At 63.1% G+C, this 56,854-nt stretch carries 50 protein-coding genes and 1 pseudogene (1 of these 51 cut by a window edge); 17 read left to right on the top strand and 34 right to left on the bottom strand.

Features of this window, described 5'->3' with window-relative positions; genetic code table 11:
* The 4 genes from DEVEQU_RS11450 to DEVEQU_RS11435 form a co-directional block, all read left to right on the top strand.
* Positions 1 to 305, top strand: partial view of an ROK family protein gene (locus DEVEQU_RS11450; protein ID WP_126150715.1) — the end only. It extends 571 nt beyond the left edge of the window; 305 of the gene's 876 nt are visible here — the last part of the coding sequence; its start codon lies beyond the left edge, outside the window; it ends in the stop codon at positions 303 to 305.
* Positions 302 to 1,051, top strand: coding sequence for a GntR family transcriptional regulator (locus tag DEVEQU_RS11445; RefSeq protein WP_126150714.1), 750 nt, complete (start codon positions 302 to 304; stop codon positions 1,049 to 1,051). Before DEVEQU_RS11450 ends, DEVEQU_RS11445 begins: the two co-directional genes overlap by 4 nt.
* A 19-nt stretch (positions 1,052 to 1,070) precedes the next feature.
* Positions 1,071 to 1,865, top strand: coding sequence for a sugar isomerase domain-containing protein (locus DEVEQU_RS11440; RefSeq protein ID WP_126150713.1), 795 nt, complete (start codon positions 1,071 to 1,073; stop codon positions 1,863 to 1,865).
* Positions 1,866 to 2,084: 219 nt separating this feature from the next.
* The gene (locus DEVEQU_RS11435; protein ID WP_126150712.1) at positions 2,085 to 6,755 is read left to right on the top strand and encodes an NAD-glutamate dehydrogenase; all 4,671 of its coding nucleotides are present in this window, start codon (positions 2,085 to 2,087) and stop codon (positions 6,753 to 6,755) included.
* Positions 6,756 to 6,763: 8 nt separating this feature from the next.
* Here DEVEQU_RS11435 and DEVEQU_RS11430 read toward each other — a convergent pair whose 3' ends face one another.
* The 3 genes from DEVEQU_RS11430 to DEVEQU_RS11420 form a co-directional block, all read right to left on the bottom strand.
* On the bottom strand, positions 6,764 to 7,042 hold the full coding sequence (locus DEVEQU_RS11430) for a DUF6894 family protein (RefSeq protein WP_126150711.1): 279 nt from the start codon (positions 7,040 to 7,042) through the stop codon (positions 6,764 to 6,766).
* Between the two features lie 88 nt (positions 7,043 to 7,130).
* On the bottom strand, positions 7,131 to 7,682 hold the full coding sequence (locus DEVEQU_RS11425) for a flavin reductase family protein (protein WP_223214193.1): 552 nt from the start codon (positions 7,680 to 7,682) through the stop codon (positions 7,131 to 7,133).
* 83 nt (positions 7,683 to 7,765) lie between these two features.
* Positions 7,766 to 8,368, bottom strand: a complete 603-nt coding sequence (locus tag DEVEQU_RS11420) for a superoxide dismutase (protein ID WP_126150710.1) — start codon at positions 8,366 to 8,368, stop codon at positions 7,766 to 7,768.
* Positions 8,369 to 8,551: 183 nt separating this feature from the next.
* On the opposite strand from DEVEQU_RS11420, the gene DEVEQU_RS11415 reads away from it, so the two are divergent.
* Both DEVEQU_RS11415 and DEVEQU_RS11410 read left to right on the top strand, forming a co-directional pair.
* On the top strand, positions 8,552 to 9,163 hold the full coding sequence (locus DEVEQU_RS11415; protein ID WP_223214192.1) for a helix-turn-helix transcriptional regulator: 612 nt from the start codon (positions 8,552 to 8,554) through the stop codon (positions 9,161 to 9,163).
* Positions 9,150 to 9,638, top strand: a complete 489-nt coding sequence (locus DEVEQU_RS11410; protein ID WP_126150708.1) for a group III truncated hemoglobin — start codon at positions 9,150 to 9,152, stop codon at positions 9,636 to 9,638. Before DEVEQU_RS11415 ends, DEVEQU_RS11410 begins: the two co-directional genes overlap by 14 nt.
* A gap of 226 nt (positions 9,639 to 9,864) precedes the next feature.
* On the opposite strand, the gene DEVEQU_RS11405 is transcribed toward DEVEQU_RS11410, so the two are convergent.
* Positions 9,865 to 10,284 (bottom strand): riboflavin kinase, encoded by a 420-nt coding sequence (locus tag DEVEQU_RS11405; protein WP_206437835.1) that lies wholly within the window; start codon positions 10,282 to 10,284, stop codon positions 9,865 to 9,867.
* Positions 10,262 to 10,681: a flavin reductase family protein gene (locus tag DEVEQU_RS11400; RefSeq protein ID WP_206437834.1), complete on the bottom strand. Its 420-nt coding sequence runs from the start codon at positions 10,679 to 10,681 to the stop codon at positions 10,262 to 10,264. Before DEVEQU_RS11400 ends, DEVEQU_RS11405 begins: the two co-directional genes overlap by 23 nt.
* A 169-nt stretch (positions 10,682 to 10,850) precedes the next feature.
* On the opposite strand from DEVEQU_RS11400, the gene DEVEQU_RS11395 reads away from it, so the two are divergent.
* Complete coding sequence (locus DEVEQU_RS11395) at positions 10,851 to 11,468, top strand: PadR family transcriptional regulator (RefSeq protein ID WP_126150705.1); 618 nt, start codon at positions 10,851 to 10,853, stop codon at positions 11,466 to 11,468.
* On the opposite strand, the gene DEVEQU_RS11390 is transcribed toward DEVEQU_RS11395, so the two are convergent.
* The 13 genes from DEVEQU_RS11390 to DEVEQU_RS11330 all read right to left on the bottom strand — a co-directional run bounded on the left by DEVEQU_RS11390 (position 11,465) and on the right by DEVEQU_RS11330 (position 27,943).
* Positions 11,465 to 12,811, bottom strand: a complete 1,347-nt coding sequence (locus DEVEQU_RS11390) for an NtaA/DmoA family FMN-dependent monooxygenase (protein WP_126150704.1) — start codon at positions 12,809 to 12,811, stop codon at positions 11,465 to 11,467. The genes DEVEQU_RS11395 and DEVEQU_RS11390 overlap by 4 nt on opposite strands.
* A 40-nt stretch (positions 12,812 to 12,851) precedes the next feature.
* Positions 12,852 to 13,670 (bottom strand): ABC transporter permease, encoded by an 819-nt coding sequence (locus DEVEQU_RS11385; RefSeq protein WP_126150703.1) that lies wholly within the window; start codon positions 13,668 to 13,670, stop codon positions 12,852 to 12,854.
* Positions 13,663 to 14,487 (bottom strand): ABC transporter ATP-binding protein, encoded by an 825-nt coding sequence (locus tag DEVEQU_RS11380; RefSeq protein ID WP_126150702.1) that lies wholly within the window; start codon positions 14,485 to 14,487, stop codon positions 13,663 to 13,665. The genes DEVEQU_RS11385 and DEVEQU_RS11380 overlap by 8 nt, the downstream gene beginning before the upstream one ends.
* An 8-nt stretch (positions 14,488 to 14,495) precedes the next feature.
* On the bottom strand, positions 14,496 to 15,602 hold the full coding sequence (locus DEVEQU_RS11375) for an ABC transporter substrate-binding protein (protein ID WP_206437833.1): 1,107 nt from the start codon (positions 15,600 to 15,602) through the stop codon (positions 14,496 to 14,498).
* A gap of 134 nt (positions 15,603 to 15,736) precedes the next feature.
* A complete protein-coding gene (gene cysG / locus DEVEQU_RS11370; RefSeq protein WP_126150701.1) occupies positions 15,737 to 17,188 on the bottom strand; it encodes a siroheme synthase CysG in 1,452 nt (483 codons plus the stop codon).
* Positions 17,160 to 19,772 carry a nitrate reductase gene (locus tag DEVEQU_RS11365; protein ID WP_126150700.1) on the bottom strand — a complete coding sequence of 871 codons (2,613 nt, stop codon included), beginning with the start codon at positions 19,770 to 19,772 and terminating at the stop codon, positions 17,160 to 17,162. The genes cysG and DEVEQU_RS11365 overlap by 29 nt, the downstream gene beginning before the upstream one ends.
* A gap of 145 nt (positions 19,773 to 19,917) precedes the next feature.
* Complete coding sequence (gene nirD / locus DEVEQU_RS11360; RefSeq protein ID WP_126150699.1) at positions 19,918 to 20,253, bottom strand: nitrite reductase small subunit NirD; 336 nt, start codon at positions 20,251 to 20,253, stop codon at positions 19,918 to 19,920.
* Between the two features lie 5 nt (positions 20,254 to 20,258).
* The gene (gene nirB, locus DEVEQU_RS11355) at positions 20,259 to 22,745 is read right to left on the bottom strand and encodes a nitrite reductase large subunit NirB (protein WP_223214191.1); all 2,487 of its coding nucleotides are present in this window, start codon (positions 22,743 to 22,745) and stop codon (positions 20,259 to 20,261) included.
* A gap of 10 nt (positions 22,746 to 22,755) precedes the next feature.
* The gene (locus DEVEQU_RS11350) at positions 22,756 to 23,547 is read right to left on the bottom strand and encodes an ABC transporter ATP-binding protein (RefSeq protein ID WP_126150698.1); all 792 of its coding nucleotides are present in this window, start codon (positions 23,545 to 23,547) and stop codon (positions 22,756 to 22,758) included.
* A gap of 11 nt (positions 23,548 to 23,558) precedes the next feature.
* Positions 23,559 to 24,452, bottom strand: a complete 894-nt coding sequence (gene ntrB, locus DEVEQU_RS11345; protein ID WP_126150697.1) for a nitrate ABC transporter permease — start codon at positions 24,450 to 24,452, stop codon at positions 23,559 to 23,561.
* Positions 24,453 to 24,509: 57 nt separating this feature from the next.
* Positions 24,510 to 25,802 (bottom strand): CmpA/NrtA family ABC transporter substrate-binding protein, encoded by a 1,293-nt coding sequence (locus tag DEVEQU_RS11340; RefSeq protein WP_126150696.1) that lies wholly within the window; start codon positions 25,800 to 25,802, stop codon positions 24,510 to 24,512.
* 335 nt (positions 25,803 to 26,137) lie between these two features.
* The gene (locus DEVEQU_RS11335) at positions 26,138 to 27,343 is read right to left on the bottom strand and encodes a CmpA/NrtA family ABC transporter substrate-binding protein (protein WP_126150695.1); all 1,206 of its coding nucleotides are present in this window, start codon (positions 27,341 to 27,343) and stop codon (positions 26,138 to 26,140) included.
* A gap of 9 nt (positions 27,344 to 27,352) precedes the next feature.
* Positions 27,353 to 27,943: an ANTAR domain-containing response regulator gene (locus DEVEQU_RS11330; RefSeq protein WP_126150694.1), complete on the bottom strand. Its 591-nt coding sequence runs from the start codon at positions 27,941 to 27,943 to the stop codon at positions 27,353 to 27,355.
* Positions 27,944 to 28,107: 164 nt separating this feature from the next.
* On the opposite strand from DEVEQU_RS11330, the gene DEVEQU_RS11325 reads away from it, so the two are divergent.
* Positions 28,108 to 28,914 carry an alpha/beta hydrolase gene (locus tag DEVEQU_RS11325; protein ID WP_126150693.1) on the top strand — a complete coding sequence of 269 codons (807 nt, stop codon included), beginning with the start codon at positions 28,108 to 28,110 and terminating at the stop codon, positions 28,912 to 28,914.
* A 6-nt stretch (positions 28,915 to 28,920) separates the two neighbouring features.
* Here the strand turns inward: DEVEQU_RS11325 and DEVEQU_RS11320 are convergent, their stop codons facing one another.
* From DEVEQU_RS11320 to DEVEQU_RS11285, 8 genes are all read right to left on the bottom strand, one after another.
* Positions 28,921 to 29,862, bottom strand: coding sequence for a family 43 glycosylhydrolase (locus DEVEQU_RS11320; RefSeq protein WP_126150692.1), 942 nt, complete (start codon positions 29,860 to 29,862; stop codon positions 28,921 to 28,923).
* A gap of 104 nt (positions 29,863 to 29,966) precedes the next feature.
* On the bottom strand, positions 29,967 to 30,887 hold the full coding sequence (locus DEVEQU_RS11315) for an ABC transporter ATP-binding protein (RefSeq protein WP_126150691.1): 921 nt from the start codon (positions 30,885 to 30,887) through the stop codon (positions 29,967 to 29,969).
* The gene (locus DEVEQU_RS11310) at positions 30,884 to 31,924 is read right to left on the bottom strand and encodes an ABC transporter ATP-binding protein (RefSeq protein WP_126150690.1); all 1,041 of its coding nucleotides are present in this window, start codon (positions 31,922 to 31,924) and stop codon (positions 30,884 to 30,886) included. The genes DEVEQU_RS11315 and DEVEQU_RS11310 overlap by 4 nt, the downstream gene beginning before the upstream one ends.
* A gap of 3 nt (positions 31,925 to 31,927) precedes the next feature.
* Positions 31,928 to 32,785 carry an ABC transporter permease gene (locus tag DEVEQU_RS11305; protein WP_126150689.1) on the bottom strand — a complete coding sequence of 286 codons (858 nt, stop codon included), beginning with the start codon at positions 32,783 to 32,785 and terminating at the stop codon, positions 31,928 to 31,930.
* Between the two features lie 6 nt (positions 32,786 to 32,791).
* Complete coding sequence (locus DEVEQU_RS11300) at positions 32,792 to 33,796, bottom strand: ABC transporter permease (RefSeq protein ID WP_126150688.1); 1,005 nt, start codon at positions 33,794 to 33,796, stop codon at positions 32,792 to 32,794.
* A gap of 344 nt (positions 33,797 to 34,140) precedes the next feature.
* The gene (locus DEVEQU_RS11295; RefSeq protein ID WP_206437832.1) at positions 34,141 to 36,057 is read right to left on the bottom strand and encodes an ABC transporter substrate-binding protein; all 1,917 of its coding nucleotides are present in this window, start codon (positions 36,055 to 36,057) and stop codon (positions 34,141 to 34,143) included.
* Positions 36,058 to 36,351: 294 nt separating this feature from the next.
* Entirely contained in the window at positions 36,352 to 37,863 is a 1,512-nt protein-coding gene (gene arfA / locus DEVEQU_RS11290) for an arabinosylfuranosidase ArfA (RefSeq protein WP_126150687.1), read from the bottom strand.
* A gap of 164 nt (positions 37,864 to 38,027) precedes the next feature.
* A complete protein-coding gene (locus tag DEVEQU_RS11285; protein ID WP_126150686.1) occupies positions 38,028 to 38,957 on the bottom strand; it encodes an ArsR/SmtB family transcription factor in 930 nt (309 codons plus the stop codon).
* A 250-nt stretch (positions 38,958 to 39,207) separates the two neighbouring features.
* On the opposite strand from DEVEQU_RS11285, the gene DEVEQU_RS11280 reads away from it, so the two are divergent.
* From DEVEQU_RS11280 to DEVEQU_RS11270, 3 genes are all read left to right on the top strand, one after another.
* Entirely contained in the window at positions 39,208 to 40,326 is a 1,119-nt protein-coding gene (locus DEVEQU_RS11280) for a hypothetical protein (RefSeq protein ID WP_126150685.1), read from the top strand.
* 221 nt (positions 40,327 to 40,547) lie between these two features.
* Positions 40,548 to 42,821, top strand: a complete 2,274-nt coding sequence (locus tag DEVEQU_RS11275) for an NADP-dependent malic enzyme (RefSeq protein WP_126150684.1) — start codon at positions 40,548 to 40,550, stop codon at positions 42,819 to 42,821.
* A gap of 194 nt (positions 42,822 to 43,015) precedes the next feature.
* Positions 43,016 to 44,008, top strand: a complete 993-nt coding sequence (locus tag DEVEQU_RS11270) for an MDR family oxidoreductase (protein ID WP_126150683.1) — start codon at positions 43,016 to 43,018, stop codon at positions 44,006 to 44,008.
* Between the two features lie 22 nt (positions 44,009 to 44,030).
* Here the strand turns inward: DEVEQU_RS11270 and DEVEQU_RS11265 are convergent, their stop codons facing one another.
* Complete coding sequence (locus tag DEVEQU_RS11265; RefSeq protein WP_164550358.1) at positions 44,031 to 45,296, bottom strand: TIGR03808 family TAT-translocated repetitive protein; 1,266 nt, start codon at positions 45,294 to 45,296, stop codon at positions 44,031 to 44,033.
* 171 nt (positions 45,297 to 45,467) lie between these two features.
* Between DEVEQU_RS11265 and DEVEQU_RS11260 the strand changes: the two genes are divergently transcribed.
* Both DEVEQU_RS11260 and DEVEQU_RS11255 read left to right on the top strand, forming a co-directional pair.
* The gene (locus DEVEQU_RS11260; RefSeq protein WP_126150681.1) at positions 45,468 to 46,979 is read left to right on the top strand and encodes a helicase HerA-like domain-containing protein; all 1,512 of its coding nucleotides are present in this window, start codon (positions 45,468 to 45,470) and stop codon (positions 46,977 to 46,979) included.
* Between the two features lie 3 nt (positions 46,980 to 46,982).
* Positions 46,983 to 47,537 (top strand): LOG family protein, encoded by a 555-nt coding sequence (locus DEVEQU_RS11255; RefSeq protein WP_126150680.1) that lies wholly within the window; start codon positions 46,983 to 46,985, stop codon positions 47,535 to 47,537.
* A 6-nt stretch (positions 47,538 to 47,543) separates the two neighbouring features.
* On the opposite strand, the gene DEVEQU_RS11250 is transcribed toward DEVEQU_RS11255, so the two are convergent.
* The gene (locus tag DEVEQU_RS11250) at positions 47,544 to 48,089 is read right to left on the bottom strand and encodes a response regulator (protein ID WP_164550357.1); all 546 of its coding nucleotides are present in this window, start codon (positions 48,087 to 48,089) and stop codon (positions 47,544 to 47,546) included.
* A gap of 174 nt (positions 48,090 to 48,263) precedes the next feature.
* Between DEVEQU_RS11250 and DEVEQU_RS11245 the strand changes: the two genes are divergently transcribed.
* From DEVEQU_RS11245 to DEVEQU_RS11235, 3 genes are all read left to right on the top strand, one after another.
* Positions 48,264 to 48,563, top strand: a complete 300-nt coding sequence (locus DEVEQU_RS11245; protein ID WP_126150678.1) for a type II toxin-antitoxin system RelE/ParE family toxin — start codon at positions 48,264 to 48,266, stop codon at positions 48,561 to 48,563.
* A complete protein-coding gene (locus DEVEQU_RS11240) occupies positions 48,553 to 48,849 on the top strand; it encodes an addiction module antidote protein (RefSeq protein ID WP_126150677.1) in 297 nt (98 codons plus the stop codon). The genes DEVEQU_RS11245 and DEVEQU_RS11240 overlap by 11 nt, the downstream gene beginning before the upstream one ends.
* Before the next feature lie 121 nt (positions 48,850 to 48,970).
* A complete protein-coding gene (locus tag DEVEQU_RS11235; RefSeq protein WP_126150676.1) occupies positions 48,971 to 49,336 on the top strand; it encodes a YbaN family protein in 366 nt (121 codons plus the stop codon).
* Between the two features lie 15 nt (positions 49,337 to 49,351).
* Here DEVEQU_RS11235 and DEVEQU_RS11230 read toward each other — a convergent pair whose 3' ends face one another.
* From DEVEQU_RS11230 to DEVEQU_RS11205, 6 genes and pseudogenes are all read right to left on the bottom strand, one after another.
* On the bottom strand, positions 49,352 to 50,425 hold the full coding sequence (locus DEVEQU_RS11230) for an ABC transporter ATP-binding protein (RefSeq protein WP_126150675.1): 1,074 nt from the start codon (positions 50,423 to 50,425) through the stop codon (positions 49,352 to 49,354).
* Complete coding sequence (locus DEVEQU_RS11225; protein WP_126150674.1) at positions 50,422 to 51,249, bottom strand: carbohydrate ABC transporter permease; 828 nt, start codon at positions 51,247 to 51,249, stop codon at positions 50,422 to 50,424. Before DEVEQU_RS11225 ends, DEVEQU_RS11230 begins: the two co-directional genes overlap by 4 nt.
* Positions 51,246 to 52,146: pseudogene (locus DEVEQU_RS11220) on the bottom strand (carbohydrate ABC transporter permease). Before DEVEQU_RS11220 ends, DEVEQU_RS11225 begins: the two are co-directional and overlap by 4 nt.
* A gap of 68 nt (positions 52,147 to 52,214) precedes the next feature.
* Positions 52,215 to 53,435 (bottom strand): ABC transporter substrate-binding protein, encoded by a 1,221-nt coding sequence (locus DEVEQU_RS11215; protein WP_126150673.1) that lies wholly within the window; start codon positions 53,433 to 53,435, stop codon positions 52,215 to 52,217.
* Positions 53,436 to 53,509: 74 nt separating this feature from the next.
* Positions 53,510 to 54,412 carry a sugar phosphate isomerase/epimerase family protein gene (locus tag DEVEQU_RS11210; protein ID WP_126150672.1) on the bottom strand — a complete coding sequence of 301 codons (903 nt, stop codon included), beginning with the start codon at positions 54,410 to 54,412 and terminating at the stop codon, positions 53,510 to 53,512.
* Between the two features lie 11 nt (positions 54,413 to 54,423).
* The gene (locus tag DEVEQU_RS11205; protein WP_126150671.1) at positions 54,424 to 55,458 is read right to left on the bottom strand and encodes a Gfo/Idh/MocA family protein; all 1,035 of its coding nucleotides are present in this window, start codon (positions 55,456 to 55,458) and stop codon (positions 54,424 to 54,426) included.
* A gap of 164 nt (positions 55,459 to 55,622) precedes the next feature.
* Between DEVEQU_RS11205 and DEVEQU_RS11200 the strand changes: the two genes are divergently transcribed.
* Positions 55,623 to 56,660 (top strand): LacI family DNA-binding transcriptional regulator, encoded by a 1,038-nt coding sequence (locus tag DEVEQU_RS11200; protein WP_126150670.1) that lies wholly within the window; start codon positions 55,623 to 55,625, stop codon positions 56,658 to 56,660.
* Positions 56,661 to 56,854: the final 194 nt, after the last annotated feature.

The following is a 56,854-nucleotide window of genomic DNA, read 5'->3' as shown; positions in this document are numbered from 1 at the left end:
TCATTGGAGCAGCACGTGCCGGCAAGGCCGAGGCAGCGGCGGCGCTTGAGCGTCCCATGCATGCTCTTGGCACCGCAATCGCAGCGGCGGTGGCGCTGCTCGACCCGTCAGCAATAATCATTGCGGGCGGGGTGGCGGATGCGTTCGACGTCATCGGCCCGATGCTGCGCCGACACGTGGACCGGTGCATACCGCCCCATTTGCGGGGTGTCCGAATAGTGCCGGCTGTGCACGGGTCGAAGGCGGGGCTCGTCGGAGCCGCCTTTGCAGGCGCGCTTGGCGCAAGCTGGAGGAGGACAGCATGAGCGACGAACCTACGGGCCTGGTGCGGCCTGACCGTCGCAGGCCTGAGCCGCTCTGGCATCAGGCCGAGATGGCGCTGCGCGATCTTATCGACCAGGGAGAATGGGGCGCAGGGTTGCAGATCCCCAATGAAGACCGGCTCTGCGAGATGCTCGGCATTTCCCGCATCACCCTGCGCCACGCGCTGCGAAATCTCGAGGAAGCAGGTATGCTGCGGCGCGAGCACGGCCGCGGCACCTTCGTGCGCTCAGCTACCATGGTGGCTGGTGTACGTGGGCTCACCAGCTTCACCGACGAGATGCAGTCCCTCGCCCTGTCGCCGGGAACCCGCCTTCTGGCGGCCTATACCATTGCCGCTACGGGGGAGATTGCCCGGGCGCTCGAGATTCCCGAGGGTGAGATGGTGGTGCAGTTGCGGCGCTTGCGACTCGGAAATGGCGATCCCATCGGCATCCAGACAACCCATTTGCCGGCCGCGCGCGCGCCCGGGCTTTTCGAAGCCGCGTCAGAGATCGGCTCGCTCTATCGCTGGCTCAAGGACAATGCCGGCATTGTACCGGTCAAGGCCAAGGAAGTCTACCGCGTCGGGGCAGTTGCATCGGGAGATGCCGCCGATCTCGAACTGCCTGTCGGCACACCCGCCTTCGAAGTCGAACGCATCACTTTCGACCAGCGCAGCCCCTTCGAATTCGCGGTCTCCACCATGCGGGCCGACCGCTACGAAATTCGCTCAACCCTCTACGTCTAGTTTTGAAAGGCCAGACCCGATGTCCACTCTCTTCATTTCCAAGCTCGCGGCAATCGCCGAAAAGACCGCCGGCGAAAACGAAGCCGCATTCGAAGCTGCCTCCAAGGCCATGAGCGAAACCCTCGCCAATGGCGGCCTCGTGCATCTCTATGGCTCGGGCCATTCAGTGTTGCCGGTGCAGGAAACCTACCCGCGCTATGGCTCCTATCTCGGCTTCAATCCGCTGACCGACCCGCGCGTCATGTGGCACAACATTCTGGGGGCCGGCGGTGTGCGCGAATTGCTCTGGCTCGAACGCACAGAGAAATACGCTGAGAAGTTCCTCGATCATCAGCCGCTCAATCCCGGTGATACCATTGTCATTTTCGGCCATTCGGGCAGCAATGCCTCGGGCATCGATACCGCCCTCTACGCCAAGGAACGCGGTCTCACCGTGATCGCCATCACGGCGAAGTCCAATGCCAGCAAGCCGGCGACACATAGCTCCGGAAAACGCCTGCCGCATGCGGCCGACATCGTCGTCGATACCGGCGCACCGGTCGAAGATGCCATCGTTCCGATCGAGGGCTGGAGCCGCCCGGTTTCGGGCTCCTCGACCGTGCTTGCAATGATCATGATGCACGAACTGGTATCGCGCACCGCCCAGAAGCTGGCGGAAAAAGGCATTGAGCTGCCGGTTTTCGCCTCGCCGACCATCCCCGGTGTGACGCTGCATGACACCGACATCATCTACGGTCAGTATCGGGAGAAGATGATCGACGCTCAGTCCAGGCACTTGGCCCAGTTCAAAAAAACCATGGCCAATGAAGGCTGACAGTAACCGGGGTGAAGGGACGGTGCGCGATTGCCTTGCCGCCGTCTCTATCGCCTGCTGGTCCGCTTTATGCATTTTTAGGAGGTCGCGACGCCGTTCCCAATGGTCGTCTTCCTCTCCCCCTTAATCGCCAGCCTTGCATGCCCCCTGTGACCAAGGGACCAGAGACAGGGCGGGGTTAACCGCCTAAGGTGCTTGGGCGAGTCAGGGGAGGGCACTATGGACGGGCGCGTCGAGTCTTTGCTGGATCGGGCGATGGAGCATGCCGGCGACAATGCCAGCCTCTCCCGTTTCCTGGTCGAGGCCATCCGTGCCGCCGATCCCGACGATCTCGCGCGCGCCGATATGGCGGTACTGATGGCGGCCTTCGGGCATGCCCATGAGCGTCTTCTCGCCGGTTCCCTCGATAGCACCCGCATCGAGGCGACCCCGCCGCAAAAGCTGGGCGATCCGCTCATTCTCGACATCATCTGCCCCGACATGCCCTTCATCGTCGACAGCGCCCTTGCGGCGCTCCGGGCTATGGGTGGAGCGGTGCGGCTCTTCGCCCATCCGGTGGTGCGCGTTGCCGGGGGTAAGGTCATGGGCGACACCGGCGCTGCGGTCAGCGTCCTGCACATCCATAGCGACCCCGTTGCCGACAGCGATGCCCTGATTGCCGAACTGCGCCGCACGCTCGACGACGTGCGGCAGGCTGTGCGCGACTGGCAGCCGATGCTGGAGCGCGTGCTGAAGGCCATGGGCGGGCTCGCCCCCGCCAAACCGGCATTGCGCGATGAGGGGCAGCGCTTCCTCGAATGGCTCACCGAGCACAATTTCACCTTTCTCGGCCTGCGCGAATATCGGCTGGTGGGCGACGCGCTCGAACCGGTGGACGGCACCGGCCTCGGCATCATGCGCGATGCAGCGCTCAAGGTGGTGCGCAGCGGTCCCGACTATGTCGACAGCACCCCGCAACTGGTCGACTTCGTCAAAGGCCAGGAACCGGTTCTGGTCACCAAGGCCAATCTGCGGGCCCGCGTCCACCGCCGCGTGCACATGGACTATGTCGGCGTAAAACTCTTCGACGAGCGCGGCCAGGCATCAGGCGAGCTGCGGATCGTGGGCCTGTTTACCGCCCAGGCCCTGTCAACGCCACATACCGATGTGCCCCTGATCCGCCGCAAGATCGCCGAGGTCATGCGCCGTTCCGGCGTCGATCCGCTCGGCCATGCCGGACGCACTCTGCTCGGCGCTCTCGATGCCCATCCGCGCGACGAACTCTTTCAGATCGACATTGCTCAGCTGGCCGAATTTGCCGAGGCCATCGCCGCGCTCTATGATCGCCCCCGCGTCCGCGTCCTGCCGCGCATCGATCGCTTCGACAATTTCGTTTCCGTCCTCGTCTATGTGCCGCGCGACCGCTATGACGGCGCCATCCGCGCCCGCATCACCCAGTTCCTTGCGCAGGCCTATGACGGGCGCGTTTCCGCCTTTTATCCGCACTTTCCCGAGGGTGAACTGGTGCGGCTGCACGTCATTATCGGCCGGGTCGGCGGCAGCACGCCGCAGCCCACCCGTCAGGCGCTGGAAAGCGGCGTCGAGGCCATGCTGCGCGATTTCTGGGACCGGCTCGTGGTCGCTGCGCCCGATCCTGGCGCCATCAGCGATTTCCGCCAGGCCTTTTCGGCCGCCTACCAGTCACGCAGCACCATCGAGGATGCCCTGGCTGACATCGCCGTTTTCCGTGCTCTGCCCGATGGCGATGTCGCCATCCGCCTGCGCCAGCGCGCCGGAGCGGAAGGGGCGCTCGGGCTGAAATTCTACCACCGCGCCACCGCCATTCCGCTTACCGACCGCGTGCCCATGCTCGAGCATTTTGGCTTCCGCGTCATCGACGAGCGCACCTATACGATCGTGCCGCGAGATGGCATTCCCCTCTATCTCCATGACATGGTGCTTGAGCCGGCCAGCGGCCGCGCCCTCGACGTTGCCGCTCGTGGTCCCGCCATCGAAGCCGGGCTGATGGCCGTGTGGTCCGGCGCCGCGGAGAGCGACCAGCTCAATACGCTGGTCACCGAAGCCGAGCTCGACTGGGTCGACGCTGCCCTGCTGCGCGCCCTGTCGCGCTATCTGCGCCAGGTCGGCACATCCTATTCCCAGCGCTACATCGCCCAGGTCCTCGTCAACCAGAACACTGCGGCAAAGGCCCTTTGCACTCTCTTCGCCGCCCTCCACGATCCGGCACAGCCGGATGGCGAAGCCTCAGCCGAGGCCGCCCGCGCCGAAATCGCCGCCCAGCTCGACGCCATGTCCTCGCTCGACGAAGACACCATCATCCGTCGCTTCCATAATCTGGTGGAAGCGAGCCTGCGCACCAATGCCTGGCAGCGCGATGAAGCCGGCGAGCACCGGCCGGCCCTGGCCATCAAGTTCGACAGCCACCGCGTCGAAGGCATGGCCGCCCCGCGTCCCTATCGTGAAATCTATGTCTATTCACCCCGCGTCGAGGGCATCCATCTGCGCTTCGGTGCCATTGCCCGCGGCGGCCTGCGCTGGTCCGATCGGCCGGAGGATTTCCGCACCGAAGTGCTGGGACTGGTCAAGGCGCAGCAGGTCAAGAATGCTGTCATCGTGCCGGTCGGCGCCAAGGGCGGCTTCGTGCCCAAGCGCCTCACCTCCGGCATGTCGCGTGACGCCTTCATGGCGGAAGGCACCGAAAGCTACCGCATTTTCATCGTGGCCCTGCTCGATATCACCGACAATCTCGTCGATGGCGCCGTGGTGCCGCCGCTTTCGACAATCCGCCGCGATGGCGACGATCCCTATCTCGTGGTAGCCGCCGACAAGGGCACCGCACAGTTCTCCGACACCGCCAACGCCATTGCCGTCAGCCGCAATTTCTGGCTCGGCGATGCCTTCGCCTCCGGCGGCTCAGCCGGCTATGACCACAAGAAAATGGGCATCACCGCCCGTGGTGCCTGGGAAGCGGTCAAGCGCCACTTCCGCGAGGTCAATCGCGATATCCAGGCAGAAGCCTTCACCGTGGCCGGTGTTGGCGACATGAGCGGCGACGTCTTCGGCAATGGCATGCTGCTGTCGCGCGAAATCCGTCTCGTCGCCGCCTTCGATCACCGCGACATCTTCATCGACCCCAATCCGGACGCCATCACCAGCTTTGCCGAGCGCCAACGCCTTTTCGCACTGCCGCGCTCCAGCTGGCAGGACTACGACAAGGCGCTGATTTCCCAAGGCGGTGGCGTCTTCTCCCGTGCCGCCAAGTCGATCCCTCTGTCGCCCGAAGTTCAGGCGCTCCTCAGCCTCGACGCCCCCGCAGCCACCCCGGCCGAAATCATGCGCGCCATTCTCTCCGCGTCCGTCGACCTTCTCTGGTTCGGCGGCATCGGCACCTACATCAAGGCATCCGGTGAGGATGACGCCGCCGTCGGCGACCGTGCCAATGACGCCATTCGCGTCACCGCCGACCAGCTCCGTGCCCGCGTGGTGGGCGAGGGCGCCAATCTCGGCGTCACCCAGCGCGGCCGCATCGCCTACGCCCTGGGCGGCGGACGCATCAATACCGATGCCATCGATAATTCCGCCGGCGTCAACTCCTCCGACCTTGAGGTCAATATCAAGATCGCCCTGGCGCCCATCCTCGCCTCGGGCCAGTTGGACCAGGCGGCGCGCAACACCTTCCTCGCCGCCATGACCGACGAGGTTGCCGCGCTCTGCCTGCGCAACAATTACCTTCAGACCCTCGCGCTCTCGCTCACCGAACGGCAGGGCCTCTCGGCGCTGCCCGGCCAGCGCCTGTTGATGGATGGGCTCGAAGCCGACGGCCACCTTGATCGCGCCGTGGAATTCCTGCCCAGCGACGCCGTGCTCACCCAGCGCGCCGCCGAGGGCAAGGCCCTCAGCCGGCCGGAATTGGCGGTGCTGCTCGCCTATGCCAAGCTCAATCTCTACGCCGACCTGCTCGCCGGCACCGCCATCGACGACGATTATCTCGCGGGCGAACTGCCGCGCTATTTCCCGCCCACGCTCAACCGAACCTATCCCGATGCCGTGCAGACCCATCGCCTGCGCCGCGAAGTCATTGCCACGGTCCTCGCCAATGCCATGATCAATCGCGGCGGTCCCGCTTTCGTCGCCGAGTTGATGGCCGCCACCAGCGCCAGCGCCGGCGAAGTCGCCCTGGCCTTCGCCGCGGTGCGTGATATCTACGGCCTGACCGATCTCAATGCCGGCATCGATGCGCTGGATGGTGTCGTCCCCGGTGGGGTGCAACTGGCGCTCTATGGCCAGGTCGCGGCGCTCCTGCGCCAGGAAGTGCTCTGGTTCCTCCGCAATACCGATATCGCCAGCGACGTTGCCGGCCTCGTCAGCCGCTACCGGAGCGGTGTCGAGCGCCTGCGCCTGGCCACCGATCTCCTGCCGGAAGCGCAACGCCAGGCCCTTGACGCCCGTACCCGCGGTCTCACCACCCACGGCGTCCCGGAAATGCTGGCCACAGCTATCTCCGAATTGCCATTGCTCGGCCATGCCAGCGATATCGTGTTGGTTGCCGAGCGCAGCGGCGTCGATATCGAAACCGCCGCCACCGCCTATTTCGCCGCCGCCGATCTCTTCGATCTCTTCCGCATCATCGAAGATGGCCGCGCCATCGTGCTGGAAGACCGTTTCGACCGCATGGCGCTGGACCGGGCGCTGGCCAATATCATGCGTGCCTTGCGCGACGTCACGGCAGACGTGCTCGCCTCAGGCTCCCTCGACGCCTTCCGCACGCAACGCGCTGTCGCCGTCGATCGCACTGTGGCGGCAGTCCGGGATCTCACCTTGGGCGGCGTCACCGTCTCCCGCCTCAGCGTCGCCGCCGGCCTTCTCGCCGATCTGGCGCGGGAGATGTGAGAACCGGCCTAATGCAGCAGCGCCGGCTCCACCGGCGTTGCCGGGCCCGACCCGATTTTCGGTCCGGCCCAGAACACCACGTAAAGCAGTTCGCGCCCGGAGGCGTCGGTGATCTCGATGGAGCGCGGAAGGTCCATTTCCCCGCCTTCGCCCGCGACGCGGTCGATGATGGCGCGGCCGATTTCGGCGGCATTCTGCTCGGCGGCCTCCAGATTGGCATGTTCGCTGCCATCCGGGTCGCGGATCAGTTCCTTGTCGGTGCGGTAGTGAAAGAAGTAGCGGGGCAAGATCCTCTCCAGATGAGCGGGAGAACGCAACGCGGCTGAGGCCGTTGCATCGGGCCGAGTCGGTCGCAGTCTTGCACCTTGTGCCGGGTCAGTCGAGCCCGCCGGGCTGGTGATAGCCATGCCGGTGCCACATAAGCGGCTGCCGCTCGGTTGCAGTCTCGGCCTCGATGATGGCGCCGGCAAACAGCACATGCGTGCCTGTTTCCATCGCCCCGATCACTTCGCAATCCAGCGCCGTCGCCGCGCCAAGCAGCATTGGCTGGCCCGAAGGCCACTGGCCCCATTGCCCATGCGTGAACCGGTGTTCGGCCGCCACCTTGCCGGCAAAGGCATCGGCCACCGCCGTCTGGTCGCTCGCCAGCATGGCCAGCGAAAACCCGCCAGTGCGCGCGATGAGATCGGCCAGCCGGCTGACGATATCCACCGAGATCAGCAGCGCCGGCGGGTGCGCCGACAGTGACATCACCGAGGTCATCGTGCGCCCCACGCGCTCATCGCCGCGCCGCGCCGTCACCACATGCACCGTCGATGCCATGCCCGACATGGCCGCGCGAAACTCGGCATCGCTGACGGTGGGGCGGCGAAGCGGGCGGAGCGCCATGGTGTCGGGCAGGTCGAATTCGGGCATGAGCGTAGTCATCGCGCAGAGTCGCTATCGGTGCAAACGAAGTTTGGTCTTGCCCCGCGCGGGGCAAGACCGGAACTGTCGGGTCAGGAACAAGATCAGCCGAGATTGGCTTCGGCGAACTCGTAATTGGCCAGCTTGTCGAGGAAGTTGCTCACATAGTCCGGGCGACGATTGCGGAAATCGACATAGTATGAGTGCTCCCACACATCGAGCCCGAGCAGCGGCTTGCCTTCGCCCGTGGCCAGCGGATTGGAGCCGTTCGGGGTCTTGGTGGTCTTGAGCTTGCCATCTGTGCCGAGCACCAGCCAGGCCCAGCCCGACCCAAACTGGGTGGTGGCGGCAGTCTTGAAGCTCTCCTTGAAGGCGTCGACCGAGCCGAAATCCTCGACGATCTTGGCTTCGAGCTTGCCCGGCAGCGCGCCGCCCTTCGGCGACAGCGCCTGCCAGAAGTGAATGTGGTTCCAATGCTGGCCGGCATTGTTGAAAACCGGGGCCAGATCCGCCTTGTCCTTGGCAAAAGCGACGATCTCTTCGAGCGACTTGCCCTGCAGGTCCGGGTTCTTCTCCACGAAGCCGTTAAGCGCCGTCACATAGGCCTGGTGGTGCTTGCCATGGTGCAACTCCAGGGTTTCCTGGCTCATGCCGCGCTCGGCGAGGGCATTGACGGAATAGGGCAGGGTGGGCAGCGAAAAGCTCATTTCGGGTTTCCTTTCGGTCGATTCCGGCCGCTGCGACATTGTCGACCGGCCGGTGCCTTGCGTTTTTGGCGCGAGGCGTTTAATTTCCAAGCAATGGCTTTGAAAACCCTTTCCGCTGATATGTCAAGTTCGACCTTGGAAAATGCGTCCTGGTCTCCCCGCAATCCTGCCGAGCGGGTGCTGATGACGCTCAAGATGCAGGGCGGCCTCTCTGCCGCTGCTTTGGGCGAGCGGCTCGGCACCTCGGGCGAGGCGGCGCGCCAGCAATTGGTGCGCCTTGCCGAAGAGGGTCTGGTCGAGCCACAAAGCGTGCCCGCCGGCGTTGGCCGCCCCACCCAGGTGTGGAGCCTCACCGCTGCGGCGCAGGCGCGCTTCCCCGATACCCATGCAGCGCTTACCGTGCAATTGCTCGATATCGTGCGCAGCCATCTCGGCGATGCGGCACTCGACGCCATCATTGCAGCGCGCGAGGCCGACACGCGCCGGGCCTACCTCGCCGCCACCGCGAACGCCGCCACTCTCAAGGACCGTGTCGCCGCCCTGACTGAGTTGCGCAGCGCCGAAGGCTATATGGCCGCCTGGACCGAACAGCCCGATGGCTCGCTCTTGCTCATCGAAAATCACTGCCCGATCTGCGCAGCCGCCACCGCCTGCCAGAATTTCTGCCGCGCCGAAATCGACGTGTTCCGTAGCGTTCTGGGTCCTGGCGTGGACGTCGAGCGACAGGATCATATCGTCAGCGGCGGCCGCCGCTGCACCTATTCCATCAAGGCCACCGACCATGTCTCTGCCTGAGCGTCCGCCCGAACTTACGCGCCTCACCCGCATCGGCTGGGACACGCCGGACGGCCTCGACGAGACCATGATCCGCGCCGTTGTCGATGAATTCTATGCCAGGGCCCGCCGCGACGACGTCGTCGGCCCGGTGTTCAATCGCGTCATCCCCGACGCCGAATGGCCTTCTCATCTCGCCAAGATCGCCGATTTCTGGTCCGCCATGTTGCTCGGCACCGGCCGTTTCACTGGCCGCCCCATGCCCAAGCACATGGCCATTCCCGAACTGGGCGACGCCCACTTCATGCGCTGGCTGCGCCTGTTCCGCGAAACGGTCGAAGAGCTCTGCCCACCCGCGATCTCAGCGCTCTTCATCGAACGCTCCGAACGTATCGGCAATTCCTTCCGCATGAACATCGCCATGCGCCGTGGCGAGGATATTGCCCATATGGGCCCGCTCAAGCGCGAGACCTCGCCCATCTGGAAACCGGAATGACCCGTCCCGGGCAGTGAGGCTTGCCTGTGTGGCTGACGACATCGCACACCAAACACGACGCGGCTCCTCCCCTTTTGCAGCGGAATGTTCACTTTGAGCGCGTTGAGAGGCGCTTCAGCTTCGGCGCCTGCTCTCCCTCCCCCTTCTACAGGGGGAGGTTAGGTGGGGGTGCTGCAGGTTCAGCAAACGCCCACCGGCGAACGGCCATCTCCAGGCGGTGCCCCACCTACCGCCAAACCCTTTCCAGCAGCGCCCGTGATCTCCGCACATCCGCCTCGGTCTGCGAAATAAGCGCCGCCACACTCTCGAACCGGCGCATTTCCCGCAAGCACGTCAGAACCCGGAGCGTCAGGCGCTGCCCATAGAGGTCGCCCTCAAAATCATGGATGAACACTTCGACACGCGTGCTGGTGACGTCACCAAACGTCGGGTTGAGCCCGATGCTGCAGGTGGCGCCATGCGGCCCAGCGCTGTCCCCCAGATCGACCTGGCAACAATAAACCCCGTCCGCCGGCAGCGGCGCTGACACCGCGTCCACGGCCAGGTTTGCGGTGGGAAACCCAAGCACCCGGCCGCGCTTGTCGCCATGCACCACCACACCGTCGATACGGATCGAGTGACAGTCAGGATGCGCGGGAAAGGCCAAGATACTGGCTCTGGTGAAAGACCAGCGGGGCGACATTGGGGAACACGGTGGTCTTGTGCACCTCGAAGAGGATGATCAAATGGTCGCCGCCCTCCAGCCGCGCATGGATGCTGCAGTCGAGCCATAGCGTCGCCCCGTCTATGAACAGCGCGCTGCCTTCGCCCCGGGCCAGCGAAACGCCGGCAAAGCGGTCGCCGTTGCGCGAAGACAATTGCCGCGACAGCCGTTCTTGATCGGCAGCGAGAATGCTGAGGCCGATGCGCGGCAGGCGGTCTAGCCTGGGCCAGGTGGTGGACTGGCGCGCCACGCATACCGAAACCAGCGGTGGATCCAGCGACACCGAACTGAACGAATTGACGGCAATGCCCACCGGCCCGTCCTCGTCCTCTGCGCACATGGCGACGACACCAGTAGGAAAAAGCGAGAAAGCCCGGCGCAATGCCCCTGCAGCCTCTTGATCCAACATCTCCACCCCTTGTAGTCAAATTTGATTATTTGAGATGACGCTAATCCATTTGTAAAAGGGTGGCAAGCATCAGCTCTGGCCATCACCTTGGAGACGCGTCATGTCCAACATTACCCGCCTGGTCGTGCTCGGCGCCGTGCGCCAGTTCGAACCGGTGCATGGCTACTTCCTGCGCCGCGAACTGATGACCTGGCATGTCGACGAATGGGCCAATATCCAGCCTGGCTCCATCTACAATGCACTCAAGTCGCTCAAGCAAGACGGCTATATTCAGGAGGCCGGCACGGAAGCCTCCGGCAATCGGCCCGAACGCACCACCTACCAGACAACCCCGCAGGGCGTGGTCGAACTGATGCGCCTGCTGCGCCAAACCCTCTGGACCGTCGAAACCTTCGACCCCAAGCCGGTCATGGCGCTGACCTCCTTCATGTTCCTGCTCAGCCGCCCCGAAGTCGTTGCTGCCCTGAAATTCCGCATCACCGAGATCGACGCCAAGATCGCCAGCAACGGCTTCGACATCGCCGATGTGGCCCGCTCGACCACCACGCCGGCCTATGTCCGGGAGATCTTCGAGCTCTCGAGCGTCCGCCTGCGCGCCGAACAGGAATGGGCGCGCGGGCTCTACGACCGCATTCTCGCCGGCCACTACGTCTTCGACGGCGAAGCCGGTGCGCCGGGGCGGCCATCGACTGATGTCGCCCCGGCGCCTGTCACCTAAAGCTTGCGATAGCCCGCGCCGGGGTGATCGTCGCGCAGCATCGGCGTGGGCGTGCCCAGCAGGCGTTCGCGCAGCGTGTCGCCTTCGTAATCCGATGCCGCGACGCCCCGTTCGCGCAGGATGGGCAGCACCATTTCGATGAAGTCGCGGGTCGAAGTGGGCTGAATCAGCGGGGTAAACAGGAAGCCGTCGAGATCGGTCTTTTCCGCCAGATCGCACAGGATATCGGCGATCTCCTCGGGCGTGCCGACATAGGGATTGGTGCGCACGCCATGGGCATGCCAGTCCTTGAGCACTTCACCCACGGTCTTGTCGCCGAAGCGGGCAATCTGGGTCTGCGACAGCTCGGTATGCAGATCGCTCATCTTGGTCGCCGGATCGAAGGATGACAGGTCGAGCCCCGTGAACCAGGCATAGGAGGCGACAGCCACCTCGGGCGTCTGCGCGTCGAGGATCTCCTGATGCTTGCGCTGCGCCTCTTCCCTGGTGGGCGCGACTACGCAGGAGAAGGCGCTCATCAGCTTGATCGCGTTGGCATCGCGGCCATTGGCGACGGCCTCGTCGCGGATTGATTTGACCTGCGCAGCCAGCTTTTCCGCTGTGCCGCCACCCAGGAAGATGCATTCGCCATGCTTGCCGCCAAAAGCCTTGCCGCGATCCGACGAGCCCGCCTGGAACAGCACCGGCGTGCCCTGGGGCGAATAGGAGGCGTTGCCAAAGCCATGCGAGCGGAAATAGGGGCCGTCATGGGCGATGCGGTGCACCTTGTCTGGATTGGCATAGCGCCCGGCCTTGTTGCGCTCCAGCGCGTCGCGCTCCCAGGCGCCCTCGAACAGCTTATAGACCAGCGCCATGAAGTCGTCTGCCATATTGTAGCGCTCGTCATGGGCCACCATGGGCACGCCGAAGGCCGCGACGGCAGTCTCGGCCGTGCCCGTCGTCACCACATTCCAGCCGATGCGGCCCTTGGACAGGTGGTCGAGGCTCTGCATGCGGCGCGCAAAGGCATAGGGCTGTTCGAGCAGGGTCGAGCCAGTCATGACGATGCCGAGCTTGTCGGTGGCCGAGAGCAGCGCCGCGCCGACAATGGCAGGATCGAGCCGCGGCAGGTCCAGCCCTTCGGTGTCGCAGATGTCCGGGCGCTTGCCCTTCACATCGGCCCAGCCCCAGGCGTCGGCCAGGAACAGGAAGTCGAGCTTGGCGTCCTCGCACATGCGGGCAATGTCGAGCCAATAATCGAGCGTATCGAAATTGTGCCGTTCGCTGTCGGGATGGCGCCAGGTGGACGTGCCGGAATCATTGGTCTGGGCGTTTTCGAACAGCCCAAAGCGCAGCTTTTTCATAGGTATGGTCTTTCGTGAATTGGGGAGGGTGATGGGCGCCTCAGCGCCCGATCACATCCGCGTCGCTCCACCAGAGGACGCGCTTGCGCAGCAGGGCCAGCAGCGACACCAGCACCACGCCGAGGAGACAGAGCAGGGCGATACTCGCCCAGGTGACCGGCAGGTTCGCCTGCGCCGCCGAAATGGTGACCAGCGATCCCAGGCCCGCCTGCTGGCCTGCGGCCACGAACTCGGCCACCGCCGCACCGACCACGGCCAGCGGCATGGCGATGCGCAGACCGGCAAAGACGAAGGGCATGCAGCCGGGAAACCGCAGGTCGCGGAACACTTCCCAGCGGCTGGCATGCAGCGTCTTGAACACGTCGAGCGCCTTTTGGTCGACATCGCGCAGACCGGCCAGCGAATTGACCAGCATAGGGAAGAACACCACGAGCCCGGTGACGATGTATTTGGGCAGCATGCCGAAGCCGAAGGCCACGACCAATGCCGGGGCGATGGCAACGACCGGCGTGACCATGATCACCACGATCAGCGGCATTACCGCCTTTTCGACGATCGGCAGTTCCGACATCAGCACCGCGAGCAGGAAGCCACAGAGAATGCCGGCGCCGGCGCCGATGGCGATTTCCTGGCAAGTGACCAGCATATTGGCCCAATACATGCGCGGATCGCTGGCCAGGCTGTTCCCGATGGCATCCAGCGTGGGCAGCACATAGGGGTTGTTGAGGGCCACCAGCTGCCACAGCACTGCCACCAATACGAAGGTCACCGCAGGCGGCACCCAATCGCTGACGAGTCGCGCCATCGGCGATGCGGTCCTGCGCTTGGTCTCAACGGGCGCAACCAAGGTCTCAGACATGGGCGACCTCCATCACCTTGCGCAGGGCCGAGCGCACATAGCCCTCGAGATCGCGGAAGGCGTCACTGGCATACATGGCCTCGTTGCGTGGCCGCGGCAGATCGACATCGATGATTTCCGCGACCCGCCCGGGATGGGCGGCCATCAGCACGATACGGTCCGACAGCATGATCGCTTCGGGCACCGAATGGGTCACGAACAGCACTGATTTCTGGTTCGACTGCCAGAAGTCGAGCAGCCCCATGCGCTGCTGGTCGCGGTTCATCTCGTCGAGCGCCGAGAACGGTTCGTCCATCAACAGGATGTCGGGGTCGAACACGAAGGCACGGGCAATGGCGGCGCGCTGCTGCATGCCGCCCGACAGCTGGGCCGGATAGCGATCCATCGCCTTGCCCAGGCCGAAACTGGTGAGAATTTCGCGCGGATCGCGCAATGTCCGACCGGCATTGGCTTCAGGGTTGATGCGGATCGGCAGGCTGACATTGTCGAGAATGGTCCGCCAGGGCAGAAGGGCCGGGGATTGCGGCACAAGGCCGATGGCCTTTCGACGTGCCGCTTCTTTCACCGATTTGCCATTGATGGTCACCGTGCCGCCATCGGCGGATGAAAGTCCGGCAACCACCTTGAGCAAGGTGGATTTGCCACAACCGCTGGGGCCGATCAGCGACACGAACTCACCCTTGCGGATGGTCAGCGACACCCCGTTGAGCACGGTGACGCGGGCATCGTCGGGGCCGAAGCTCTTGGTGATATTGGCGACCTCCACCCCGGCAATGCCGGGGTGTCGATCCGCGAGAGCGTGAACAGAGGCAGACATGGAAATGGTCACTGTCCCGGCCAGATCAGCGTGCCGTCCTTGTAGAGCGAGGCAACCAGATCGGGGTCCATCATCTCTTCGATGGCCGGCGGGTTCTTGAGCCCACCATATTTCTGGGCCATTTCATATTCGCTCTGCCAGCCTGCAACGGTCTGCACGCCCGGCGGGCCGAATGTGCTCGAGCGCACCCATTCCGATTCAACGCCCCAGGTGCGGGCCTGCTGCTCGCGCGGGAAGGCCGAGCCCTGGTTGTTGTCGGCGGCGAGCTTGCTGATCAGGTCGACGCATTTTTCTTCCTCGGTGAGGCAGAAATCGAGCGCCTTCAGCGTTGCACGCATGAAGTCGGCCACCGTTTCGCGATGCTCGGCCAGGAACTTGCTGTTCACTTCCATGACGTTGTAGGTGCCCTGCAGCCCCAGTTCGGACGGCAGGAATTCGCTGAATGGCAGGCCCATGGCCTTGAGCGTCTGCGGTTGGTTGGATGCATAGCCGACAATGGCATCGACCTGGCCGCGGGTAACCACGGTCGGGTCGTAATTGGTCATCTTCACCAGTTCGACCTTGTTCACATCGACGCCTGCGGCATCGAGCATGGCGAGGGCCATAGGCGTGATATTGATGAAATAACCCAGCCGCTTGCCTTCGAGATCCTTCAGCGATTTGACGCTTTCATTGGCGAAGATCGAGAACGGCGAGGTGCTGCCATAGGTGGCGACGGCCGTCAGATTGCGGCTGTTCGCGGCGGCCAGCATCACGTCCGAGGCCGAACCGAGCGCGGTAAACTGGGCCTGGCCCGACGATACCAGCAGCTGACCGTTACCGCCGGCGGCATTGATGTCGACGGTGAGGCACAGGGCATCGAAATAGCCCAGTTCCTTGGCGAGGAAAACATCGACCTGACCGGCGCTGGCGGAGTAGCCATAGCCCGAAATATAGGTAATTGTACCAGCGTCTTTGTTGCGCTGGCAGTCCTGCTCGCTGATCAGCACCGTGCCGGGGGCCGCGTCCTGGGCATGCGCGGGCATCGCGCCAGCAGCAGCCAGCGCCAACATGGCAACACTTGCCAGGCGCCGCGCATGCGGGCGTGCTCCCAGAGAAATGGGTTCAGAAGACAATAATTCCTCCCTTGTCACGTCTCGTCCTCCAACGAGACAAGGGACGCTAACATATTCAAAATTGACTATGCAAGTTTGATTTCGTCAGCGCCTTATCCCCCCTGCTTCAAACCGGGGTGATCACTGTGTCGGCGCTATTGGCAGGCGGCGAGGCGCGCATCCTGCATTCCGGCGCTTCCGTCCGCGGCCAAATCGCCCGCGCTGGCGTCGCGTTGGGCCAGAGCATTGCCGACGGCAAAGATCGTGGGTTTGGAGAGCGCAAAATTCTCGACTGCCTTGGCGGCGTCGCCGATCGTGCCGCGCCAGGTCTGCTGCGTGCTCGAACCGACGCAGGCTGCGATGACGCACGCTGTATCGGGCCCCATGCCCCCGGTCATGAGCCGCGCCACGATCTCAGGCAAGGTCCGGCGGGCCATGTAATAGACATGTGTGGTCGCGGGATCAGCGAGCGAGCGCCAGTCCAGCGTCGACGGCAGGCCACCGCGCCGCGAATGAGCGGTCACGAACCGCACCGATTGGGCATGGTCGCGATGGGTGAGGGAGACCCCGAGGCTACTTGCCAGTGCCAATGCCGTGGTGATGCCGGGGACCACGCTGACGGCGATGCCTTCGCGTTCCAGCATCTCGATTTCTTCGCCCGCACGCCCGAAGATCATCGGGTCGCCGGATTTGAGCCGCACCACGTGCTTGCCCTGCCGGGCGAGGGTCAGCATCATTGCGTTGATATCCTCCTGCGCGCAGCTTTCCCGTTGCGCCCGCTTGCCGACAAGCATGCGCTTGGCTTCGCGCCGCGCCAGTTCGAGCACTTCGCCCGAGACCAGATCGTCGAACAGGATGACATCGGCCGATTGCAGCGCACGCACGGCCTTGATCGTCAGCAGTTCCGCCTCTCCCGGACCCGCGCCCACCAGCGTAACGCGCCCTGCAGGGGGTGCAGCGGCAAAACCGGGGTCTGCGTCGGCCGGTTCGGGCGCCCGCATGCCGAAGGCGTTTTCGGCGAGTCGCTCCCAGAAGGCGCGGCGCTGCGCGCCGGGGGCGAGACGGTCCATCACTTCGTCGCGGAGCTTTGCGGCGAGTTGCGCCCAAAGCGCGAGGGTTTGGGGCAGCAGCATCTCGATGCGCCGCCGCACTGCCTGCCCGAGAATGGGCGCTGCCCCAGCGGTGGAAATCCCCACCACCACGGGCGAGCGATTCACGATGGCGCCGAATTGGAACTGGCAAAACTCCGGTCGGTCGATGACGTTATACGGGACCAATGCCGTTTTGGCGGCTGCGATGAAGGTATGGGCCTCTGCATCGTCCTCAATATCGGCAATGGCGAGAGCGGCACCGGCCAGATCGTGGGGCGTCCAGTGGCGGCGACTTATGGTGACGGATGTGGCAGGACGTGCGGCCAGCTCCTCGCAAACCTCCTCCGCAAAGACCTCCACCTGCGCCCCCGCCGCGGCAAGCAGCTCGATCTTCCACGCCGCCGGCTCGCCCCCGCCAATCACCACCACGCGCTTGCCATTGAGGTCGAAGAACACCGGCAAGACGGCGAGCGGCGCGATACGGGCTTTATTCGGCTGCGGCGAGACGGTTTGCATCGACAATGCTCCTGATTTCGGCGCGGCAAGAGCCGCAATTGGTGCCGGCGCGGGTCAGCGCGCCGACCGCTTCGACGGAACTGCAGCCTTGGCGGCTCACCACCTCGGCGATGGTGTTGATGCCCACGCCAAAGCACGAACACACAATGGCCCCGCCATCGGGTGTGTCCGCCCCGGGTCGCCCGGCCAGCACTTTCGAGGCAGAAAGGTCGCTTTGGGCCAGCAGCCCTACCGCCCATTGCCGCGAAACAAGCACCGGGTCGGGCGATGTGTAGAGCGCGGCGACCAGCCGGCCGTCTTCGACGAGCGCAAAGGCGCGTCGGCCCGAGCTGTCGTCGCGCAGGGATTGAAAGCCGACTTCGGTGCCGAAAGTCTTGGCGAGGAAGGCGGCCCAGTCCCCGGGCTCTGCGAAAAAGCCCAACTCGCCCCGCCAGCCGCCTTGCGCCGGGGCCAGTGCCCAGTAATCGGTGGCAAGGTCGGGTTTCATTGTGGCGACGAAAAAGCCATAGAGTTGCACTGCTGCCGGCTCGGCATGAACCACCGCCATCTTCAAGGCCGGCTGGCCGGAGACCGGATCGGTTTTGCCTGCAACCAGCGCGTCAATGCGGCCATTGCCGGCAAATTGGTCGGTCCAGTGCATGGGCGAGAACAATTGGCCCCGGCTTTGCCTGTCGGTCACCAGCGCCCGTACCAGCACATGGCCATGCGGACTCGAGAGGCGGACGAGACTGGCCCGACGAATGCCCAGCGCTTCAGCATCCGCCGGATGAATCTCGACAAAGGGTTCCGCCATATGCGCCGAGAGGCGCGCGGCTTTGCCGGTGCGGGTCATGGTGTGCCAGTGATCGCGCACCCGCCCGGTATTGAGGAGGAAGCTGCCCGGCGCGAGGGCAAAGGCCGGCGGCGGTTGAATCGGCACGAAGCGCGCCTTGCCGTCCGCCGTGAAGAATTTTCCATCGGCGAACAGTCGTGCGACGGACTTGCCACGTACCGGCCACTGCACCGGCGCCAGACTCTCATAGTCTGCATCGACGAGCCCGGAGAGATCGAAATCGCGGCGGCCCTCGTTCTCGAAGCCCGCGAGCGCGACATGTTCGGCAAAGATTTCGCCCGGCGCTTCGTAGTCGAACGCCCGACCATGTCCCATGCGATGCGCTACTTGCCCAATGATCCACCAATCGGGCCGCGCCTCGCCGGGCAGGGGCAGGAACGGCCGCTGCCGCGAAATGCGGCGCTCCGAATTGGTCACCGTCCCATCTTTCTCGCCCCATCCGGCGGCGGGCAGCCTGACATGCGCCAGCGCCATCGTATCGGTGTGCCGGTTCATGTCGGAAACGACGACCAGTGGGCATGTGGCAAGTGCGGTGCGCACGGCATTGGCCTCGGGCATGGAATCCACCGGATTGGTGGCCATGATCCACACGGCCTTGATCTCGCCCCGCGCCATGGCCGCGAAGAGATCGACGGCCTTGAGGCCAGGCTTGCTGGCCATGCGCGGCGCGCCCCAGAAGCGCGACACCCGCTCGATATCCTCAGGCACAAACTCCATATGCGCCGCCAGCATATTAGCCAGCCCGCCCACTTCGCGCCCACCCATGGCATTGGGCTGGCCGGTCACCGAAAACGGGCCCATGCCCGGATAGCCGATCCGCCCCGTGGCCAGGTGGCAATTGATGATGGCATTGACCTTGTCGGTGCCGCTGGCCGACTGGTTCACCCCTTGCGAATAGACGGTGACCACCCGACGCGTCCGCGCAAACAGTTCATAGAAGCGGGCGATCGAAACCGCCGACAGCGCCGTCGCACCGGCGACCCGTTCGATGCTCCAGTCCTCCGCTGCCAGCAGCGCCGCTTCGAACCCGGATGTATGCGCAGCGATATAGCTGCTATCGATCACGCCCAATCGGTCGAGATGGGCCAGCAGTCCCACGAACAAGGCGCCGTCCCCATCGGGCGCCACCGGCAGATGCAGATCGGCAATGTCGTTGGTGACGGTACGACGCGGATCGATGAGCACGATTTTCATCTGCGGCCGCTGGGCCCGGGCCGCGACGATGCGCTGGTAGAGCACCGGGTGGCACCAGGCCAGATTGGAACCTACCATCACGATGAGGTCGGCTTCTTCAAGATCCTCGTAATTGCCCGGCACCGTATCCGACCCAAAGGCCCGCTTGTGCCCGGCGACTGATGAAGCCATGCACAGCCGCGAATTGGTGTCGATATTGGCCGAGCCGATGAAGCCTTTCATCAGCTTGTTGGCGAGATAATAATCCTCGGTCAGCAGCTGGCCCGAGCCGTAAATAGCAACGGAGTCGGGACCATGCTCGCTCACAGCGGACATGAAGCCCTTGGCGACGTGGTCGAGCGCCTCGTCCCAAGTGACTCTGGCATCACCGATTTCCGGATGCAGCAATCGCCCCTCGAGCGACAACGTCTCGCCCAGTGCCGAGCCTTTGGAGCAGAGGCGTCCAAAATTTGCCGGATGCTCGGGATCGCCAGCGATGGTGACTGAGCCGTCTGGCTGGGGCGTGGCGAGGACGCCGCAGCCAACGCCGCAATAGGGGCAGGTGGTGCGGGTGGTCATGGCGAGAACTCCCCCTCATCCGGCGCTTCGCGCCACCTTCTCCCCGAGAGGGGGAAGAATGGCCCGGTGTCCACTCTTATTCCTCTCCCTCTCGGGGAGAGGGTGGATCGCGCGCAGCGCGAGACGGGTGAGGGGGACTCTGCCATCACTCAGCCGCCACCAGCATCAGAACATCGGGTGCAATCAAAATCCGCCCATTCACGACCTGAACAGGATAAGTCCGCACCTTGCCCTCGTCGGCGCCTTGGGCCTCGCCGGTCGCGAGGTCGAAAACCCAGTTGTGCAGTGGGCATGTGACGGAGGCGCCGTGCACGATCCCCTCGGCCAGTGGGCCGCCCTTGTGCGGGCAGCGATTGTCCATGGCGAAGACCTGATTGTCCGCCGTGCGGAACACGGCGATCTTGCCGTTGGGCGTGTTGACGCAGCGGGCGCCGCGCGCCGGCACGGCATGCATGTCGCCGATATCGATCCAGTCGGTCATCGCCCTTACTCCGCCGCCTGTGGCAGCCCGAATTCGGCCATGGCGGCGAATTCATGGGCATCCTTGCCGTTGACGCGTTCTTCCCAGGGATCAACCTGGGCAAATTGCTGCGAATAGGCAAAGCGCTCGGCATAGTGACGGCGCTTGGCGAGGTCATCGATGATGGCGCCCTTGATCGTGTCCACGCCGACTCGCTTGGCCCATTTGTAGATGCGTTCCAGGTAATGGCCCTGTTCGCGATAGATCTGCGTCAGGGCCGTGATGATCTCGAGCGCCTCATCCTCGCTGTCTGCATGGCCGAGCAGTTCGGTGCCCTTGATGTCGAGGCCCGCCGCGCCGGCAAAATGGATGTCGTAGCCCGAATCCACGCAGATGACGCCGATATCCTTGCAGGTGGCTTCGGCGCAATTGCGCGGGCAGCCGGACACCGCGAGCTTGAGTTTTGCTGGCGTCCACGCCCCCCACATGAACTTTTCGATGCGAATGCCGAGGCCGGTGGAATCCTGCGTGCCGAAGCGGCACCAGTCCGAACCGACGCAGGTTTTGACCGTGCGCAGCCCCTTCGCATAGGCCGCGCCCGAGACCATGCCAGCCGCATTGAGATCGGCCCACACGGCGGGCAGATCCTCTTTCTTGACGCCGAGCAGGTCGATGCGCTGGCCGCCGGTGACCTTCACAGCCGGTATGGCAAACTTGTCGGCGACATCGGCAATGGCGCGCAATTCCTTGGGGTTGGTCATGCCGCCCCACATCCGCGGAACGACCGAATAGGTGCCGTCCTTCTGAATATTGGCGTGGACGCGCTCATTGATGAAACGGGACTGATTGTCGTCCTCATATTCACCCGGCCAGTCGGCCACGAGGTAGTAGTTGAGGGCAGGCCTGCACTTGGCGCAGCCGCAGGAGGTCTTCCACTCGAGTTCCTGCATCACCTCGGGGATGGATTTCAGCCCCTTGGCCTGAATGAGTCGCCTGACATCGCCGTGGCTATATTCGGTGCATGGGCACATCGGCTTGACGGCGGCGGGGTTGTAGCTGTCGCCCAGGGTGATCGCCATGAGCTTTTCAACCAGATGCGTGCAGGAGCCGCAGGAGGCCGAGGCCTTGGTGTGGGCGCGCACACCGTCGAGATCGGTCAGGCCTTTGGAGACGATCGCGCCAGTGATCGCTCCCTTGCAGACGCCGTTGCAGCCACAGATTTCTGCATCATCCGGCAAGGCTGCAACGGCCGCCATAGGGTCCAGGGCGGCACCGCCCTGATAGGCCTGGCCGAAGATCAGCGTGTCCCGCATTTCCCGTGTATCGGTGCCCTTGCGGATCATGTCGAAGAACCACGGGCCGTCCCCGGTTTCGCCATAGAGCACCGCGCCGATGACGCGATCGTCCTTGAGCACCAGGCGCTTGTAGACGCCTGACGTCGCATCGCGCAGCACGATTTCCTCGCGGTCCTCGGCATCGGCGAAATCGCCCGCGGAATAGACCGATACGCCGGTCACCTTGAGCTGGGTCGCGGTCTGCACCGGGCGGAAGGCGGCGTCGGTTTTCGCCAGCGTCTTTGCCAGCACCTTGGCTTGGTCGTACAAGGGCGCCACCAGGCCATAGACGATCTTTTCGTGCTCGACGCATTCGCCCAGCGCGAAAATGTCGGGGTCCGACGTCACCATCTGGTCGCTGACCACGATGCCCCGCTCGACATGCAGGCCCGCATCCACGGCAAGCCGGGTTTCGGGGCGGATGCCCGCCGCCATCACCACGATATCGGCGCAATAGGTGGTGCCATCGTCGAGCACCACCGCTTCCACCGCGTTCTGGCCCAAAATGGCTTTCGTCTGCGCCTTGCAGTGAACCTTGATACCGCGCGCCTCGAGATCACGTTGCAGCAGATAGCCGGCGGCCGGATCGAGCTGACGGTCCATGACATGACCGGCGATGTGCAGCACGACCACCTCCATGCCACGCAGTCGCAGGGCGGCAGCAGCTTCGAGGCCAAGCAGGCCACCGCCGATAATGACCGCCTTTGCGTTGGGGCGTTGCGCCGCCTCGACCATGGCATTGACGTCATCGAGATCTCGGAACGCCATGACCCCCGGCAAATCCTTGCCGGGCAGGGGGATGATGAACGGCGCCGAGCCGGTGGCGATGATCAGCTTGTCATAAGGCGTTTCGCCATGGCGCGAGACCACCACTTTGCGCTGGCGGTCGATCGCCGTCACCGTTTCACCGAAACGCGTGCTGACCCCATGCGCCGCGTACCAGGCAGTGTCGTGGGTGATGATCTGCTCATAGGCTTTCTCGCCGCCGAGGACGGGCGACAGCATCAGCCGATTATAATTGCCGCGCGGCTCGGCGCCGAACAGGGTCACATCGAAGCGGCCATGCGCCTCTTCGAAGATATGTTCGAGCGCGCGACCCGAGGCCATGCCGGCGCCGATGACCACCAGCCTTTCGGTACGCGTAGCAGAGGGCAGGGTTTCGGAGGCGAGCATGTCCATCTGTTCGCCCTCACGCCGCTTCCACGAAGCGGTGACGCTCGTAGAGGAATTTGAGCACCGCTTCGCGACACTTGAGGTATGTCCGGTCCCCGGCCAGATCGAGCCGCTTGCGGGGCCGTTCCAACGGTACGTCGAGCACCTCGCCGATCGTCGCTGCCGGACCATTGGTCATCATCACAATGCGGTCCGACAGCAGCACGGCCTCGTCCACATCATGGGTGATCATGATCATGGTGTTGCCGAGCCGGGCGTGGATTTCCATCATCTGGTCCTGCAGATGCGCCCGGGTCAGCGCATCGAGCGCGCCGAAAGGCTCGTCGAGCAGCAGGATTTTCGGCTCCATCGCCAGCGCCCTGGCAATGCCGACGCGTTGTTTCATACCGCCCGAAATCTCGTTCGGACGCTTGTCCCTGGCATGGGCCATCTGCACCAGATTGAGATTGTCCATGATCCACTCATGGCGTTCGGCGGCCGATTTCGTGCGTCCAAAAACCTTGGCGACGGCCAGATTGACGTTCTCATAGACGGTCAGCCACGGCAGCAATGAATGGTTCTGGAACACCACGGCGCGGTCCGGGCCCGGCTTGTGGACCTCGGCATTCTCCAGAACGATGCCGCCCGTGCTCACCTCGGTCAGTCCGGCCACGAGGTTGAGCAGGGTGGACTTGCCGCATCCGGAATGCCCGATGATCGACACGAACTCGCCCTTGTCGATGTGGAGGTTGATGTCACGCAACACTTCGGTGCTGGCCGCGCCACGGGTGAAACTTTTGCCGACGGCCGAGATTTGCAGATAGGTCATGGGTGATGTCCTTAGCTGGCGCTGACGCCGCGGGTGACGATAGTGCCGACCAGCGCCACGAGCCGGTCGAGGACGAAACCGACGACGCCGATATAGACGAGCGCCACGATGATGTCGGTGAGGCGGGAGCTGTTCCAGGCGTCCCAGATGAAGAAGCCGATGCCGACACCGCCGGTCAGCATTTCGGCCGCGACGATAGCCAGCCAGGAGAGGCCGACGCCGATGCGCAGCCCGGAAAAGATGTAGGGCGCGGCCGCGGGCACCATGATCTTGGTGAAGAACTCGAACTGGTTGAGCTGCAGCACCCGGGCGACGTTGCGATAATCCTGCGGGATATTGCGCACGCCCACGGCGGTATTAATGATGACCGGCCAGATGGCGGTGATGAAGATCACGAAAATCGCCGAGGGACCGCTATCCATGAAGGCCGCCAGCGAAATCGGCAGCCAGGCCAGCGGCGGCACGGTGCGCAGGATCTGGAAGATCGGGTCGAGCCCCCGCATCATCCATATCGATTGACCGATCACAGCCCCGATCCCGACGCCGACCACGGCGGCGAGCCCAAATCCGATGGCCACCCGCTGCAGCGAGGTCAGCACCCGCAGGCCCAGCCCCATATCCTGCGATCCATAGACGAAGAACGGATCGACGATGAGATCGTAGCTCTGGTTCCAAACTTCGCTCGGCGGGGGCAGCGACGAGCCTGGCTGTGAGAAAATGACCTGCCAGACCACCAGCAGAATGGCGAGCACGATCAATGGAGGAATGACGTTGCGAGCCACATTGGCGCCGATGGCGGCATAGTCGATTTTGCGCGCAGCTGGCGCAATGGCGGTCACGGTGGCTGGTTTGCCTTTGAGGGGCAGGGTGGTGATATTGCTGTCGTCGGTGGCGGGCAGGGTCATGGGGCTCTCCCTTGCGGAAATCACGAAGGGACCGGCGCCGCAGCGCCGGTCAGGGCGTCACGCCAGCGTCTTGATGTCGAGACTGTCGAGATAGGCTTGCGGATCGGCGGGATCGAAGACCTTGCCGTCGAAGAAGGTTTCGGTGCCACGGCTATCGCCCGATGGCAGCCCGGAGGCCCCGAGTTCGCTGGCGGCCTCCAGCCAGAGGTCGGAGCGGTTGGTCTGGTCCACCAGCGCCTTCACATCCGTATCGGCGGGGAAATAGCCCCAGCGGATATTTTCGGTCATGAACCAGGTGTCGAGGCTCTTCCAGGGATAGGACGCGGCGCCGCCTTCGCCCCAGAATTTCATGTAGAGATTGGTGCCGGTTTCGACCCGGCCATTGCCGTAATTGATGTCACCCTTGATGCGCCCGATAATGTCGGCCACGGGCACGTTATACCATTGGCGTCGACCGATGATCTCCGCCATCTCCTGCTTGTTTTCCATGGCCTCGCACCATTGCTGGGCTTCCATCACCGCCATCAGGATCGCCTTTGTTGCCTGCGGATTGGCGTCGACCCAGTCCGCGCGCATGCCCAGCACTTTCTCGGGATGGTTGAACCAGAGCTCGCCCGTCGTGGCGGCGGTGAAGCCAATGCCCTGATTGACCAGCTGTTCGTTCCACGGCTCGCCCACGCAGAACGCGTCCATGGTGCCGACCTTCATATTGGCCACCATCTGCGGCGGCGGCACCACGATGACATTGACATCGACATTGGGCACGATGCCGCCGGCCGCCAGCCAGTAGCGCATCCACAGATCATGCGTGCCACCCGGGAAGGTCATGGCAACCGAGGGGTCGCCACCCGCCGCCCGCTTTGCGGCAAAAGCCTCCTTGAGCGGGCTGGAATCGAGGCCCACGCCGGTCTCGGCATATTCCTGCGCCACCGACAGGCCCTGGCAGTCCTCGTTGAGGTTGAGCAGTGTGTACATCGGCAGCTTCTGATTGTTCTGCATCACCGCGCCGGACGAGTAGAGATGCACCTTCGGCCGCAGGATATGGCCCCCATCGATGCCGCCATTGGCTGAACCGAGCGCCATGTTGTCACGCGTCGCGCCCCAGCTGGCCTGCTTTTCGACGGCCATGTCGGGCAGGCCATGCTTGTCGAACAGGCCCTTTTCCTTGGCGATGATCAGCGGCGCGGAATCGGTGAGTGCGATATAGCCGAGCTTGGTACCGGACACTTCAGGGCCCGTCCCCTGCGCGAAGGCACCGGCAGGAAACAGCGTCTTCGCCGCCAGCAGGGTCGCAGCCGTGGCCGAAGCGCCTTTGAGGAAGGATCGGCGGGTAGTCGTCGTCAGGGTCATCGCATTCTCCAGTTGCACCGAGCGACAAAACAAAAAGGCTGCCAACGGGATACGAGCCGGTGTGAACCGGTCGAACCTGTTGGCAGCCTTGCCTTTGGACGCCCAACGCTGGACGTCGACACCGAAGAGCGTCTTGGGAGGAGCTCATTCGCCAATAGCATTGCACGAAGCGTGCCAAATCCTGGCGGGAGCAGAAATTATATTGATTACAATGGTATAGGCTGTCGGGCGGCGTATGTGACCTCTACGCCTTTAACGCAGCCGCGGCTCACTCTGGCAGCATCATGCACAAAATATATGCGCATGTTGAATTTGGTGAATTCACGTGCAGGCCATCACGGCGATTGGCGCGTAATGTAGTCCTCGAGTGCGGCAGGATCAAAAATCTGGCCGTCGAAAAACAGGTTCGGCCCCAGTTGCAGGTCCCCGTTCAGCGCCGCAACCGGGTGCGCAACGGCCTGGTCGCCATCCCGACGATAGTCCTCCGCCGGCACGGCAATCCCCAGCGGTAACAGCGCGGCCCGATAGAGATCTGGCCGGAAGGTGTCGGCGGCGATGGCGGCTTTCGCCGCGCTGAAATCCACTTCGCCCCAGCGCACCATCTGGCTGTAGTACCAGAGCGCATGGCTCTTCCAGGGGAAGTTGGCCGCGCCTGCATGCGGGATGAAGTAGTCGGGGATGGAAACAAGCTGCGCTCCACCATCGATCTGCCCGGTCAGGGCTCGGGCCACGATCTCTGTGGGCAGGTCGAGATAGGCCGGGCGCGCCATGATATCGGCCGCCGCAAGGCGATTGCCCGGCGCCTGCGCCCAAAGCGCCGCCTTGTAGATGGCGCGAATGATAGCCGCGACGGTGTCTGGGTTCCGCTCGGCCCAGTCGGCCCGCATGCCGATCAGCTTGTCCGGGCTCCACTGCCAGATCGAGGCCTTGGTCGTGGCGATCCGGCCGCCATGCCGCGACACGCCGACACTGTTCCAGGGCTCGCCGACACAATAGCCGTCGAGCCCGCCGGCGCCGAGTGCCTCAGGTAGGAGAGGGGGTGGCAGTACCACGATCTCGACGTCCTGGTCTGGCTTTATGCCGCTCGCGGCCAGCCAGTAGCGCAGTTCGTAATTATGCGACGACGTCTGGTGCACCACGCCAAAGCGCAGCTTGCGCGGCGAAGTGCCAATCACTTTGGCAAGTGCCGTGCCCGCCGGTCCGGCCTCGAGGTTGCCCGGAGCGCCCGCTGCGGCCATGTCCTGCCATAGCGAAGCGCTGACGGTGATGGCATTGTTGCCCAGCCCGGCCATGACCGGGGCGATCATCCTGCTGGCGAGCGGCGTCAGTCCCAGATTGGCCGCCAATGGCATCGGCGCCAGCATCAGTGCAATGTCGAAATGCCCGAGCGCCGCGCGGTCGCGAATGTTCGCCCATGAGGTTTCGCGCGTCAGCGCCAGGTCGAACCCCTCCTCATCGGCAAACCCCATTTCGTGGGCCAGAACCAGAAGCAGGCTGTCGAGCAGGGGGAGGAAGCCGGCGGTGAGCAGCGGACGAGACATGAGCATTTCCTAGGGGCCGAGCAGGCTGGCGGCGGTGATCAGGCTCTGCGCGATATCGACGATGCGTCGGTTCTGGTTCATGGCGGTGGAGCGCAGCAGCGCATAGGCGTCCGGCTCGCTCAGGCCACGTGTTTTCATCAAGATGCCCTTGGCCTGGTCGACGATCTTGCGTTCTTCCAGCGCGCTGCGCGCTTCTTCCAGCTCCCGCGTCAGGCGCGAAAAGGCGTTGAACCTCGATATCGCCATGTCCATGATCGACTTGACGCGCTCCTTGCGCAGCCCGTCCACGACATAGGCCGACACCCCCGCCTCCACCGCTTTTTCGATCATCGCGCCGTCCGAGCGATCGACAAACATGGCGATCGGGCGTTGCACGGCGCGGCTCAATGAAAAGAAGTGTTCCAGCGTGTCGCGCTTGGGATTTTCCAGGTCGATGATGATCACGTCGGGTGCCGATTGCTGGATGGTCCGCGCGACTTCGTTGACGTCATGGATCACCGCCACCTTGTGGTGGCCCGCCTCGCGCAATCCATCTTCGATGATCGAAGCCCGGATGCGGTTTTCGTCAATGACCAGGATGGAAAGGGCGGCATACGTCATGGCCTACGGGTATGAGATGCACAATCATTATGCAAGACAAGAACCTGCGCAATCACTAGCCATTTTACGCCTGCGCTAGTTCTTTTCGCCACGCTGTCGCCCTATAGACGAAACAATTTGGCATCAGCGCACGTAGCTGCTCGCGTGTTTCCGGGGGCGTTGTCTTGCCGTCTTTACTTCAGCTGTTCAACCTCCTCGTCCCCAAGGATGCAGGCTCGCGCGAGCTTGCGCGCGGCATCGCCTATGGCAGCCATCCCCGCCAGCGGCTCGATATTTATGCGCCTCGCATGTCGGTCGGCCCGCGTCCCGTGGTGTTTTTCATCTATGGCGGCTCATGGAGCGACGGCGATCGAACCAATTACGATTTCGCCGGTCGGGCCATTGCCGCGCTCGGCTATGTCACCGTCATCGCCGACTACCGCCTCGTGCCCGACATCGAATATCCGGTGTTTCTCGAGGATGGCGTCGCGGCGCTCGACTGGGTCGCAACCAACATCGCCACCTATGGCGGCGACCCCGCGCGTCTGGCGCTCATGGGGCACTCGGCCGGCGCCTATAATGCCACCATGCTGGCGCTCCATCCGGCCTATGCAAGCCGGCTGGCGTCGCCCGCCGGCATTGCCTGCGTGGTCGGCCTATCCGGTCCCTACGATTTTTTTCCATTCGACGGGCCGATCTCGCGGCGCGTCTTCGGTGGAGTCAGCAACCCGGAAGATACCCAGCCCATAGTGCATGTGACCCGCAAGGCGCCGCCCATGCTGCTGGGCACAGGTGACAAGGACAATCTGGTCCTGCCCCGCAACACCGTCGCGCTGGCCAATCGCCTGCGCGTCATGGGCAATTCGGTCGAAGAGCGCCATTACCCGCAATTGGGGCACCCGCAAACGCTTCTGGTCCTCAGCCGACCGGCACGACATCTCGCGCCGGTCCTCCCAGATGTCGCCGCTTTCCTTTCGCAATACCTCGACTGAACTGCCTCAGGCCAGCAGCGCCAGATCCGCCGGTACGTCGCGTTCGAAAACCAGTTTGCCGTCCACTACGGTCAGTCTCGCATGGTGGATGGCCGTGGCCCGCGCGGCAATATCGGGTGGACCAGCGGCCTGGCTCACTTCGTCCCAGAGACAATGGGTGAAATAATAGATCGCCGCATGGTCACCATTGACCACCACATCGGCATGGCGAACGAACTTTTTGTCCATAGGATCGCTGCCGGGCTCGGTGCCGATCAACCCCTGCCGGGTCCAGTTGATGGTATCGTCGGAACGATAGGCAGCCTGGCCGCGCCATTCGTCGGTGATCAGCCAGTAATAGCCGCCCAGTTCGAACACGTTCGGCCCCTCATGCGGCGGCGCATCCGGCGAGCCGGGCAAGACCAGTCCCTCCAGCGTCCAGTCCATCAAGTCGGTGCTGGTGGCGCTCCAGGTGCTCGATCCCTGGCCTTCGTCCTTGTACCACATGCGCCACAGCCCATCCGGGCTCTTGAACACGCAGGCGTCGATGCAATTGCCGCTCGAGAGCTTTAGCGGCCCCACCCGCGTCCAGTTTTCGAGATCGGGACTGGTGAAATGGGTGATGGTGCGCGGCACCTTCCAATGCGTCGGCGTGCCGGTGATATAGCTGAGGAACATGTGATACTGCCCCTCGGCCCAGATGATCTCCGGCGCCCAATGGGTGTTGAGTCCGTCATCTCCGGGCGCATCCAGCCCCTTCACTGTACCGCGATAGTGCCAGCTGGCGCCGCCATCGCTGGACACCGCAATCCCGATCGGCGAGCCATGGATCCAGCCGAAACCCGGCTCGTCCATCTGTGCCCGGCGATTGGTGTAGAACATCCAGTATTCACCGGTGCCTTCCTTGCGCACCACCACCGGGTCCGCCGCGCCATCCTGGATCGGATCGCGAAAAATCGGTGCACTCATTTCAAACTCCAAAAACTTCTGTCCGATATTCTCGCATACGCCGCGCCGCCCTCGGACTTGATCCGAGGGCCATTTCTGGTCGGCACGGCCCGACGACAACACCCCTAAGCGCCCTCGTAGATCCGAACGCTGCGCCCATCCGGCCTGTCCACCAGCCGCCCCTCCCGGCCCACCGACTCTGCGGCCAGCCTCACCATTTCCGGATCGGTCTTGAGCTTGCCGTCGCCGGCATCGTCGGTCGAGAGCACGCTGGCCTTGAGCAGCCGCGAATAGGGGTGCTGAGGGTTGTCGAGCACGGTGCGCGCATCGCCCATTTCCACGATCCGCCCGCGCTGCATGATGATCAGCCGGTTGGAAATGTAATAGGCCGTTGCTAAGTCGTGGGTGATGTAGATCACCGACACCTTGAGATCGTCGCGCAGGCTCTTGAGCAGATTGACGATGCTCATGCGCAGGCTCGCATCCACCATCGACACCGGCTCGTCCGCCACCAGCAGCGGCGGATTGGGGATCAGCGCCCGCGCAATGGCGGCGCGCTGCAATTGCCCGCCGCTCATCTCGTGCGGAAAGCGCCCCCGCACTTCCTTGAGGCTCAGCCCCACCTTCTGCAAAGCCTCGTCCATGGCGCGGTCGATCACCGCCTTGTCGGAGGTGTCGAGAAACCGCCGCGCGGTCGACTCCAGATAGCGCTCGATCTTTTTCAGCGGATTGAACGCCTCGAACGGATTCTGGAATACCGGTTGCACATTGGCCATGAATTTGAGCCGCTCGGCCCGTCCGGCCTTGCGATCCACCTTCTGTCCCCTGAACAGGATTTCGCCTTCCGTGGGGTCTTCCAAGCCCAGGATCATCCGGGCCAGCGTCGTCTTGCCGGAACCGGATTCACCGATGACGGTGAATATTTCCGGGTTCTCCATCGACAGCGAAAAGCTGGCATCCATCACCGCGTTGACGGTCTTGCGACCGAACAGGCCCCCCATGCGGAAGCTCTTGGAGACGTCACGAATATCGAGCAGCGTGCTCATGCCATCACTCCTGCCGGTTTGGCCGCGCCGACCAACGGCTTGACGTCCTGCCAGCGCCAGCAGGCGCTGCGCTGGTCCGGTGCCACCACTTCCATGGGCGGCGCCTCCTGCTTGCATTTATCCACCGCCAGCGGGCAGCGCGGATGGAAGCGACAGCCACTCGGGGGATCGGCCAGATTGGGCGGGCGGCCTTCAAGGGCCGGGCGCTGCTGGGTATCGCCGATGCGCGGCAGGCTGGCCACCAGATGGGCGGTATAGGGATGCTTGGGGGTAAAGAACATCTGCCGCGTCGGGCCTTCCTCCACCAGCCGCCCGGCATAGATGATGCCTACGCGGTCGGCGACATTGGCGTGCACGCTCATGTCATGGGTCACGAACACCACCGAGGAATTCATCTCCGCCTGAATGTCGCGGATCAGGCTTAGCACTTCCTTTTGCACCACCACGTCGAGCGCCGTGGTCGGCTCGTCGGCAATGATGAATTCGGGGTGGCACACCGTCGCCAGCCCGATGGTCACGCGCTGCCGCATGCCGCCCGACAGTTCATGCGGATAGGCATTCAGCACCTCGGCCGGCAGCTTCAGCCGTTCCAGATGGCCTAAGACCCGCGCTTCGAACGCCTTGCCCGACAGACCCAGCGGCCGCGCCGCGAAATCGTGGAAAGTCTTGCCAATTTTGCGCACCGGGTTGAGCACGCTCATCGACCCCTGCATGATATAGCTGAGGTTCTTCCAGCGCACCGCCTCGATCTGGGCGGGGCTGGCATGGGCGACGTCGATCGGGCCGCTCTTGAAATTGTACTTCACCGTGCCATCGACCACCCGCAGGGGCGGACGAATGGCGGCGGCCAGCACCTTGATGAAGCTGGTCTTGCCCGAGGAGCTTTCCCCGGCAATGCCATAGACCTCGCCCTTCTTGATGTTCATGGTGATGCCATCGACGGCCCGCACCTCTCGGCTCACGCCGAAATAGTTCATCTGGTAGTAGGCCTTGAGACCTTCGACCTTGAGCACGTCTTCCTTGCTGTCACGGCTCATGGCTCAGGCTCCCATGCGGCGCAGGCGGCTGCGCGGGTCGATATATTCATTCATGGACATGGCGAGCAGGAACAGTCCGACAAAGGTGATGACGATCAGGATTACCGGGATGACGATCCACCACCAGGTGCCCACCACCATGGCGGAGTGGCTGTTGGCCCAGTAGAGCACCGTGCCGATGGTGGGGGTGTTGATATTGGTAAAGCCGAGCACCGCCAGCGTCACCTCAAGCCCGATCGACCACAGCATATTGTTCATGAAGGTCGAAAACACGATGGGCATGACATAGGGCAGGTGCTCTTCCATCAGCACCTTGCGGGTGCTCATGCCGGCGAACACTGCGTGACGGGTGAATTCGCGATGCTTGAGGCCCACCGCGATGGAGCGGATGAGGCGCGCGTCGAATGGCCAGCCGAAACAGGCCAGGATCAGCGCCATGGTGGTGCTGTCCATATTGTTGCGCAGCACGAAATACAGCAGCACCAGGATCGGGAAGATCGGCACCGACACGAAAATGTCGGTGATGAACATCAGCACCCGGTCCACCCAGCCCCCGACATAGCCGGCGGTCAGGCCCACCGCGATGGAGATGATGCGGCTGAGAAAGGCCACGGTCAGGCCGAAGATCAGGCTGTTCTTGAACGCCTCGGACAGCTGCCAGAACAGGTCCTGGCCACGCGAATTGGTGCCGAACCAGAATTGGGCCGAAGGCGGCTGGTCGGGAATGGTGGTGTAGATCAGTGAAGGATCCACCGGCGCGAAATAGCTGGCGGCTGCGAAGATGACCACCAGACCCACCAGCACCAGGCCGATGGCGAATTCCACATTATAGCGAATGAGGTCGCGGAAGACGGCAAACATGGTCTCTTACTCCGCCCGCACGCGTGGATCGAGAAGGGGGTGCAGCAGGTCGACGATGAAGATGGCCGAGGCCACCGCCACGACGGAGATCGTCGCCACCGCCATCACCGTGGAATAATCGCCATAGTTCACCGCATCGACCAGGAGCGAGCCCAGGCCTGGATAGTTGAACACCTGCTCGATGATGATGGTGCCCGAAAACACCTGGCCGATGACGATGGCCAGCGCCATCACCTGCGGCACCATCGCATTGCGCATCACATAGCCGCCCACAATGGTGCGGCGCTTGACCCCGGCCAGCTCGGCATAGGTCACATAGTCTTCGGTCACGATATTGGAGACCAGCGCCCGCATGCCGATGAACCAGCCGCCCAAGCCTACCAGAACCAGCGACAGCGCCGGCAGTAGTGAGTGCTGCAACACCGAGAAGATGAATTGCGGTGTAAGGCCCGGCCTTACCTCCATCGAAAAGCCGCCCGAGATCGGCAGTACCGGCCAGAGGAAGCCGAAGATGATGAGGATGATGAAGGCCACGATGTAGTAGGGGATCGGTTGCAAAGCCATGGCTATGACGCCAAAGGCTTTGAGGAAGCGGTTGTCCTGAAAGTAGCCCGCGAGGCCGCCCATGATGTTACCGACAACGAAGGTGATCATCGTCGCTGAAATCATCAGCCCCATGGTCCAGGGCAGACTACGCATAACCAGTTCCATGGCCGGCGTCGGAAATGCCATCAGCGACGCGCCGAGGTCACCACGCACTATGCGCGTCCAGTAGCTCAGATATTGCTGGAACACAGGCTGGTCGGTGCCGAACATCGCCTGCAGGGCTTCGCGCGTCGAGGCGATGGATTCCGGCGACAGGTTCGAACGTGACGACAGCCGCCCCAGCACCTGCTCCACCGGATCGATGGGCGACAGATAGGTGATGAAGAACATCCCCGACACGCCGAAGAAGATCACGGCAAACAATTGCAGCAGCCGTTTTCCGGCAAACAGGAGATAACTTCGCATTCGGACTCCTCAACGTCCTTGCGCCGCCATCCACCGCGCACCCCGCCAACAGGTCAGGGCAGGATTTTCACGCTTGGCGGGAAATCCGGGGTGTGGGGCATCTTGTCGGCCTCTGCCCCTTTGCTCCGCCGGAGCATCGGGAGTGGGGCGGGCCCTCGAACACAGTTCGATGCGCCGATCCCGTCGCAGAAGGCTTTTTGTTCCGGCGCCGCACCCGGCTCCGCATGGGGGAGGGGGCAGGCCTTTGTTCTGGGGCTCGCTCATCTGGGGAAAAACGTCGGGGGCGCAGTTTCCCGCGCCCCCGCGGGAGCGGCCCGGACTGTGCCGGGCCACCAGGGAGGAGCTTAGCTCGCCGCCGGGGCGATCTGGGTGAAGATATACCGACCGTTCGACCAGTTGGTGACCGGGTTGGCATAGTTGTTCTCAGCGTTCGGCCAGCCGGTCCAGTACTTGTTCGACTGAATGGAGAACACGTTATAGGCCATGATCGGGATATTCGGCATCTCTTCGAGATGCAGCTTGATGAAGTCGTGGCCCAGCTCGATCCCCTTGGGGTCGTTGAAGTCCACCTTGCGGATGGCTTCGATGATCTCGTCGAGGCGCGGATCCTTCCAGCGCATCCAGTTGCGATCCGGCTGCGACTGTCCCGGCTCGGCGACATAGGCCGAGTGGTAGCTGTCCATGAAGAAGCTGAGGTCGGGGTGACCGCCCCAGGTTTCCACGGCCCAGGCGATATTGACTTCATAGTCGCCGACGCGCTGGCGATCCCAGGTGGTGGCATCCACCATGGCCGAAGCGCCGATGCCGTTCTGGGCCCAGGTCTGGGCGATGATCACGCCCAGACGATTGACCACGCCTTCCTGCGGCACCATCACGGTGAAGTCGAACGGAGCGCCGTCCGGCATCATCCACTTGTTGCCGTTCTTGGTGAAGCCGGCCGAGGTCAGCAGTTCTTCTGCGGCCTGGATATTCTGCTTCCACCAGCCATAGCCGAAGGCGTTGCGCACCGCCGTTTCGTCGGTCGGCACGGCGTCGCCGAATTGCGGGCGCACCATGTCGGCGATCTGCGTGCCGATATTGGGATCGTAGGGCTTCACCTTGCTGGTGCCCGTATCGATCTCGTAATTGATCATGAACTCCTGCAGCGGCGCATGATAGTCGCGCGGATGCGTGCCGGTCGGGGGCACCGAAATGGCCGAGAGCGTCGCCGCGCCGCGATAGGACGCCATCGACATGGAGCGCGCATCGAGCATCAGCGCCAGGGCCCAGCGCACGCGCTTGTCCTGGAATTTCGGGTTCTGGTGGTTGAAGATCGCCATCACCAGCGTCGGATCGGGATGGGCATAGGGGAAGCCCGGGAACCAGCCCTGGATCTGCGGGTCCTGCTGCACCACCGAGAACGTGCCTTCCGGCGTCAGGTCGTGCACCATGTCGAGATTGCCGTTGCGGATCTCGATCAGGCGGTTATCCGTGGTGATGTTGTTGCGATAGATGATGTATTTCGGCTTGGGCTCGGCAATCATGCCCATGGCCGTGCGCTGCCAGTCCTCGCGCTTCTGCCACACATACCAAGTGCCGTTCGGGTCGAACGAATGCAGCGTGTAGGGGCCGATGGAGACGGGCGGATTGGCCTCGTAGGTGAGAATGTCGACATTCTCATAGACATGCTTGGGCATGATCCAGGCGGCGGTCCAGCGCACGCAGAACAGGGCGTGGAAACGCGAATTCGGCGCCTTGAGCTTGAAGTGCACCGTATATTTGTCGGGGGCGGTGACTTCGGCGACCTGGTTGGAGAAGGCGCCGTTATAGGGCGTGCCGGGGGTCGCAGCCTGCTTTTCGACCGTGAACACCACGTCGTCGGCAGTGAACTCGACGCCATCGCTCCAGAAAATGCCCTGCTTGAGCTTCACGGTCATTTCCGAGAAGTCGGCATTATATTCCCAGAGGTCGTCGGCCAGCGAATTGTAGATGGCGTTCTCGCTCGCGCCTTCCACACCGGCATCGGGGTCGATGAACCACAGCGTGTCGGTGGTCAGGTTGTGGGTGCCGTTGGAGATGCCATTGCCGGCGCCCACTGCCCACAGATTGAACCAGCCCGGATTGCGGATCACGCCTTCCGGATTGTGGACGATAACGGTTTCGTTGCGGGGGAATTGGGTGAGGTCGGGCGCCGAACCCTCCTGCGCCATGGCCAGGCCATTGCCCGCCACCATGATTGCGCCGACGGCCGTCGTGCCGATCAGAAAACTGCGTCTATCCATCGATGTCCTCCCAGTTGACGCGCTTGTTGCGCGTTTGCGGCGGGCTCAGGGCCTGCACCATAAGTCATACTTAACCTCCCCATTCAGGTTGTCAATGGAGGTTGTGATATAAATCCAAATCTATGATATAAAATATAAAAGGGCGCATCCCGAGGGATGCGCCCTTTGTTTTCAAGCCTTTGGTCGAGGCGCGCGGAGGTCTGTCATTTCCCCCTCGCGCCTCTGTGACCGCGCCCTCATGGCTGTCCAGCCCGCACGAGGCGGACAGCCATTTCACTCTGCCTGAGCCGGGCCTCAGATCTTCACGCGCACCATCTGGTAGGAATAGGGCGGCAGGGCGACGCTGAACTTGCCGTCGGCAATGCGGGCGCCTTCGCCCTTCTTCGGCGCGACTTCATCCTGCTTCTTGGCGGTGTTCACGGCCTTTAGGTTCGGATGCGTCATCACCTGGTGATCGATCACAGTGCCGCCGGCAAAGCCCTGCAGACTCACTTCTGTCTCGATGCTCTCGCTGGTGTGGCGGTTGACCAGGAAGAAGGTCAAAACACCCTCGTCCTCGTTATGCACGCCCGAGATGTCGACAAAGGGGGTGTCGGCGGCATGGGTAGTTTCATAGCAGGGTGACGATGTCACCAGCTGCAGCGCCGTGCCGCGACCATAGACCGAGGCGAAGTAGTATGGATAGTAGATGGTCTGCGCCCAGGCCGGGCCGCCCTTTTCGGTCATGATCGGCGCGATCACGTTCACCAACTGGGCGATACAGGCGATCTTCACCACATCCGAGCGGCGGATGAAAGTGTTGAGGATCAGCCCCACCATCAAAACGTCTTCGAAATTGTAGATGTCCTCGAGCAGGCCCGGCGCATGCGGCCAGCCGTCATTGCCATCGAGGATTTTGCGGTCCTGCTGGTTGGAGTGGTACCAGACGTTCCACTCGTCGAAGGAAATATAGATGTCCTTCTTGCTCTTCTTTTTGGCCTTCACCTGCTTGATGGTGGCCGCGACGGTGTCGATATAGCGCTCCAGCTTGTGGCTGAGGCCCAGATAGTTCGGCGTATTGTCGTCGCGGTTGGCGAAGTACATGTGCAGGCTGATATGATCGACGTGATCATAGGTGTGCTCGAGCACGATGCGTTCCCAATCCGGGAAGCTGGGCATGTCCATATGCGAGGAGCCGCAGACGATCAGCTCGAGGCTCTTGTCGAACATGCGCATGGCACGGGCGGTGTTGGCGGCCAGCTTGCCATATTCGTCGGCATCCTTGTGGCCAACCTGCCAGGGGCCGTCCATCTCGTTGCCGAGGCACCACATCTTGACGTTCCACGGCTCCTTGCGGCCGTTCTTGATGCGCAGGTCGCTCCAATAGGAGCCGCCCGGATGGTTCACATATTCAAGGAAATTGCGCGCATCGTCGACGCCGCGCGAACCGAGATTGACCGCCAGCATCATTTCGGTGCCCACAGTCGCGCACCAGTCGGCGAATTCATGCACGCCCACGGCGTTGCTTTCCGAGGTATGCCAGGCCAGGTCCAGGCGGGTCGGGCGCTCCTCACGCGGGCCGATGCCGTCTTCCCAGTTATAGGCCGACACGAAATTGCCGCCCGGATAGCGCACCACCGGCACGTTGAGCTTTTTCACCAGCTCGGCCACGTCGCCGCGCATGCCGTCCTTGTCGGCGCTCGGATGGTCCGGCTCGTAAATACCTTCGTAAACGGCACGGCCGAGATGCTCGAGAAAAGCCCCATAGACACGGTCGTCGATTTTCGAGATCGTATAGTCCTTGTTCGCGATAACGGACGCTTTCACCGTGTCCTCCACTAATTCCGTTTTTCTGATTTGTATCAGCTAAGCGGTTTTAGCGGCGCCACGTTGCGCTTGCAAGCGTCATTTGTATGATTTTTGTGTGGCTTTTTCGGTGCCGCCACGAGGGCAGGGGCGTGCAGCCGAGACCCCGGCAATGCCGGCCGATCTCAGCCCGCGACATGCAGGCGCAGCAGGATATCCTGGTCGTAATTGCCGAAGCCGCGGCCGAAAATATTGATGCCGCCCGGATGCTTGGCATCCTCCTTGACCGCAATGCGCAGCCGGATCGAATGGTGGTTGGCCAGGTCCAGATCGGCCAGCGATACCGGCGAAATCTTCATGCCATCGATGAAGGTGCCGTTCGCGGTCACGCGCCAGCTCTTGAGCTTGCCATATTGGCTGCCCTTGAGCTTCCACCAGTCCGGCGTATAGACGCCGCGCTTGTCGCCGAAATCCCCGGTCGAGAGCCAGGTGCCGATCTCCGTGCCGTTGACGGAAAGCGTAATATCGCTGGGCCAGTCGGCCGAGGTGCCCGGCACTTCCGAGCTCAGTTCCAGCGAAAACTCCATGCTTTCAATGGTGTTCTGCGCCAGCTTGGCATTGTTGGGGAACTGGTATTCCACATAGCCGCGCGTGAACCAGATCAGGCCTGTTTTCATCCGTTCCGGATCGAGAAAGGTGTCCGGCACATCCAGCAGGCCGATAATCCCCTCGGTCGAGCACAGCCCGCAGGGGGCGGAGACATCGCAGCTGGTATAGAGCCCCAGCGGCATCGCCACTTCGATCGTGTTGGAGCGCAGCTGGCCGATGTCTTCCTTGAACATCACCAGCACCTCGTCAAAGGTGGAGTGGCAGATCTTCTGGTTGCCCTTGCGCGCCTTCTGCGTTTCGGTGCGGATCAGGCCGGCATTTTCCAGAATCTGCAGGTTGGTCGACACGGTCGATTGCGGCAGGCTCAGGCGCTCGGCAATGTCATTGCCATTGAGCGGCCCCTCGATATGCAGCAATTTCAGTATTTTGACACGAATTGCGGAGGCCAGGCCCTTGAGAACGTCTAGGTCCTCTTCGGGGTCTACGACAAGGAAATTGCGGCTCATGCTGCGACTAACGACACCCAATGAAGATCAGTATTGTCTATCAGTAAATATGAAACAGTCAAACAAACTGTCATATTCGTGACGCAATTGCGCTAATTTCCTTCACATCCGTGGTAATCACGATTGCCGATTTGAATGCGTGCCGATGGTCTCCTGCAGCAATGGCATCAATGCCACCGCCCCTGAACAGGGTATGCGCTGCCCGAAATCCCGCGCTAATTTGCCCCTATCCTCGGGAGGTTCTGCCGCCATGTCTTTTGCCCGCCTTTGCGTCATCGCCAGCCTGGCGCTCCTGGCCACGCCCGCCGCCGCCGGCACGGTGACGCTGGTCTCGGACAGCTATTCGCTGAGCCACCCCGTCCCGCATCTGCATTTCGAGGGGCCGGTCGTGGAAGGCGATGTCGATCAGCTGAAAACACTCTTCGACGCCAATATCGCCTGCGGTTTCGAGCAACTGCCGGTGGACGGCGGCAATTGCGCCGTCATCACCCTCGAAAGCCCCGGCGGCAATTATGTCGAGGGCCTGACCATGGCTCAGTTCCTGCGCGACAACCGCATTGCCTCCATGGTCGAGGCGGGTGCGGAGTGCTATTCCGCCTGTGCCTTCGCCTTCCTTGGCGGCACCGGCTATTCCACCCAGGACGGCATCGGCGTCTATATCGATCGCATGGTCGCCCCCGGCGCCATCCTCGGCTTCCACGCGCCCTATTTCGCCCCGGATGCGCTCGATGGCCTCGTTGCGCAGTTTGGTCTCGACGAGGTGCTCGGCGCCACCCGCGGCGACATCGCCATCATGGTGCGCGAGCTGGTGAACTGGAATGTCGATGCGAATGTGCTCGGCTACATCGTCTCCATGGGCCCTGATGAGACCTATGACATCACCACCGGCGAGGACTATTTCCTCACCCGCAGCGCCTTGCCGCCCGAACTGGCCATCGACGATCAGAAAACCAGCCTCGGCGATGCTGTCTACAATGCCTGCATCTATCTGCTGTCCGAGCATGAGAGCACATTTCCCAGCACCCTGATCGACCGCATTACCGAAACCGCCATGACCGAGATCGGCAAGGATTCCACCGGCGCCGCCATCACCGGTTATCGTCTCGGCCCCGATAATCCGCTCGGGCTCACCTTCTGCGGCTTCCCGTCCGCGCAACTTGAGGGAAATGGCGACGCCGATATCGCCCTCTATACCGGCGCCGGCATAGAGGGCGACATTCGCCCCATGCTCACACTGTTCTTCCGCCCCAATGGCTGGTCAAGCCTCGGCGGCACCGGCAATGTCGCCCGCTCCATCTTCCAGAAGGGCGCCATGACCACGATGTTCCTGAGCCCGGTCGGCGAAGTGACGCGGGACCTGTTCTTCTAGAACCGCAAATGTCCAGGCGCACCGCGCCTTCCCCACCCACGATCGTCACCCTCGGGCTTGACCCGAGGGCGTTTCGGTTGCGGTTGCTCCGTCCCACCCCGCGGAAAATCCCCACGCCCCCCACGACACCTCTGCGACTAAAGCATAACTTTCTCCCGCGCCCTCGACCTGTTTTCTAGGGCGCCCGCCTGGGGAGGCGGTAACCCCTAAGGGAGAGATCGATGTCCGAAGACAAGGCCCAGAGCCTCCGCGAAGCCGCGCTGCATTTCCACGAATATCCGCGCCCGGGTAAGCTGGAGATCACCCCCATCAAGCCGCTGGCCAATACGCGCGACCTCTCGCTCGCCTATTCTCCCGGCGTCGCCACCCCCTGCGAGGAGATCGCCGCCAATCCGGCCGATGCCTATCGCTACACCTCCAAGGGCAATCTCGTCGCCGTCATCTCCAACGGCACGGCTGTGCTCGGCCTGGGCAATATCGGCGCCCTGGCCAGTAAGCCGGTGATGGAAGGCAAGGCGGTCCTGTTCAAGAAATTCGCCGGCATCGATTCCATCGATATCGAGGTCAACGAGCAGGATCCCAAGAAATTCATCGAGATCGTCGCCCCGCTGGAGCCGACCTTTGGCGGCGTCAATCTCGAGGATATCAAGGCCCCCGAATGCTTCGAGATCGAGGAAGCGCTGCGCGAGCGCATGAATATCCCGGTCTTCCATGATGACCAGCACGGCACCGCCATCATCGTCGCCGCCGCCGTCATCAATGCCATGCGTCTGGTCGGCAAGGACATTTCCAAGGTCAAGATCTGCACGTCGGGGGCAGGTGCCGCCGCCATTGCCTGCATGAACATGCTGATCGCTGTGGGCGCCAAGCGCGAAAATATCTGGATCGCCGACTCCAAGGGCCTCGTCACCAAAAAGCGCGACAATTCCGTCGATCGCTGGCGCGGCGCCTTTGCCCAGGACACCGACAAGACCGAGCTGGCGGAGGTCATGGACGGCGCCGATATCTATGTCGGCCTCTCCAAGGCCGGGGCGCTGAAGCCCGAAATGATGAAGAACATGGCCCCCAATCCGCTGATCCTGGGCCTCTCCAATCCCACCCCGGAAATCATGCCGGAACTGGCCAAGGAAGCCCGTCCCGATGCACTGGTCTGCACTGGTCGCTCGGACTATCCCAATCAGGTCAACAACGTCCTCTGCTTCCCCTTTCTCTTCCGCGGCGCGCTCGATTGCGGCGCTACCATCATCAACGAGGAAATGAAGGCCGCCGCCGCCCATGCCATCGCCAAGCTGGCGCATGAGCCGGGCCTCGAAGCCACCGCCCATGGTGTGCCGGCGATTTTCGGACCCGACTATCTCATTCCCAATCCTTTCGATCAGCGCCTGATCCTGCGCATCGCCCCGGCCGTCGCTAAGGCGGCGATGGATTCTGGCGTCGCCACCCGCCCCATTGCCGATTTCGACGCCTATCGGGATCAGCTCCGCCGCTTCGTCTTCCGCTCCGGCATGGTGATGAAGCCGATGATCGAGCGGGCCCAGGCCGCCAACAAGCGCATCGCCTTTGCCGAAGGCGAGGACGAGCGCGTGCTGCGCGCCGCTCAGGTCATTCTCGAAGACGGCATCGGCAAGCCGATCCTCATCGGCCGCCCCTCGGTGATTGAATCAAGATTGGAGCGTTTCGGGCTAACCATCCGTCCGGGCAGCGATTTCGAGATCATCAACCCCGAAGACGACCCGCGCTATCGCGACTATGTCGCCGATTTCCACGCCCTCGTCGGCCGCAAGGGCGTTACCCCCGACACCGCCCGCACCATCGTGCGCACCAACACCACCGTCATCGGTGCTCTGGCCGTGCGTCGCGGCGAAGCCGATGCACTGATTTGCGGTTTGCAGGGCCGCTTCATCAAGCATGCCCGCGACATCCACTCTATTATCGGGCTGTCCGAGGAGTCCAACCAGCTCTCGGCGCTTTCCATGCTGCTGCTCAACCGCGGCGTCTTCTTCCTGGCCGACACCTATGTGAATATCGACCCCACCGCCGATGAACTGGTGGCCATCACCTTGCAGGCCCGCGACCACCTCAAGCGCTTCAACATCGAGGCGCGCGCCGCGCTGCTCAGCTATTCCAATTTCGGCTCCCGCGACGGCGACACCTCGATCAAGATGCGCGAGGTCTACGACAAGCTCAAAGCCGTCGCCCCCGACCTAGTCGTCGAAGGCGAAATGCAGGGCGATCTGGCCGTCAATGCCGAACTGCGCTCCCGCTACATTCCGGACTCGGTGCTGTCAGGCGAAGCCAATCTCCTGGTCTTCCCCAATCTCGAAGCCGCCAACCTCTCAATGACCCTGCTCAAGGAGCTCAATAACGGCCTCCATATCGGCCCCATCCTCATGGGCACCAAGCAACCCGCGCACATCGTCGCGCCCACCGTCACCAGCCGCGGCCTCGTTAACATGGCCGCCATCGCCGCCACCGAAGCCGCAGGCCGACTTTAAGCCACTGTGAGAGTGTGGGCGTACCGACCTCTTGGTATCTACTGGCCGTCACCCTCGGGCTTGACCCGAGGGCGTTTCGGTTTGGGGCAGGCATAACGCCTTGGCCAACGCACCTTCCGCCTTTCCACGGCCACGGTTTGCGCTATCACTAGTCACACCCGCTTTGGGAGAGGCGGGCCGGAGGAAGCACATCCATGACATTTCGCGCCCTGGTCACCACAGCCCCAGTCGACGGCAAGAGCCAATCCAGCATCGAGACCCTCGATGACGCCCGGCTGCCCGACGGCGATGTGACCGTCGATATCGAGTGGGCCGGCCTCAACTACAAGGACGGCCTCTGCCTGACCGGGCAGGGTGGTCTGGTGCGCAGTTTTCCCCATGTCGCCGGCATCGACTTTGCCGGCACCGTTCGCTCAAGCGACGATTCCCGTTACACGAGCGGCGACAAGGTCGTTCTGACCGGTTGGCGCGTCGGCGAAACCCATTGGGGCGGCTATGCCGAGCGGGCGCGCGTCAAGGCCGACTGGCTGGTGCCGTTGCCGTCGGGCCTTTCCACCCGCGACGCCATGGTCATCGGCACGGCCGGGCTGACGGCCATGCTGGCTATCAACCGCCTTGAGGCCCTGGGTATCACCCCGGCCTCCGGCGAAATTCTGGTCACCGGCGCAGCCGGGGGCGTCGGTTCCATCGCCATCGCGCTGGCCCGGCGCCTCGGCTATTCCCTCACCGCCCTGTCCGGCCGTCCGCAGCACGCCGCCATGCTGCAGGCACTGGGCGCCACCACCGTGCTCGATCGTGCCGAATTCCTGGCCCAGCCGGACAAGCCGCTCGAAACCGCCCGCTATGCCGCTGCCATCGACTGCGTCGGCGGCGATATCCTGGGCAAGCTCCTGCGCCAGATCGCCTATGGCGGCGCGGTCGCCAGCCTGGGCAATGCTGCCGGCATCGCCCTCAACACCAATGTCCTGCCTTTCCTGCTGCGCGGCGTCACGCTGGCCGGCATCGACAGCGTCATGCAGCCCTATGACGCCCGCATCGCCGCCTGGTCGCGCCTCGCCGGCCTCTTCGATTTCGCCGCCTATGACGCCAATGTCGAAGAAGTCGGCCTCGCCGCCCTGCCGGAGAAAGCCGCGCAGATCCTCAAGGGCGAAGTCCGGGGCAGGGTGCTGGTCAACCCGAAGGCGTGAACGCGCCTGCTAGGCGTCGTGTCTAGCCCAGCGTCACATGCGGATAGCGCCCGACATTGGCGAGCAGGTCCGGTTCGATCACCTCAGTCCAGCGCATGCCGGCAATGGCGTGCTGATAGCTGCCGCCGACCTGGTTGGCCGACAGCATCACTGCACCGGCATCCTCAACCACGCTCACGCCAATGCCGATCGTGCAATCGCTGACGACATTGGACGACACCACCACATTGCGCAAAAACGGCCCCCAGCCGGCCGCAATCCCAGCACCGGGCACATTGGCCACCACATTGCCAGTGACCGTGGTTTCGGCCTCGACGAAAATGCCGATCGGAATGGTATCGGGATTCACCGCCGATTTCGGGGTGATATTGCGCACGATATTGCCAGTGCACACCGCGATCTGTCCGCCCGAATCCAGATTGGTGATCGAAATCCCGGTCGCCGCGCCAACCACCACATTATTGGCCACCACCGAGCCGGAAAAGGCGAATTCGGAGAAGATGGCCACCTCGCCGCAGTCGCGACAGACATTGCCGCTGATCTGGGTATTCTTGGTGGTGTTGAGCCGCACTGCCGTGAAGGCGCAGTCCGAAATGTGGTTGTCGGCGACGATCACCTCGTCAGCGCGAAACACATTGATGCCATTGCCGTTCTGGCCATTGCCGCCACCGCGCCAGTCGATTTCCAAAATCCGGTTATTGACGATGATCGACCCATCCGGCCCCTCGACCGAGCGCCAGACCCGTACCCCGGCATTGCCGCATTTGGCGATGCGATTGCCCGTAATCACCAGCCCACGACTATCCATGGCATGAATGGCCGCGTCGCCATGCCCCGAAAAATCGCAATCGCGGATCGTCACGGCCGCCGAGTGAATGCTCAGCGCCACTGCGGGACTATCGCGAAAACTGCACCGCTCCAGCACCACGCCTTGCGCAGCCTCGATCCCCAGCAGCGCCTCGCTGCCGCTGTCGCCCACAAAGCCGATATCGCGCAGCACCACGTTCGACTGCCCCGAAATCGTGCCCACTGCGCTGCCGGCGGCGATCAGCCAGGTGGCACCCGGTACGCCCTCGATAACAACATTGCCCGGGATCGCGAGCCCATAGACCACGAACCGCCCCGGCGGCAGGCTGATGCGCCCGCTGGCATTGGCCAGCAGTGCCGATTGCAGCGCCTGGGTCTGGTTGCCATCCTGCGTCAATGGCACCACCTCCGCCCGCGCCAGGCTTGGGGCAAAGGCTGCAAGGCCGGCAAGACCGGCGACTACATGACGACGATTGGGCATGACATTCTGCATGCTCCGATCATGCCAGCTTTCGCCGGCCTTGCGGGCGGAACTGCTGGGTTTGGTGAATGAATGTGTCCGCCGCCTCTCGCCGCGCATGCGTTCCAGCTTGGCGGTGTCGGGCCGGGTGGCTATAACGGGCTCAGTTTCTAAGCATATGGCAGGTTCGGCATGCTCGTTGACGGCAAGATCTATCTCGGGGCGAGCGACCGGACGGAATATCTCAATCTCAAATACGGCAATCGCCACGGCTTGATCACCGGCGCCACCGGCACCGGCAAGACCGTGAGCCTGCAGGTCCTGGCCGAAGGCTTTTCCGCCGCCGGCGTTCCCGTCTTTGCCGCCGATATCAAGGGCGACCTTTCCGGCATCGCCAAGATGGGCCAGGCGCAAGGCTGGCAGACCAAGCGCGCCGAGGATATCGGCTTCACCGACTACCGCGACGACGTCTTTCCGGTGATCTTCTGGGACCTGTTCGGCAAGCAGGGGCATCCGGTGCGCGCCACCATCTCCGAGATGGGCCCGGTGCTGCTCGCCCGCATTCTCAACCTCAATGACACCCAGGAAGGCGTGCTCAACATCACCTTCCGCGTTGCCGACGAGGAAGGGCTGCTGCTGCTCGACCTCAAGGATCTGCGCGCGCTTTTGGGCAATGTGCAGGAGCGCGCCAAGGAAATCTCCGGCCGCTACGGCAATGTCACCACCGCCTCCATCGGCGCCATTCAGCGCGCATTGCTGGTGCTCGAACAGCAGGGCGCCGACCATTTCTTCGGCGAGCGGGCGCTCGCGATTGCCGATCTCATGCGCGTCGATGCCGATGGCCGCGGTTTCGTCTCCATCCTCGCCGCCGACCAGTTGATGCAGTCGCCGCGCCTCTACGCCACTTTTCTGCTCTGGCTCCTCTCCGAACTCTTCGAAGAGCTCCCCGAAGTCGGCGATGTCGACAAGCCCAAGCTGGTCTTCTTCTTCGACGAAGCGCATCTCCTCTTTGACGATGCCCCCAAGGCGCTGATCGACAAGGTCGAGCAGGTGGTCAAGCTCATCCGCTCCAAGGGCGTCGGCGTCTACTTCGTCACCCAGAACCCCGTCGACATTCCTGAAAGCGTGCTGGCCCAGCTGGCCAACCGCGTGCAGCATGCTTTGCGCGCCTACACTCCGCGCGAGCAGAAGGCGGTAAAGGTCGCCGCCGACACCTTCCGTCCCAACCCCGCCTTTTCCACCGCCGAGGCCATCACCCAATTGGGAATCGGCGAAGCACTGGTTTCGGTGCTCGAGGACAAGGGCGTGCCCTCCATGGTGGGCCGCACCCTCATTCGTCCGCCATCAGCCCAGGTCGGCCCCATCACCCCGGCGGAGCGCGATTCCATCATCGCCAATTCCCCGGTCGGCGGGCTCTATGACACCGTCATCGATCGGGAATCTGCCTATGAGGTGCTGCAGAAGCGGGCCCGCGAAAAGCAGCTTGCCGACGAACGCGCCAAATACGATGCCGAGCGTCAGGCCGACGCTGACCGCTATGCCAAGGAACGTGAACGGCTGGAAAAGGCGGCCGCACCCCGCCGCACCTCAACCCGCCAGACGCCGACCGAAGCGGCCGTCAATTCCTTCGCCCGCACCGTTGCCAATCGGCTGGGCAATGCCCTGGTGCGCGGCATTCTCGGCGGCCTCAAGGGAAAACGCTGACCCATGTCCGGTCTCCAGCAAACCACACCCGTCATCGGCATCTTCGCTTCCGACAAAGGCCCCGGCGATCCCGAACGCGCCAGCCTGATGGGCGAGGCCGGGCGCCTCTTCGCTCGCCGCGGCGTGCGCCTGGTCTGCCTGGCTGAAAACGACGCCCTGCCTGTGCCATTGATCACTGCCGCCCGCGCCGCCGGTGGCACTGTCGATGTGCTGGCCGATGCCAGCATCGTGCTGCCGCCGGCTCTGGCCAATGTGCCTGTTTCCGTAGTGCCTGAGCGCGCTGCGCGTCATGCTCAGCTGGCGGCGATGTCGACAATTCTGGTGGTCCTGCCCGGCTCGCTGGCCTCGGCCACCGCGCTGTTCGAGACCTGGTCGTCCACGCCCTCGCGGCCCATCGTCTTCCTCAATCGCCACCGCGCCTTCGAAGTGCTGCGCGGCTTTGCCGGCGACGTGCTGTCCCATGCGGTGCCCGGCTATGACCGGAACCTGCAATTCGCCGACACTGTCGAAGACCTCTGGAACAAGGTCAATTGGCTGCTGCAGCAGCAGACCACCTAGAGCCGCTCAGACCCGCGGCTCGAAGCCAGGCCCACTGCCATTGGGAAACAGCGGCACCACATTGTCGTTGAAGCGTCGGCCCGGATTGGGCTGCGGCTGGGGCATTGGCACCCGCTCCCGCCGCTCCGGCCCCAGATAGCCGGAGGCAAAGGCACCGACAATGCTGCGCGTATGCAGGCGCGTCTGCACCCGCTGCAAGAGGTGGCGCGGCGACATCGGCTTGAGCACAACCTCGTCGATCCCGGCGCTGATCGCCTGGTGGCGCATGGGCGGGGTGATGGCGCGGGTCAGCGCAATGACAGGCAGGTCGCGCGACACCAGCGAAGGGTTGAGCCGAATGGCCTCCACCATCTCATAGGCCGGGCGCCCGTCACGGTCGAAATCGACCACCAGCAGGTCCAGCGGCGCGATGCGCATATAGGCAAACAATTCGGATTCGCTATCGAAAGGCCGCACCCGCAGGCGCGAGTCGCCGGCCAGAACCATGGTCAACACGGCGGAAAGCGCCGGATTGGCGGCCATAATGGCAATGGTCTTGGCCGATACAGTCAAAGTGAGCCCTCGATTGGTAAAGGTTTCGTTAACATGACTATCCCGGCGAATGAAGCGCCCAGTGCGCCTCAGCCGACAAGATCGGCAAAAAAGTAAACGCGGCGGCAGACGAGGGCGGGGGCCGGAGCAGGCACCTGCGTTGACAGCGCCATGCATGTGAACTAAAGTTAACATATGATCGAAGTCCGTCAGACTACGGTTTTTGCGAAATGGCATCGGGAACTGGGTGATCGCAGGGCCTCGCAGACCATTGCCCGCAGGCTGGTCCGGGTCCAGGCAGGGCTGATGGGCGACGTCAAATTCTTCGACGGGATCGGAGAATTTCGTATCGATTACGGCCCGGGTTATCGCGTCTATTTCGTTCAACGTGGACGGGTACTGATTGTCTTGCTCTGCGGCGGTGACAAATCGAGCCAGGACCGGGATATCGCGCGAGCCCGGCAGATGGCTAAGGAGATCGACAATGGCGATTGAAATCCTGCCCTATGATGGGTCCGAATATTTTGAGGATGAAGCAGGTCAGCTTGAGCTTTTGGCAGAGGCCTTCGAAACGGGCGATGCGGCATTGATTTCCCATGCTCTGGGTGTAGTCGCCCGCGCCCGGGGCATGACTAGCATTGCCCGTGATGCCGGGGTTACCCGTGAGGCGCTCTACAAGGCGCTGAGCGACAAGGGCGACCCCAAGCTCTCGACCCTGCTCGGGGTGATGAAGGCGCTGGGCGTGCGTCTGGCCGCGCAGCCCGCCGTGCCTGCCGAATAGGGCACATCGGCGGCCACATCTTTCCCGATTGCGGGAATCGGTGCCATCATCGGCGGCAATGTTGAGCGTAAACCTCCGGCTAAATCGGCCTGGCGGCGCTCAGCTACGTTGCGATATCGCCATGTTGAGGCCTATTTACCTGATCGCCGGCTTGATCTTGGTGGCGCTTGGCATAATCGGCGCCTTCGTGCCGCTGATGCCGACCACTATTTTCCTGATCCTGGCGGCCTGGTGTTTTGCGCGCTCCTCGACCCGGCTCGAAAACTGGCTGCTGGATCATCCACGCTTCGGCCAGACCCTGCGCGACTGGCAAGATACCGGGGCCATTTCGCGGCGCGCCAAGGCCCTGGCCTGCAGCGGCATCGTCCTGGGCTTCGCGCTGTTCTGGATCGGCGCCCGGCCAGGCCTCTGGCTGTGGTTGCTGGTCGCAGCCATCCTCGCCGCCTGCGCCGCCTTCATCCTCACCCGCCCCGATCCTACGCGCTGAAAATACCGAGAACGGCTAAATCGCCTTCTCCGTCTCCGCATCAAAGACATGCAGGCGTTCCGGCGCGATGGCGAGGCCGATATCGGAACCCGCCTGCACGGTGCTGCGGCCGGTAATCACCACGGTCAGCTCCGGCGTGCCGCCGGTGGTGACATAGGTCAGCGATCCGGTCGATTCCACCACCGTCACCGGCAGCACCAGATGCGCTTCCGCGATATCCACGACCTCCAGGTGCTCGGGCCGCAGCCCGACCACCACCTTGCGACCGGGATCGCGGCGCCCGCTGAGGGCGAGCCTCTTGGCGCCCGGCAGGTCCAGCGTCACGCTGGTGCCATCGGCATCCACGCTGCCCGGTACGAAGTTCATCGCAGGCGAACCGATGAACCCGGCCACGAACCGGCTGGCGGGCGTATCGTAGAGCGACAGCGGGCTGCCCTGCTGTTCGATGACGCCGTCGCGCATCACCACCACATGGTCGGCCATGGTCATGGCCTCGATCTGGTCATGCGTGACATAGACCGAGGTGGCGCCCAGCCGGTCGTGCAGGGCGCGGATTTCCTTGCGCATATGCACCCGCAAAGCCGCGTCGAGATTGGACAGCGGTTCATCGAACAGGAACGCCTTGGGGCTGCGGATGATCGCCCGACCCATGGCCACGCGTTGCCGCTGCCCGCCCGACAATTCGCGCGGATAGCGATGCATCAGGTTCTGCAGCCCGATCGTCTTGGCCACCTCCTCTGCGGCGCGCTTGGCCTCTTCGCGCGGCACATGCTTGAGCCGCAGCGAATAGGTCAGATTCTGCTCCACCGTCATATGCGGATAGAGCGCATAGGACTGGAACACCATGGCCACGTCGCGCTTGCGCGGCGGCACTCCGTTCATCACTTCGCCGGCGATCTTCATCGTGCCGCCCGAGATGGTTTCGAGCCCCGCCAGAGAGCGCAACAGCGTGGATTTCCCGCACCCCGAAGGCCCCACCAGCGCTACGAACTGGCCCTTGGGAATGGTGAGATTGATGTCCTTGAGCGCGTGGAAGGCGCCATAATGCTTGTCGATGCCGACGAGTTCGATCTGGGGCTGTGCGCTCATTTGAGAGCTCCCGAAGTGAGGCCGGAAACGATGCGGCGTTGCAGGATGACGAAGGCGGCGAGGATCGGGGTCACATAGATGGCCGAATAGGCCATGATGGAGTTCCAGTCGGTCGAATTGGGGCCAAGGAAACTGGCGAGACCCACGCTGGCGGGCTGCAGGGCAGGGTCCTGGATGATCGACTTGGAATAGATATATTCCCCGAAGGCGCTCATGAAGGTGAGGATGCCGCAGACCAGGATGCCGTTGCGTGCCAGGGGCAGCACGATGGAGAAAAACGCCCCCACGCGCGAATTGCCATCGACCAGCGCCGCCTCCTCGAGTTCGCGCGGCACGCTCATGAAGGTGGCGCGTACCAGCACCACGAAGAACGGCATGGCCTTGGCGGCGGCGGCCAGGATCACCGCTTCGCGCGGGAAGTTCAACAGGCCCACCTGGTTGAAGCCGACAAAGAGCGGCGTGATCATCACCGATGGCGGCAGCACCTGCAGCATCAGGATCAGGAACAGTCCTATATCCACCCAGACGCTGCGATAGCGCGCCAGCACATAGGCGCATCCCGTGCCAAGGAGCACGGTGATGGCCGTGACGCCCGAGGCGATAAGCACCGAATTCCAGAGGAATTTCGGCATGGTGCGCCCCGTCCACACGCCGGGATAGATGCTCGGATCTGGCGCCAGCGGCCAGAAGGTCGGTGGATTGGCATAGATTTCCGAGGCGGACTTGAGGCTGGTCACATACATCCAGTAGAGCGGAAACAGGTAGAACGCCGCCAGCACCAGCGCCACCGTCAGCAGCAGCCATTGCGTCTTTGTCTGGGTCATCCGCGCACCTCGTGACGGGTGGAGCGTACATAGATGATCGATGCGAACAACACGAGCAGGAACATCATCACCGAAATCGTGGCGCCCTTGGCGAAATCAAAGCTGGAAGCTCATCTTCCACGACCAGTAGCCGGCCACGGTCGAGGTATTGGCCGGGCCACCCTCGGTGATCGCCGGAAACAGGTCGAACTGCTGCAGCGTGCCGATCAGCCCCAGCGACAGCACCGCCCCGATGGTCGACCGCATCATCGGCAGGGTAATGGTCCAGAAGCGCTGGAACGCATTGGCCCCATCGAGCTCGGCGGCCTCGTAGAGATCCTTTGGGATTGCCGCCAGCCCCACCGAGAGCAGCAGCATGTTGAAGGCCAGGCCCAGCCAGATATTGGCGATGACCACGGCCCAGATGGAAAAATTCGGGTCCGACTTCCAGAAAATGGTGCCGTCGATAATGCCGACGGCCTTCAGCATCGCATTGAGCACGCCGAAATCACCGGCAAGGATGAAGCTCCAGATGCCGCCGACCACCAGCCCCGGCATCACCCAGCTCACCAGGAACAGCCCGCGAATGGTCGAAGCGCCGGGAAAATTCTGGGCGAAGAAGATGGCCAGCGCGAAGCCGAGCACGAATTGCCCCGCCATCGAACAGAAAACAAAGATCAGGGTGTTGCGCGTCACCAGCCAGAATTCGGGCTGCTGCACCACCGCGATATAATTCGCAAAACCCGCCCAAGGACGGAAAAGCGCGCCCAGCGTGAACATGTCCACCTGCTGGAAGCTCATCAGCACATTGTATACCAGCGGCAGCCCCGCCAGGGCGAACAGGAACAGCAGGGCCGCGCCGACCAGGATCATGTCGAAGCCGACCCCGTCGCGCAGACTGTTGAAAAATCGGGACATAACGCCTCCTGGCAAAAATCGAAATGACCGGCCGGATCGCTCCAGCCGGCCCAGTCAGGGAGGAAAGGTCAGCCCACAATGCCCTTGATGGTGGCCTGGGCCTGGTCAAGCGCATCCTTGGGCGTCATCTGGCCGGTCATCGCCGCCTGGAAGGCGTCGTAGATGGCCTTGGAGATTTTCTGCCATTCCGGATGCGGACCACGCGGCTGGGCATATTTCAGCTGCTCCTGGAACACCTTGAGCGCTTCGTCGGTGCGGGCATCGCCGGTCGAGGGCAGGGCGATGTCGCTGCGGGCCGGAATGTTTGAGAATTCCGGGAACAGGCGGTCGCTCTGCGAGGCGAAATATTCGAGAACCTTGAAGGCTTCGTCCGGGTGCTTGGTATTGGCGAAGATGCCGAGGTCGAAGTCGCCCATGGCCGACGAGCGCGGGCCACCTTCGGTTTCGGTCGGCAGCAGCGCGACGCCCCAGTCGAACTTGGCGTCGGTTGCCATGCGGCCCAGTTCCCACGGACCAGAGATCGCCATGGCCGCATTGCCGGCATTGAAGGTGCCGGTGGAGTCCCACTGGCCCTGGCTCAGCACGTCCTGCGAAGCCAGCTTTTCGTCCAGCAGCGTCTTCCAGATTTCCAGCGCCTTGACCGCGCCGGGCGTGTTCACTTCCTTGAACGAGCCGCCGCCCATCTGCACCCATGGCAGGAACTGGAACGTGCCTTCTTCTCCGGCGCGGGCCGACCAGGTAATGCCATAGACATTATTGGCCGGGTCGTTGAGCTTGCGGGCGTCTTCGAGCAGTTCGTCCCAGGTCTTGGGCGCCTCGGCAATGCCGGCCTTGGCGAACAGGTCCTTGTTGTAGAACAGGGCGATGGTATTGGTTGCCTTGGGCAGGCCATAGAGCTTGCCGTCCCAGGTGGCGGAGGCCAACGGGCCTTCGTAATAGACGCTGGTGTCGATCACATCGGAATTGGCGACGCGGTCGGTGATATCCAGCATGGCGCCGCGCGAGGAGAACAGCGCGAAATCCGGATTGTCGAGCGAGATGATGTCGGGGGCCTGACCGGTGGCAAAGGCCTTGAGCGCTTCGTTCACCAGGTCGTCGAAGGCCAGGAGGCGGCTTTCCACCACGATGTCGCTCTGGGAGGCGTTAAAGTCCTCCACCAGCTTGGTATAAAGCCCGTTGTCGCCGTCGATCGACCACATCTTGAGGGTGACCTGTGCCATGGCCGGAGCGGCCATGCCCATAACACCCAGTGCAATGCCGGCCATCAGGCCGAGATAGTTCCGTTTCATAAGCTTCCTCCCACGATGCAGTCTTGCTGCTGACGAAAATGCCGAGCGCGGCCCTCCCTGGCCCCGCGCAGCGCCTAGCCGGCAATGGCGACGTAGTCGCCACCCCGGCAATTCCGAAGATGATTGAGCGCATGGATCTGGCCGGTCATTTCCAGTTCCCCGCGATAGACCGGGTCATGCCAGCCTTCGATATCGATGGAGCCGCTCCAGCCGGCCAGGCGCAGCTCGGAGATGATGTCGGTCCAGTTGCTGTCGCCGAAACCGGGCGTGCGCATGAACACGAACTTCTCCTTGCCGAAAATGCCGTGCTCGCGAATGACGTCCCAGCGGATGGTGGCGTCCTTGCCGTGCACGTGGAAAATCTTCTTGGCCCATTTGCGCACCTGCGGCAGCGGGTCGATCAGATAGACCATCTGGTGGCAGGGCTCCCATTCGAGCCCGATATTGTCGTCCGGCGTCTCGTTGAACATCAGCTCCCAGGCATCGGGATTGTGGGCGATGTTCCAGTCCCCGGTCGCCCAGTTGCCGTCCATGGCGCAGTTCTCGAAGGCGATTTTGACGCCCTTGTCGGCGGCGCGCTTGGCCAGTTCTGACCACACCTTCTTGTATTGCGGCAGACTATCGGTCAGCGGCTTGTTGCGGATGCGCCCGGTAAAGCCGGCGACGCAGGTCGCGCCGAAATGGTGGGCATTGTCGATGCAGTCCTTCCAGCCCTGCAGGGTCTGGCGGTCCATCTCCTCGTCTTCCAGCGGATTGCCGAACATGCCGATTGTGGAAATGGTAATGTCGCGGTCGCCGATCGCGTCCTTGCTGCGCTTGCCCAGCTCGGCAAGGTCCTGCCCATTGGTGGTCTGCCAGAAGAACGGCTCGAAACTTTCAAAACCCAGATCGGCGATTTCGCCGATACGGTCGGCGGCCTTGCCCGACGAAGCGCTGACCATGGTGCCGATGCGAATGGATTTGGCCGGATTGCTCAATTCAATAATTCCTAAGCTGAAATGGTGACGCGCTGTCCGGTCCTGGCGCTTTCGATCGCGCCAAACACCATGGCCAGGCTCTTGATATTGTCGGTGCCCACCGTTTCCGGCGCCCGGCCGGCTCCGATGGCGCCGAGAAAGTCGGCGAGCACGCTGGCATGGCCATGCGTCTCGTCTTCATTGACCGGGGCAGGGATGTCGACCGGCTTGAGATTGCGGAGGAAACCGGTATCGCCATCGACGATCCGAGCCTCGAAAGTGTCGGCGCCGTCCCAGATCAGCGTGCCCTTGCTGCCGATGATGCGCCAGGCGCTTTCCCAGCTGGTATTGGCGCCTTCGGCCGCCCAGGACCCACGATAGTTGAACACCACGTCATCGGCGAATTCGAAGATGGCGTTGGCGGCAGCGCCATGCCGATACCAGGAGCCCCGCGGATTGGTTTCGAGGCAATAGACGGCCTTGGGTGCCTTGCCGGCCATGAAACGGGCGGCATCCAGCGTGTGGATCGCCATGTCCAGCAGCAGCACATTGTCCATCTCTTCGCGGAACCCGCCGAAATGGGCGCCGATGAAGAAATCGCAATTGAGGCTCGTGAGCTCGCCCAGCAGCCCGCTTTCGATCAGGCGGCGAATGCGGCGCACCCCGGCAATGAAGCGGCGGTTCTGCACCACGGCGTGAATGCGTCCGGCAGCCTGTGCCTGGGCGATCATCGCGCGCCCCTCTTCGATCGACGCCGCCATCGGCTTCTCGCTCAGCACGTGGCAGCCATGGCGCAGGCCGGTCTCCACCACCTTGGCGCGGGCGGCCGGAATGACCACGTCGAACAGCAGGTCAGGTTTGGTGGCGGCCAATACGGCATCGAGATCGGTGCCGATCGCGGCTTCGCTGAGGCCGAACTCGGCGGCACGCGCCTCGGCCGTGGCCCGATCGAGATCGACGAGGCCGACAATCCGCACCCGATCCTTGAGCAGGGGGTGCTCGGAAACTGCCGACAACCAGCCTTTGGACATGCCGCCGCAACCGGCCAGCACCGCCGTAAATACCAAGATCGCCTCCCTCTGGACTTTCGCGTCTCATTGCCGTCTTGTGCGGCGTCTTGAAACACTGTTCCGTAAACGTTTACGACGATAGTATTGGCATTGCCGTCAAGTCAAGATGGATTCAGAAACGTTTACGCACGCCGTGCCGCTGTGGAGAAATTTCAAAAAATATGAATGGTATCAGGCGCTTGGCGCACGACCTCAATATCTCTATCGGCACAGTATCGCGCGCGCTCAATGGCAAGCCTGATGTCAGCGATGAGACGCGCAAGCGTGTTCTCGAAGCAGCGGCGGCCATTGGTTACGTCCCCAACCAGGCCGGTCGCTCCCTGCGCCAGGGCAAGACCGGCGTCATCGGTTTCATGATGCAGAGCGGCTCTGAGATCACCGGCGACGGCGACGTCTTCTTCATGAGCGTCTTCGACGGCGTGCAGACCGTCTGTGCGCGCCACCAGCTCGACCTCGTGGTGCTGCTGTGCTCGTCCGAGGAGGACCCGGACGCCTATCTCCAGCGCGTAGTGGCGCGCGGCTTTGTCGACGGGCTGATCATTTCCGCCACCAAGCGCCATGATCATCGCATCCAGTTTCTGGCCGAGCGCAACATTCCCTTCATCGCCCTGGGGCGCAGCCTGACAGAAGCCGGGCATCCCTGGCTCGATCTCGATTTCGAGGGCATGGCACAGACCGGAGTCGACCGGCTGGTGCAAAAGGGTCATCGGCGCATCGGTGTCTTCGCGCCGATCGACGACATCAATCTCGGCTTCGTCTTTGTCGACAGCTATCGCGCGGCCCTCGAGCGCCATGGCATTGCCTTCGATCCCGACCTCGTTTTCCGCGCCTATCCCAATGATCGCGGTGGTCACGAGATTGGCGAACGCGTCGCTGCCATGCCGGAGGACAAGCGTCCCACCGGCTTTGTGCTCACCAATGAAATGCTGACAGTCGGGCTCTATCGCGGCCTCTACGATTGCGGCATCAAGCCGGGCGCCGACATTGCCATCATCGGCCGCCACAGCACCAATTCGCAATATCTCAACCCAAAACTCACCTGCTTCTACCTGTCGCTGCGCGACCTGGGCATCGAACTGGCAGAGGGCCTGCTCGCCACCATGCCCGCCTATGCCGCCCACTACCCCCACGGCGTCATCCGCCGCGTCGTGCCCCTCACCCTCATCGAAGGCGGCAGCGACCAACCGGCAAAAGGGTAGGGTGCACAACGGGAACCAGGCGCGCGCCCACGCTCGTCCTACTCCTCCCCCTCCTTCAGGGGGAGGCGGGGTGGGGGTGCTGCAACACGCTCAAACCCACATGCAGTAGTGCTGATCTAGACCATTTCAAACTGAGGTGGACTCTGTGCTCTTTCGCCTCCCTCCCCCTTGAGGGGAGGGATTGAGGGTGGGGG

Source organism: Devosia equisanguinis (assembly GCF_900631955.1).
In the GTDB taxonomy this organism is placed as follows: Bacteria; Pseudomonadota; Alphaproteobacteria; order Rhizobiales; family Devosiaceae; genus Devosia; species Devosia equisanguinis.
Note: the sequence above shows the minus strand (reverse complement) of the source record. Positions and strands in the feature narration are given on the sequence as shown.

What these genes read in the sequence shown, in the direction of transcription:
- ntrB (WP_126150697.1), bottom strand. Translation starts at nt 24,452, where the DNA reads ATGACCCTGCCCGCCACCGACGACAGCAATATCACCACCCTGCCCCTC.
- DEVEQU_RS11305 (WP_126150689.1), bottom strand. Translation starts at nt 32,785, where the DNA reads ATGTTTGCCGTCTTCCGCGACCTCATTCGCTATAATGTGGAATTCGCC.
- DEVEQU_RS11300 (WP_126150688.1), bottom strand. Translation starts at nt 33,796, where the DNA reads ATGCGAAGTTATCTCCTGTTTGCCGGAAAACGGCTGCTGCAATTGTTT.
- DEVEQU_RS11365 (WP_126150700.1), bottom strand. Translation starts at nt 19,772, where the DNA reads ATGACCACCCGCACCACCTGCCCCTATTGCGGCGTTGGCTGCGGCGTC.
- DEVEQU_RS11285 (WP_126150686.1), bottom strand. Translation starts at nt 38,957, where the DNA reads ATGAGCCGCAATTTCCTTGTCGTAGACCCCGAAGAGGACCTAGACGTT.
- DEVEQU_RS11275 (WP_126150684.1), top strand. Translation starts at nt 40,548, where the DNA reads ATGTCCGAAGACAAGGCCCAGAGCCTCCGCGAAGCCGCGCTGCATTTC.
- DEVEQU_RS11380 (WP_126150702.1), bottom strand. Translation starts at nt 14,487, where the DNA reads ATGTCTGCCTCTGTTCACGCTCTCGCGGATCGACACCCCGGCATTGCC.
- DEVEQU_RS11415 (WP_223214192.1), top strand. Translation starts at nt 8,552, where the DNA reads ATGACGCTCAAGATGCAGGGCGGCCTCTCTGCCGCTGCTTTGGGCGAG.
- cysG (WP_126150701.1), bottom strand. Translation starts at nt 17,188, where the DNA reads ATGCAAACCGTCTCGCCGCAGCCGAATAAAGCCCGTATCGCGCCGCTC.
- DEVEQU_RS11240 (WP_126150677.1), top strand. Translation starts at nt 48,553, where the DNA reads ATGGCGATTGAAATCCTGCCCTATGATGGGTCCGAATATTTTGAGGAT.
- DEVEQU_RS11235 (WP_126150676.1), top strand. Translation starts at nt 48,971, where the DNA reads ATGTTGAGGCCTATTTACCTGATCGCCGGCTTGATCTTGGTGGCGCTT.
- DEVEQU_RS11425 (WP_223214193.1), bottom strand. Translation starts at nt 7,682, where the DNA reads ATGACTACGCTCATGCCCGAATTCGACCTGCCCGACACCATGGCGCTC.
- DEVEQU_RS11390 (WP_126150704.1), bottom strand. Translation starts at nt 12,811, where the DNA reads ATGAAAAAGCTGCGCTTTGGGCTGTTCGAAAACGCCCAGACCAATGAT.
- DEVEQU_RS11395 (WP_126150705.1), top strand. Translation starts at nt 10,851, where the DNA reads ATGTCCAACATTACCCGCCTGGTCGTGCTCGGCGCCGTGCGCCAGTTC.
- DEVEQU_RS11420 (WP_126150710.1), bottom strand. Translation starts at nt 8,368, where the DNA reads ATGAGCTTTTCGCTGCCCACCCTGCCCTATTCCGTCAATGCCCTCGCC.
- DEVEQU_RS11245 (WP_126150678.1), top strand. Translation starts at nt 48,264, where the DNA reads ATGATCGAAGTCCGTCAGACTACGGTTTTTGCGAAATGGCATCGGGAA.
- DEVEQU_RS11270 (WP_126150683.1), top strand. Translation starts at nt 43,016, where the DNA reads ATGACATTTCGCGCCCTGGTCACCACAGCCCCAGTCGACGGCAAGAGC.
- DEVEQU_RS11280 (WP_126150685.1), top strand. Translation starts at nt 39,208, where the DNA reads ATGTCTTTTGCCCGCCTTTGCGTCATCGCCAGCCTGGCGCTCCTGGCC.
- DEVEQU_RS11230 (WP_126150675.1), bottom strand. Translation starts at nt 50,425, where the DNA reads ATGAGCGCACAGCCCCAGATCGAACTCGTCGGCATCGACAAGCATTAT.
- DEVEQU_RS11410 (WP_126150708.1), top strand. Translation starts at nt 9,150, where the DNA reads ATGTCTCTGCCTGAGCGTCCGCCCGAACTTACGCGCCTCACCCGCATC.
- DEVEQU_RS11310 (WP_126150690.1), bottom strand. Translation starts at nt 31,924, where the DNA reads ATGAGCCGTGACAGCAAGGAAGACGTGCTCAAGGTCGAAGGTCTCAAG.
- DEVEQU_RS11330 (WP_126150694.1), bottom strand. Translation starts at nt 27,943, where the DNA reads ATGACGTATGCCGCCCTTTCCATCCTGGTCATTGACGAAAACCGCATC.
- DEVEQU_RS11435 (WP_126150712.1), top strand. Translation starts at nt 2,085, where the DNA reads ATGGACGGGCGCGTCGAGTCTTTGCTGGATCGGGCGATGGAGCATGCC.
- DEVEQU_RS11335 (WP_126150695.1), bottom strand. Translation starts at nt 27,343, where the DNA reads ATGTCTCGTCCGCTGCTCACCGCCGGCTTCCTCCCCCTGCTCGACAGC.
- DEVEQU_RS11225 (WP_126150674.1), bottom strand. Translation starts at nt 51,249, where the DNA reads ATGACCCAGACAAAGACGCAATGGCTGCTGCTGACGGTGGCGCTGGTG.
- DEVEQU_RS11200 (WP_126150670.1), top strand. Translation starts at nt 55,623, where the DNA reads ATGAATGGTATCAGGCGCTTGGCGCACGACCTCAATATCTCTATCGGC.
- DEVEQU_RS11265 (WP_164550358.1), bottom strand. Translation starts at nt 45,296, where the DNA reads ATGCCCAATCGTCGTCATGTAGTCGCCGGTCTTGCCGGCCTTGCAGCC.
- DEVEQU_RS11295 (WP_206437832.1), bottom strand. Translation starts at nt 36,057, where the DNA reads ATGGATAGACGCAGTTTTCTGATCGGCACGACGGCCGTCGGCGCAATC.
- DEVEQU_RS11340 (WP_126150696.1), bottom strand. Translation starts at nt 25,802, where the DNA reads ATGACCCTGACGACGACTACCCGCCGATCCTTCCTCAAAGGCGCTTCG.
- DEVEQU_RS11445 (WP_126150714.1), top strand. Translation starts at nt 302, where the DNA reads ATGAGCGACGAACCTACGGGCCTGGTGCGGCCTGACCGTCGCAGGCCT.
- DEVEQU_RS11385 (WP_126150703.1), bottom strand. Translation starts at nt 13,670, where the DNA reads ATGTCTGAGACCTTGGTTGCGCCCGTTGAGACCAAGCGCAGGACCGCA.
- DEVEQU_RS11400 (WP_206437834.1), bottom strand. Translation starts at nt 10,681, where the DNA reads ATGTGCGCAGAGGACGAGGACGGGCCGGTGGGCATTGCCGTCAATTCG.
- nirD (WP_126150699.1), bottom strand. Translation starts at nt 20,253, where the DNA reads ATGACCGACTGGATCGATATCGGCGACATGCATGCCGTGCCGGCGCGC.
- DEVEQU_RS11320 (WP_126150692.1), bottom strand. Translation starts at nt 29,862, where the DNA reads ATGAGTGCACCGATTTTTCGCGATCCGATCCAGGATGGCGCGGCGGAC.
- DEVEQU_RS11315 (WP_126150691.1), bottom strand. Translation starts at nt 30,887, where the DNA reads ATGAGCACGCTGCTCGATATTCGTGACGTCTCCAAGAGCTTCCGCATG.
- DEVEQU_RS11215 (WP_126150673.1), bottom strand. Translation starts at nt 53,435, where the DNA reads ATGAAACGGAACTATCTCGGCCTGATGGCCGGCATTGCACTGGGTGTT.
- nirB (WP_223214191.1), bottom strand. Translation starts at nt 22,745, where the DNA reads ATGGACATGCTCGCCTCCGAAACCCTGCCCTCTGCTACGCGTACCGAA.
- DEVEQU_RS11260 (WP_126150681.1), top strand. Translation starts at nt 45,468, where the DNA reads ATGCTCGTTGACGGCAAGATCTATCTCGGGGCGAGCGACCGGACGGAA.
- DEVEQU_RS11350 (WP_126150698.1), bottom strand. Translation starts at nt 23,547, where the DNA reads ATGACCTATCTGCAAATCTCGGCCGTCGGCAAAAGTTTCACCCGTGGC.
- DEVEQU_RS11440 (WP_126150713.1), top strand. Translation starts at nt 1,071, where the DNA reads ATGTCCACTCTCTTCATTTCCAAGCTCGCGGCAATCGCCGAAAAGACC.
- DEVEQU_RS11255 (WP_126150680.1), top strand. Translation starts at nt 46,983, where the DNA reads ATGTCCGGTCTCCAGCAAACCACACCCGTCATCGGCATCTTCGCTTCC.